Annotated in this window: 57 protein-coding genes and 2 pseudogenes (1 of these 59 running past the window's edge); 41 read left to right on the top strand and 18 right to left on the bottom strand. The window is 70.4% G+C overall.

From position 1 onward, the window contains the following. Window positions 1-187 precede the first annotated feature (187 nt). Complete coding sequence (locus tag J2S75_RS14035; RefSeq protein WP_307020489.1) at window positions 188-514, bottom strand: hypothetical protein; 327 nt, start codon at window positions 512-514, stop codon at window positions 188-190. Next, the gene (locus tag J2S75_RS14030) at window positions 507-749 is read right to left on the bottom strand and encodes a hypothetical protein (RefSeq protein ID WP_307020488.1); all 243 of its coding nucleotides are present in this window, start codon (window positions 747-749) and stop codon (window positions 507-509) included. Before J2S75_RS14030 ends, J2S75_RS14035 begins: the two co-directional genes overlap by 8 nt. Before the next feature lie 148 nt (window positions 750-897). Here J2S75_RS14030 and J2S75_RS14025 point away from each other — a divergent pair. The 8 genes and pseudogenes from J2S75_RS14025 to J2S75_RS13990 form a co-directional block, all read left to right on the top strand. Continuing rightward, window positions 898-1,035 (top strand): annotated as a pseudogene (locus tag J2S75_RS14025) (ATP-binding protein); the annotation flags it as partial. Window positions 1,036-1,170: 135 nt separating this feature from the next. Beyond that, complete coding sequence (locus tag J2S75_RS14020; RefSeq protein WP_370874130.1) at window positions 1,171-2,331, top strand: phage portal protein; 1,161 nt, start codon at window positions 1,171-1,173, stop codon at window positions 2,329-2,331. A 2-nt stretch (window positions 2,332-2,333) separates the two neighbouring features. Next, entirely contained in the window at window positions 2,334-3,053 is a 720-nt protein-coding gene (locus tag J2S75_RS14015) for a DNA-methyltransferase (RefSeq protein ID WP_307020486.1), read from the top strand. 249 nt (window positions 3,054-3,302) lie between these two features. Further along, window positions 3,303-3,470 (top strand): annotated as a pseudogene (locus J2S75_RS14010) (phage portal protein); the annotation flags it as partial. Between the two features lie 247 nt (window positions 3,471-3,717). Then, entirely contained in the window at window positions 3,718-3,906 is a 189-nt protein-coding gene (locus J2S75_RS14005) for a hypothetical protein (protein WP_307020485.1), read from the top strand. Beyond that, window positions 3,903-4,100 carry a hypothetical protein gene (locus J2S75_RS14000; protein WP_307020484.1) on the top strand — a complete coding sequence of 66 codons (198 nt, stop codon included), beginning with the start codon at window positions 3,903-3,905 and terminating at the stop codon, window positions 4,098-4,100. Before J2S75_RS14005 ends, J2S75_RS14000 begins: the two co-directional genes overlap by 4 nt. Beyond that, window positions 4,097-4,696, top strand: coding sequence for an HK97 family phage prohead protease (locus J2S75_RS13995; RefSeq protein ID WP_307020483.1), 600 nt, complete (start codon window positions 4,097-4,099; stop codon window positions 4,694-4,696). The genes J2S75_RS14000 and J2S75_RS13995 overlap by 4 nt, the downstream gene beginning before the upstream one ends. Window positions 4,697-5,068: 372 nt before the next feature. Beyond that, window positions 5,069-6,334 carry a phage major capsid protein gene (locus tag J2S75_RS13990; protein WP_307020482.1) on the top strand — a complete coding sequence of 422 codons (1,266 nt, stop codon included), beginning with the start codon at window positions 5,069-5,071 and terminating at the stop codon, window positions 6,332-6,334. 81 nt (window positions 6,335-6,415) lie between these two features. Here the strand turns inward: J2S75_RS13990 and J2S75_RS13985 are convergent, their stop codons facing one another. The 3 genes from J2S75_RS13985 to J2S75_RS13975 all read right to left on the bottom strand — a co-directional run bounded on the left by J2S75_RS13985 (window position 6,416) and on the right by J2S75_RS13975 (window position 7,867). Then, window positions 6,416-6,643, bottom strand: a complete 228-nt coding sequence (locus J2S75_RS13985; RefSeq protein ID WP_307020481.1) for a hypothetical protein — start codon at window positions 6,641-6,643, stop codon at window positions 6,416-6,418. Window positions 6,644-6,714: 71 nt separating this feature from the next. Further along, on the bottom strand, window positions 6,715-6,939 hold the full coding sequence (locus J2S75_RS13980) for a hypothetical protein (RefSeq protein WP_307020480.1): 225 nt from the start codon (window positions 6,937-6,939) through the stop codon (window positions 6,715-6,717). Between the two features lie 208 nt (window positions 6,940-7,147). Continuing rightward, on the bottom strand, window positions 7,148-7,867 hold the full coding sequence (locus J2S75_RS13975) for a S1 family peptidase (protein WP_307020479.1): 720 nt from the start codon (window positions 7,865-7,867) through the stop codon (window positions 7,148-7,150). A gap of 85 nt (window positions 7,868-7,952) precedes the next feature. Between J2S75_RS13975 and J2S75_RS13970 the strand changes: the two genes are divergently transcribed. The 16 genes from J2S75_RS13970 to J2S75_RS13895 all read left to right on the top strand — a co-directional run bounded on the left by J2S75_RS13970 (window position 7,953) and on the right by J2S75_RS13895 (window position 19,945). Continuing rightward, window positions 7,953-8,519 (top strand): head-tail connector protein, encoded by a 567-nt coding sequence (locus tag J2S75_RS13970; protein WP_307020478.1) that lies wholly within the window; start codon window positions 7,953-7,955, stop codon window positions 8,517-8,519. Further along, complete coding sequence (locus J2S75_RS13965; RefSeq protein WP_307020477.1) at window positions 8,516-8,836, top strand: head-tail adaptor protein; 321 nt, start codon at window positions 8,516-8,518, stop codon at window positions 8,834-8,836. The genes J2S75_RS13970 and J2S75_RS13965 overlap by 4 nt, the downstream gene beginning before the upstream one ends. Before the next feature lie 97 nt (window positions 8,837-8,933). Then, window positions 8,934-9,338, top strand: a complete 405-nt coding sequence (locus tag J2S75_RS13960; protein WP_370874143.1) for a DUF3168 domain-containing protein — start codon at window positions 8,934-8,936, stop codon at window positions 9,336-9,338. 88 nt (window positions 9,339-9,426) lie between these two features. Beyond that, complete coding sequence (locus J2S75_RS13955) at window positions 9,427-9,624, top strand: hypothetical protein (RefSeq protein ID WP_307020475.1); 198 nt, start codon at window positions 9,427-9,429, stop codon at window positions 9,622-9,624. 71 nt (window positions 9,625-9,695) lie between these two features. Next, on the top strand, window positions 9,696-10,103 hold the full coding sequence (locus J2S75_RS13950) for a phage major tail protein, TP901-1 family (RefSeq protein ID WP_307020474.1): 408 nt from the start codon (window positions 9,696-9,698) through the stop codon (window positions 10,101-10,103). 145 nt (window positions 10,104-10,248) lie between these two features. After that, window positions 10,249-10,614 carry a gene transfer agent family protein gene (locus J2S75_RS13945; protein WP_307020473.1) on the top strand — a complete coding sequence of 122 codons (366 nt, stop codon included), beginning with the start codon at window positions 10,249-10,251 and terminating at the stop codon, window positions 10,612-10,614. Further along, on the top strand, window positions 10,611-10,853 hold the full coding sequence (locus tag J2S75_RS13940) for a rcc01693 family protein (RefSeq protein ID WP_370874142.1): 243 nt from the start codon (window positions 10,611-10,613) through the stop codon (window positions 10,851-10,853). Before J2S75_RS13945 ends, J2S75_RS13940 begins: the two co-directional genes overlap by 4 nt. 300 nt (window positions 10,854-11,153) lie before the next feature. Then, entirely contained in the window at window positions 11,154-11,765 is a 612-nt protein-coding gene (locus J2S75_RS13935) for a phage tail tape measure protein (protein ID WP_307020472.1), read from the top strand. Further along, window positions 11,766-12,407: a DUF2460 domain-containing protein gene (locus J2S75_RS13930; RefSeq protein ID WP_307020471.1), complete on the top strand. Its 642-nt coding sequence runs from the start codon at window positions 11,766-11,768 to the stop codon at window positions 12,405-12,407. Next, entirely contained in the window at window positions 12,404-13,270 is an 867-nt protein-coding gene (locus tag J2S75_RS13925) for a phage/gene transfer agent baseplate hub protein (RefSeq protein ID WP_307020470.1), read from the top strand. The genes J2S75_RS13930 and J2S75_RS13925 overlap by 4 nt, the downstream gene beginning before the upstream one ends. Beyond that, the gene (locus J2S75_RS13920; protein ID WP_307020469.1) at window positions 13,270-13,707 is read left to right on the top strand and encodes an NlpC/P60 family protein; all 438 of its coding nucleotides are present in this window, start codon (window positions 13,270-13,272) and stop codon (window positions 13,705-13,707) included. The genes J2S75_RS13925 and J2S75_RS13920 overlap by 1 nt, the downstream gene beginning before the upstream one ends. A 123-nt stretch (window positions 13,708-13,830) precedes the next feature. Further along, a complete protein-coding gene (locus tag J2S75_RS13915; RefSeq protein ID WP_307020468.1) occupies window positions 13,831-17,730 on the top strand; it encodes a baseplate multidomain protein megatron in 3,900 nt (1,299 codons plus the stop codon). Window positions 17,731-17,757: 27 nt separating this feature from the next. Next, complete coding sequence (locus J2S75_RS13910; RefSeq protein ID WP_307020467.1) at window positions 17,758-18,447, top strand: DUF2793 domain-containing protein; 690 nt, start codon at window positions 17,758-17,760, stop codon at window positions 18,445-18,447. Window positions 18,448-18,463: 16 nt separating this feature from the next. Beyond that, window positions 18,464-18,769, top strand: a complete 306-nt coding sequence (locus tag J2S75_RS13905) for a spike base protein, RCAP_Rcc01079 family (RefSeq protein ID WP_307020466.1) — start codon at window positions 18,464-18,466, stop codon at window positions 18,767-18,769. 1 nt (window position 18,770) lies between these two features. Beyond that, window positions 18,771-19,658, top strand: a complete 888-nt coding sequence (locus tag J2S75_RS13900) for a LamG-like jellyroll fold domain-containing protein (RefSeq protein ID WP_307020465.1) — start codon at window positions 18,771-18,773, stop codon at window positions 19,656-19,658. Then, window positions 19,655-19,945 carry a hypothetical protein gene (locus tag J2S75_RS13895; RefSeq protein ID WP_307020464.1) on the top strand — a complete coding sequence of 97 codons (291 nt, stop codon included), beginning with the start codon at window positions 19,655-19,657 and terminating at the stop codon, window positions 19,943-19,945. Before J2S75_RS13900 ends, J2S75_RS13895 begins: the two co-directional genes overlap by 4 nt. Before the next feature lie 3 nt (window positions 19,946-19,948). On the opposite strand, the gene J2S75_RS13890 is transcribed toward J2S75_RS13895, so the two are convergent. Further along, on the bottom strand, window positions 19,949-20,422 hold the full coding sequence (locus J2S75_RS13890) for a hypothetical protein (RefSeq protein ID WP_307020463.1): 474 nt from the start codon (window positions 20,420-20,422) through the stop codon (window positions 19,949-19,951). Between the two features lie 148 nt (window positions 20,423-20,570). Here J2S75_RS13890 and J2S75_RS13885 point away from each other — a divergent pair, with 148 nt between their 5' ends. From J2S75_RS13885 to J2S75_RS13825, 13 genes are all read left to right on the top strand, one after another. Beyond that, the gene (locus tag J2S75_RS13885; RefSeq protein WP_307020462.1) at window positions 20,571-21,362 is read left to right on the top strand and encodes a glycoside hydrolase family 108 protein; all 792 of its coding nucleotides are present in this window, start codon (window positions 20,571-20,573) and stop codon (window positions 21,360-21,362) included. Then, window positions 21,359-21,658 carry a hypothetical protein gene (locus J2S75_RS13880; RefSeq protein ID WP_307020461.1) on the top strand — a complete coding sequence of 100 codons (300 nt, stop codon included), beginning with the start codon at window positions 21,359-21,361 and terminating at the stop codon, window positions 21,656-21,658. Before J2S75_RS13885 ends, J2S75_RS13880 begins: the two co-directional genes overlap by 4 nt. 158 nt (window positions 21,659-21,816) lie before the next feature. Beyond that, window positions 21,817-22,500: a response regulator transcription factor gene (locus tag J2S75_RS13875; protein ID WP_244377831.1), complete on the top strand. Its 684-nt coding sequence runs from the start codon at window positions 21,817-21,819 to the stop codon at window positions 22,498-22,500. Beyond that, on the top strand, window positions 22,500-23,879 hold the full coding sequence (locus J2S75_RS13870) for an ATP-binding protein (protein WP_307020460.1): 1,380 nt from the start codon (window positions 22,500-22,502) through the stop codon (window positions 23,877-23,879). Before J2S75_RS13875 ends, J2S75_RS13870 begins: the two co-directional genes overlap by 1 nt. Before the next feature lie 93 nt (window positions 23,880-23,972). Beyond that, window positions 23,973-24,440, top strand: a complete 468-nt coding sequence (locus tag J2S75_RS13865) for an RT0821/Lpp0805 family surface protein (RefSeq protein WP_307020459.1) — start codon at window positions 23,973-23,975, stop codon at window positions 24,438-24,440. A gap of 166 nt (window positions 24,441-24,606) precedes the next feature. After that, the gene (gene ccmI, locus J2S75_RS13860; protein ID WP_307020458.1) at window positions 24,607-25,734 is read left to right on the top strand and encodes a c-type cytochrome biogenesis protein CcmI; all 1,128 of its coding nucleotides are present in this window, start codon (window positions 24,607-24,609) and stop codon (window positions 25,732-25,734) included. A 4-nt stretch (window positions 25,735-25,738) separates the two neighbouring features. Continuing rightward, complete coding sequence (gene ccmE, locus J2S75_RS13855; RefSeq protein ID WP_307020457.1) at window positions 25,739-26,185, top strand: cytochrome c maturation protein CcmE; 447 nt, start codon at window positions 25,739-25,741, stop codon at window positions 26,183-26,185. Window positions 26,186-26,372: 187 nt separating this feature from the next. Further along, window positions 26,373-28,370: a heme lyase CcmF/NrfE family subunit gene (locus J2S75_RS13850; protein WP_307020456.1), complete on the top strand. Its 1,998-nt coding sequence runs from the start codon at window positions 26,373-26,375 to the stop codon at window positions 28,368-28,370. Between the two features lie 125 nt (window positions 28,371-28,495). Continuing rightward, window positions 28,496-28,996 (top strand): cytochrome c-type biogenesis protein, encoded by a 501-nt coding sequence (locus J2S75_RS13845; RefSeq protein WP_307020580.1) that lies wholly within the window; start codon window positions 28,496-28,498, stop codon window positions 28,994-28,996. Between the two features lie 92 nt (window positions 28,997-29,088). Continuing rightward, window positions 29,089-30,651: a Do family serine endopeptidase gene (locus tag J2S75_RS13840; RefSeq protein WP_307020455.1), complete on the top strand. Its 1,563-nt coding sequence runs from the start codon at window positions 29,089-29,091 to the stop codon at window positions 30,649-30,651. Window positions 30,652-30,921: 270 nt separating this feature from the next. Next, window positions 30,922-31,602 (top strand): response regulator transcription factor, encoded by a 681-nt coding sequence (locus J2S75_RS13835; RefSeq protein ID WP_307020454.1) that lies wholly within the window; start codon window positions 30,922-30,924, stop codon window positions 31,600-31,602. Further along, window positions 31,586-32,995 (top strand): sensor histidine kinase, encoded by a 1,410-nt coding sequence (locus tag J2S75_RS13830; RefSeq protein ID WP_307020453.1) that lies wholly within the window; start codon window positions 31,586-31,588, stop codon window positions 32,993-32,995. The genes J2S75_RS13835 and J2S75_RS13830 overlap by 17 nt, the downstream gene beginning before the upstream one ends. Window positions 32,996-33,043: 48 nt before the next feature. Continuing rightward, window positions 33,044-36,025, top strand: a complete 2,982-nt coding sequence (locus J2S75_RS13825; protein ID WP_307020452.1) for a bifunctional [glutamine synthetase] adenylyltransferase/[glutamine synthetase]-adenylyl-L-tyrosine phosphorylase — start codon at window positions 33,044-33,046, stop codon at window positions 36,023-36,025. Here the strand turns inward: J2S75_RS13825 and J2S75_RS13820 are convergent. Both J2S75_RS13820 and J2S75_RS13815 read right to left on the bottom strand, forming a co-directional pair. Continuing rightward, entirely contained in the window at window positions 36,022-37,137 is a 1,116-nt protein-coding gene (locus J2S75_RS13820) for an NAD(P)/FAD-dependent oxidoreductase (RefSeq protein WP_307020451.1), read from the bottom strand. The genes J2S75_RS13825 and J2S75_RS13820 overlap by 4 nt on opposite strands. A 6-nt stretch (window positions 37,138-37,143) precedes the next feature. After that, window positions 37,144-39,348: a PAS domain-containing sensor histidine kinase gene (locus J2S75_RS13815; protein WP_307020450.1), complete on the bottom strand. Its 2,205-nt coding sequence runs from the start codon at window positions 39,346-39,348 to the stop codon at window positions 37,144-37,146. A 405-nt stretch (window positions 39,349-39,753) separates the two neighbouring features. Between J2S75_RS13815 and fae the strand changes: the two genes are divergently transcribed. After that, the gene (gene fae / locus J2S75_RS13810) at window positions 39,754-40,293 is read left to right on the top strand and encodes a formaldehyde-activating enzyme (RefSeq protein ID WP_307020449.1); all 540 of its coding nucleotides are present in this window, start codon (window positions 39,754-39,756) and stop codon (window positions 40,291-40,293) included. 57 nt (window positions 40,294-40,350) lie between these two features. Here the strand turns inward: fae and pepN are convergent, their stop codons facing one another. From pepN to J2S75_RS13790, 4 genes are all read right to left on the bottom strand, one after another. Next, entirely contained in the window at window positions 40,351-42,999 is a 2,649-nt protein-coding gene (gene pepN, locus J2S75_RS13805) for an aminopeptidase N (RefSeq protein ID WP_307020448.1), read from the bottom strand. Window positions 43,000-43,084: 85 nt separating this feature from the next. After that, window positions 43,085-43,447: a dihydroneopterin aldolase gene (folB, locus tag J2S75_RS13800; protein ID WP_307020447.1), complete on the bottom strand. Its 363-nt coding sequence runs from the start codon at window positions 43,445-43,447 to the stop codon at window positions 43,085-43,087. Between the two features lie 30 nt (window positions 43,448-43,477). Further along, window positions 43,478-44,527, bottom strand: coding sequence for a hydantoinase/oxoprolinase family protein (locus J2S75_RS13795; RefSeq protein WP_307020446.1), 1,050 nt, complete (start codon window positions 44,525-44,527; stop codon window positions 43,478-43,480). Next, on the bottom strand, window positions 44,524-45,492 hold the full coding sequence (locus J2S75_RS13790) for an ATP-grasp domain-containing protein (RefSeq protein WP_307020445.1): 969 nt from the start codon (window positions 45,490-45,492) through the stop codon (window positions 44,524-44,526). Before J2S75_RS13790 ends, J2S75_RS13795 begins: the two co-directional genes overlap by 4 nt. 30 nt (window positions 45,493-45,522) lie before the next feature. Between J2S75_RS13790 and J2S75_RS13785 the strand changes: the two genes are divergently transcribed. Continuing rightward, on the top strand, window positions 45,523-46,221 hold the full coding sequence (locus tag J2S75_RS13785) for a HisA/HisF-related TIM barrel protein (protein ID WP_307020444.1): 699 nt from the start codon (window positions 45,523-45,525) through the stop codon (window positions 46,219-46,221). On the opposite strand, the gene J2S75_RS13780 is transcribed toward J2S75_RS13785, so the two are convergent. The 6 genes from J2S75_RS13780 to J2S75_RS13755 all read right to left on the bottom strand — a co-directional run bounded on the left by J2S75_RS13780 (window position 46,211) and on the right by J2S75_RS13755 (window position 52,047). Beyond that, window positions 46,211-47,035: a triphosphoribosyl-dephospho-CoA synthase gene (locus J2S75_RS13780; RefSeq protein ID WP_307020443.1), complete on the bottom strand. Its 825-nt coding sequence runs from the start codon at window positions 47,033-47,035 to the stop codon at window positions 46,211-46,213. The genes J2S75_RS13785 and J2S75_RS13780 overlap by 11 nt on opposite strands. Next, window positions 47,032-47,940, bottom strand: a complete 909-nt coding sequence (locus J2S75_RS13775; RefSeq protein WP_307020442.1) for an ATP-grasp domain-containing protein — start codon at window positions 47,938-47,940, stop codon at window positions 47,032-47,034. The genes J2S75_RS13780 and J2S75_RS13775 overlap by 4 nt, the downstream gene beginning before the upstream one ends. Then, window positions 47,937-48,908, bottom strand: a complete 972-nt coding sequence (mch, locus tag J2S75_RS13770; protein WP_307020441.1) for a methenyltetrahydromethanopterin cyclohydrolase — start codon at window positions 48,906-48,908, stop codon at window positions 47,937-47,939. The genes J2S75_RS13775 and mch overlap by 4 nt, the downstream gene beginning before the upstream one ends. 7 nt (window positions 48,909-48,915) lie before the next feature. Further along, a complete protein-coding gene (locus tag J2S75_RS13765; RefSeq protein ID WP_307020440.1) occupies window positions 48,916-50,076 on the bottom strand; it encodes an ATP-grasp domain-containing protein in 1,161 nt (386 codons plus the stop codon). Continuing rightward, window positions 50,042-50,938 (bottom strand): NAD(P)-dependent methylenetetrahydromethanopterin dehydrogenase, encoded by an 897-nt coding sequence (locus tag J2S75_RS13760; RefSeq protein WP_307020439.1) that lies wholly within the window; start codon window positions 50,936-50,938, stop codon window positions 50,042-50,044. The genes J2S75_RS13765 and J2S75_RS13760 overlap by 35 nt, the downstream gene beginning before the upstream one ends. Before the next feature lie 89 nt (window positions 50,939-51,027). Continuing rightward, entirely contained in the window at window positions 51,028-52,047 is a 1,020-nt protein-coding gene (locus J2S75_RS13755; protein ID WP_307020438.1) for a beta-ribofuranosylaminobenzene 5'-phosphate synthase family protein, read from the bottom strand. 156 nt (window positions 52,048-52,203) lie between these two features. On the opposite strand from J2S75_RS13755, the gene J2S75_RS13750 reads away from it, so the two are divergent. Both J2S75_RS13750 and J2S75_RS13745 read left to right on the top strand, forming a co-directional pair. Next, the gene (locus tag J2S75_RS13750) at window positions 52,204-52,584 is read left to right on the top strand and encodes a 4a-hydroxytetrahydrobiopterin dehydratase (RefSeq protein WP_307020437.1); all 381 of its coding nucleotides are present in this window, start codon (window positions 52,204-52,206) and stop codon (window positions 52,582-52,584) included. Window positions 52,585-52,602: 18 nt separating this feature from the next. Then, window positions 52,603-53,658 carry the 5' portion of a formylmethanofuran dehydrogenase gene (locus J2S75_RS13745; RefSeq protein ID WP_307020436.1) on the top strand. The gene runs 180 nt beyond the window's last position, so only the first 1,056 of its 1,236 coding nucleotides appear in the window; the start codon lies at window positions 52,603-52,605; its stop codon lies off the right edge, out of view.

Genomic DNA, 53,658 nt, shown 5'->3' with positions numbered 1-53,658 from the left:
GCATCCACGCCACTCGGTTACTTCTGTAATAAGCGCTTCGCTAACAGGCGAAACCCTCTCCAAAAGATATCGAATAGCATCAGCCGCTTCGCCCATAAGAAGACGCTCGCTCGTATCCGTCCCAAAAGGAGGGTTGAGTAGTCGCTTAATCAGTCTAGCCCATTGCGGGCCTGACTTTACCTCCCCCTCACTCATGGCCGGCCTCCGAGAGAGCGGTGCGGCCGGTGGGCTCTAGAGCATCAGAGATTCGCTCAAGCCAATTCGCCCAAGCGCGGTCCATGCCGTCGTCTTCGCCGTCGCAGGGGCCATCGTCCTCGTCATAGTACTCGTCAAAGCAATATCCCCAGCGCCAACCCTGGCCCGGCTCATAGCTAACTTTGTAAGTGCCGAATGGGGTACCCGCGCGCAGGTAGATGCTCCCGTCATCGTGGCTTGAGCAAACCCATACCAGCGGCTTAATGCGGTACTGTTCTTCCCGCGCTCCTGGCGCGGACGGGGTGAGGTGGTCAGTCATGGCGGGGGTCTCCGCGAAGCGCGGAACGCGCGATATCCACAACATCGCCCGGCGCGTGGCTGGCGCAGGAAGCGATCAGCCGGAGCGCGGTATCCCGTACCTCAAGCCGCTCAAGTAGGGCCTGCGCCGCCTCTTCAAAACCTACGAGGTACACACTCGCGACGGATGGCGAGAGCCCGGTGGCGTCGCATTTGATGTGCTGGCGCAGGATCGCAACGATTTCCGATTCAGTCATGAGCCGATCCCAATCATTGGGGGTTCCGTTGGGGAGAGGGGCCAAAAAACGCTTTACAATCAGCCCCGATGTTACGGGCCTGTTCACGGTTTTTCGGCCTACCCTCGGTAAAACGCACGTCGTTGATTCCGCTTGTATTTCGTCAATTTCGGACGAGATGTGCGATTTCGGGCCGGACGGTCTTTCCAATGGCCGCTCGCCCGACCGGCTCGACGCGCTGGTCTGGGCCGTCACCGCGCTGGCGCTCGGGCCCCGCGCCACGGCGCCACGGGTGCGGCGGGTGTGAGGGATTTCGCCAAGTTCGGCGGCATCCCGGACGGCGGCAGGCCGATCCGGGATCGTTGGCCCGCCGGCGCGCCATCCCGGCTCTGCGGCTTCGCCTTCGGCCGGGATGACGCCTCTTTTCAACCGGAGCCCCTTCATGAAGCTCTTTCCCTTCCCGTTCGGTCGCCGGGCGGTTCCGCCCGAGGCGAAAGCCTCGCGCAGCCAGGCGCTGGTGGCGCTGCTCGCCGGCCACCGGCCGCAATGGACGCCGCGCGACTATGGCGCGCTCGCCCGCGAGGGCTATCAGCGCAACGCCATCGCCTATCGCTGCGTGCGGCTGATCGCGCAGGGGGTGGGCGAATTGCGCCCGCTGCTGAGCGAGGACGGGCGCGAGAGCGCCGCCCATCCGCTGCTCGACCTGCTGGCGCAGCCGAATGCGCGCCTTGCCGGGCCGGGGCTGATGGAGGCGCTCGCCGCGCATCTGCTGCTGGCCGGCAATGCCTATGTCGAGGCGGTGAGCCTCGGCGGCGCGCCGCGCGAACTCCATGTGCTGCGCCCGGACCGCATGCGCGTCGTGCCCGGTCCGGACGGTTGGGCGCAGGCCTATGACTACACGGCGGGAGGACGCTCCGTGCGCTTCGTGCAGGAGGGGGTGCCGCCGCCCATCCTGCATGTGGCGCTGTTCAACCCGCTCGACGATCATTACGGCGCCCCGCCGCTGGAGGCGGCGCAGATGGCGCTTGACCTGCACAATGCCGCCGGCGCCTGGAACAAGGCGCTGCTCGACAATGCCGCGCGCCCCTCCGGCGCGCTGATCTATGGCGGGGCGGGCAATCTCTCCGACGAGCAGTTCGACCGGCTGAAGGAGGAACTGGAGGCGAATTTCTCCGGCAGCGGCAATGCCGGAAGGCCGCTGCTGCTGGAGGGCGGGCTCGACTGGCGCCCGCTCTCGCTCACCCCGCACGACATGGATTTCCTGGAGGCGAAGAACGCCGCCGCGCGCGAGATCGCGCTCGCCTTCGGCGTGCCGCCGATGCTGCTCGGCATTCCCGGCGACGCCACCTATGCCAATTACGCCGAGGCCAACCGTGCGCTGTGGCGCCAGACCATCCTGCCGATGGGGCGCCGGCTGCTGCACGAGCTCAGCCTCTGGCTCGGCCCCACCTATGGGCCGGGCCGGCTGGTGCTGGAGCCCGACCTCGACGCCATCGAGGTGCTGCATGGCGAGCGCGAGGCGCTGTGGCGCCGGGTGAACGAGGCGAGCTTCCTCACCGACGACGAAAAGCGCCAGGCGGTGGGCTACGGGGTGCGGGGATAAGTATGCAACTCAAAGCAATAGGCAATATTCAGCTTTTCCTTGGCGACGCGATCGAGGTCCTTAAGGGGCTGCCCGCCGCTTCGGCAGGCTCCATCCTGACCGACCCGCCTTACTCCAGCGCGAATGCGCTCCGCGCAAACCGCGACGTGTCGACGAGCCGAAAATACTCATTCCGTCAAGGCAAGTATCCCGAATTCGATGGAGACAGTCGCGATCAGCGTTCCTATCTCGCTTGGTGTAACTTATGGCTGAGTGAGGCGCGGAGGAAGGTTCCGGCTTCGGCCCTCTGTTGCGTTTTTTCGGACTGGCGTCAGTTGCCAATAACAACTGATGCCATTCAGGCAGCAGGATGGGTCTGGCGGGGCATCGTCCCTTGGGACAAGACTGAATGTGCCAGACCTCAGCGAGGAAGATATCGCAATCAAGCCGAGTACGTGATTTGGGCAACGAATGGAACTCGACGCTTGGTGGGAGCCACAGCGCCAGGGGTCTTTCGCTGCCGCCCCCCTACTGACAGGCTCCATATGGCAGGGAAGCCGGTAGAACTCATGTGCAATCTACTCCAAATAATGGAAGGTCCGATCATTGATCCATTTATGGGATCAGGTACTGTTGGCGTCGCGTGCTTGAAGATGGGTTTGCCATACATCGGCATCGAGTCTAATAAGATATATTTTGATATTGCCTACAATAGAATTAAAAATATATCGAAAGAAAATTAAAATTTACTAATAAAATCTCGGTTATGTAAGAAACTATTTTAGAATATGGAATTAAATTTGTTACTTCGTGTATTTATTCGGTCTTAAGATTGCATTTTTCTTTGCGTCCGGCTATGCGCATGCGTGATGCATGTCTCTGCACCGCCGGTTCAGAGGCGTGGCGTTATTCGGCTACCGTAGATGGATGGCGATAAAGCGCGTGAGGTGCGCCTCAAGCTCGGCCACAGCCTCAAGCTCGGCCACACCCTCTGGCTCGGCCCCGCCTATGGGCCGGGCCGGCTGGTGCTGGAGCCCGACCTCGACGCCATCGAGGTGCTGCATGGCGAGCGCGAGGCACTGTGGCGCCGGGTGAACGAGGCGAGCTTCCTCACCGACGACGAAAAGCGCCAGGCGGTGGGCTACGGGGTGCGGGAGTGAGGGGCCTCACCCTCTACCCGCCACACCGCCCTCATGGCCGGGCTTGACCCGGCCACCCAGACTTCACCGCCGCACCTGAGGGACAGCCGGGTCCCCGGGTCAAGCCCGGGATGAGGGGGCGCGCGGGGTCGATTTCCGATGGTGCGCCCGCTTTGGCGCGCGATCCCGGCTCTGCGCTTCGCTTCGGCCGGGATGGCGGCGCTGGGGCCGCATGACCGCGAGCGGCCCATGTGCCGAGGAGAACCCGATGCAGCCGCTCATCACCGCTTTCGCCGCCAAGGCCGACATCGCCCATCTCGCTTTGCTGATGTGGGCGCTGGGCGCCTCGGTGCTCGCCGCCGTCGCGCTGCGGGAATTGGGCCGCGCGGTGCGCCGTTTCGACGATTTCGTGCGCGAGATCGCGCGCTTCAACGCCCTGTTGGGAGATGAGACATGAGTTCGACGCCGCGCATCCGGGCCTTCCTGCCCGGCCGCTTCAACGGGTTCGGCCCCCGCCTGCCGGCACCCGACCGCGCCGGCCAGGCGCCGCAGGTGTTTCGCCAGTTCGGCCGCACGCTCGGCAAGCTGGAACGCGCCGCCGCCACGCGCCGGGCAGGCGCGGCCGACGCCGGAAAAGGGGAGGGCGCATGAGCGGCTTCCTTGTCCATGTGCCGTCTCCCCGCGGCGCCCGGCCGCTGCAGACCAAGGCCGAAACCGGCCCCTTTGCGGGCGCGCTGGCGAACATCGCCCCCGATGGAGGCTTCGAGGGCTATGCGGCGGTGTTCGGCCGGGTCGATCTTGGCCGCGACCTGATCCTGCCCGGCGCATTTTCCCGCTCACTGGCCGAGCGCGGCGCGGGCGGGGTGCGCCTGCTGTTCCAGCACGACCCGGCCGAGCCGATCGGAAGCTGGCTGAGCCTCGCCGAGGATTCGGTCGGGCTTTATGTGAAGGGCCAGCTCACGCTGGATGTGGCCCGCGCCCGCGAGGTGCTGGCGCTGATGCGCGCCGGCGCGATTGACGGGCTCTCCATCGGCTTCCGCACGGTGGAGGGCCGCACCGATCCGCGCACAAGGGTGCGCCGGCTCTCGCGCATCGATCTGTGGGAGGTGTCGATCGTCACCTTCCCGATGCAGCCGGATGCGCGCATCGCCTCGGTGAAGCGGGCCGGCGACACGCTCGCGGGCACCATCCGCCGCGGCGCCCGCCGCCTGCGCGGCCAGCCCGGGCTGAGGCCGGTGCTGGCGTAAGGGTCTGGCCGTTAGGGGCTGCGTGCTTCGAGGCCGGGCTGCGGCCGGCACCCCAGCATGACGAGGCGTCTGCAACACGGGCGCCGTCATCCTGAGGTGCGAGCGAAGCGAGCCTCGAAGGATGGTCGCCCGCAACGCCGGGACCCAGCGAAGGGGTCTCGGCCGCAGAGTTTCCCGCTGGGCCCCGGATCGGCGCCGCGCGGCGCGCGGCTGGTCCGGGGAACGGGGGATTCCGCAAGCCTCGATTCCCTCCGTCATCCCGGACGGTCCGCAGGACCGACCCGGGATCGCTAACCCCTCTCACGATCCCGGCTCTCCGGCTGCGCCTGCGGCCGGGATGACGACGCTTCTTTTGAACAGGACATGAGCCACATGGAACCCAGCATGCCCGCACTGGAATGCAAATCCGCCCTTGAATGCAAGTCCGCCGGCCCGGAAGTCTCGGCCGCCTTCGAGGAGTTCATGAGCGCCTTCGAGGCGTTCAAGGACGCCAACGACCAGCGGCTCGGCGCGCTGGAGCGGCGCGGCGGCGATATCGTCGCCGACGACAGGGTGGCGCGCATCAATGCCGCGCTCGACGCGCAGAAGGCGCTGATCGACGAGCTGGTGCTGAAAGCCCGCCGGCCGGCGCTGGGCGGGGGCGGCGACCTGGTGGCCGACCTCGCCGCGCGCGAGCACAAGGCGGCGTTCGATTCCTATGTCCGCACCGGCGAGGCGGCGGGGCTGAAGCGGCTGGAGGCCAAGGCGCTTTCCGCCGGGGTGGGCGCGGATGGCGGCTACACCGTGCCGAACGAGACCGAGCGCGAGATCGGCCGCCGGCTCACGGCGCTCTCGCCGATCCGCGCCATCGCCGATGTGCGGGTGATTTCCGCCGGCACCTACAAGAAGCCGTTCATGACCTCCGGCCCGGCGGTGGGCTGGGTGGCGGAAACCGGCGCGCGCGGCCAGACCGCCAGCCCGGTGCTGGACGAGATCGCCTTTCCCGCCATGGAACTCTACGCCATGCCGGCGGCGACGCAGACTCTGCTCGACGATTCGGCTGTCAATATCGACGAATGGCTCGCCATCGAGGTGGAGGCCGCCTTCGCCGCGCAGGAAGGCACGGCCTTCGTGACCGGCGACGGGGTGGGCAAGCCGAAGGGCTTCCTCGCCTATGACACGGTGGCGGAAAACGCCTGGGCCTGGGGCAAGCTCGGCTTCCTCGCCACCGGCGCCGCCGGCGATTTCCCCGCCGCCAGCCCCTCCGACCCGCTGGTCGACCTCGTCTATGCGGTGAAGGCCGGCTACCGGCAGAACGGCGCCTTCCTGATGAGCCGGCGCACGCAGGGCGCGGTGCGCAAGCTGAAGGACGAGAACGGCCAGTATCTGTGGGCCCCGCCCAGCGGGCCGGGCGCGCCGCCCAGCCTGATGGGCTTTCCCGTGCATGAGGCGGAGGAAATGCCGGGCATCGGCGCGGGCAGTCTCTCCATCGCCTTCGGCGATTTCCGCCGCGGCTATCTCGTGGTCGACCGCGCCGGGGTGCGGGTGCTGCGCGACCCCTATTCCGCCAAGCCCTATGTGCTGTTCTACACCACCAAGCGGGTCGGCGGCGGGGTGCAGGATTTCGACGCCATCAAGCTGCTGAAATTCGCCGCCTGAGCGGTCGGGCACAAAAAAGGGGCGCCCGGTGAGGGGCGCCCCAAGGGAGACGGTCAGTCTCGGGAAGTTGGTCCGGCACGCTCAGTGGGTCGAACGGGCGTTGGCCTCGACCGACTGGTTGATATAGCCGTCGGAAACGGTCGGCAGCGTGACAGTGGCGTTGCGACCTTCGACGACCGGCTGCGCGGTCTGGCTCTGCACCTGCGGGGCCGGGTGGGTGCCATAGATGGTGGCGTCACGGCCGGCGGCCTGGGCGCCCACAGCGCCGAGAGTGGCGAAGGCAACAGCGGCGATGAGGATCTTGTTCATGGTCGATACTCCTTGAAAAGCGGCCGGCGCGCGCTCACCTGGGGGCGCCGGCCTTACGGGTAAGCGGGAGATCAGTTGGTCGAGCGGGCGTTCGCCTCGACCGCCTGCTTGATGTAGGCGTCGGAGGTGGCGGGCACCGCGACCGCAGCGTTGCGGCCCTCGACGACCGGGGCGGCGGCTTCCGCCTGCACGGCGGTGGCGCGCTCATAGGTGCTGGCGTCGCGGCCATCGGCGGCCTGGGCGCCCACGGCGCCGAGGGTGGCGAAGGCGACGGCGGCGATGAGGATCTTGTTCATTTTGCTCTTCTCCGAAGTGTGGGTGGGCGGCCCGTGTCGGCCGCGCCGTTCATGAGAAGAAGCTAGTTCCGGCATTGGCGCATGGCCAGTTGCGATAAGGCGCCGATAAGATTGCGCCAGTGCAATAAAAACTGCGTGTTTGGCTCTGGCAGAGGCGCGCCGGCGTGCCTAAGGGCGCAAGCGATAAGATCGTACGCGATCCTAATCGCTAGCGACCGATCCCCCGCAGCGTGGCGTCGATCCAGGCGCGCTGCGGGCCGATGAGCGTGGCGCCGGTGACGCCGCCGCAGCCGCGCGCCCCGCCCGCCGCCGTCGACCAGCCGATAATGCCGGCGACCACGCCGTCGATCAGCACCGGGCCGCCGCTGTCGCCGGTGCAGCCGCCCTTGGCGGCGCCGTCGGACAGGCGGACCATGATGCCGCCCGTCGTGCCGATGCTGGGCAGGGTGACGGCGCGCAGCGTGCCGGCGCTCTTGCCGTCGCCGTCCTTGGTCACGCCATAGCCGGCGAGGGTGAAGGCGGTGCGCTTGGGCGGCAGCGCCACCTCGCGGCTGAGCGCGGCGGGGCGGAAGGGGGCGGGCAGCGGCTCGGCCAGCCGCACCAGAGCGAGGTCCGGCGTCGGGCGGCGCGTTTCGAACGAGTTCGGGTCGAAGGACGGATGCACCGCCTTCCGGTCGATCGGGATGAGGCGCGGCGTGCCGGCCTCGAACACCACCACCGCATAGTCCGCCGCCGGCTCGACGCAATGGGCGGCGGTGAGCAGCACGCTTGGCCCCAGCACCACGCCGGTGCAGGTGGCCCCGCGCGTCGACACGATCATCGCCGTCTCCGCCGCCAGCGTCGGGTCCGCCGGCCCGCCGCCGACAATGGCGCGGGCGGGAGTGGCGAGAGCGAGAGCGGCGAGGACGGCGGAGATGAGGAAGCGCATCGGCTCGTTCCAGACAAGGGCGCGCCGTTGTGGCGGTGCCCGGCCGCAACGTCAATCGCGAACCCCCTTCACCCAGAGAGGCACCATGCCCGCGATCCTTCTCGCCGGGCCCACGGTCGAGCCGCTGACGCTCGCCGAGGCCAAGACCTATCTGCGCGTCGACCATGGCGCCGAGGACGCGCTGATCGCCTCGCTCATCACCGCCGCGCGGGCGACCGTCGAGGCGCTGACGCGGCGTGTGCTGATCGAGCAGAGCTGGCGGCTCATGCGCGATGCCTGGCCCGCTTCCGGCCTGATCCCGGTGCCGGCGAACCCGCTCAAAGCGCTCACCGCCGCCCGCCTCATCGCCGCCGATGGCACCGAAACGGCGCTGCCGCTCGACGCCTTCACGCTCGACACGGCGCGGCTGCCGGGGCTGATCCGGGTCGCGCGGGGGGGCGTGCCCAACCCGACGCGCCCGCTCGCCGGCATCGCGCTCGACATCACCGCCGGCCATGGGCCGAACGCGGACCATGTGCCCTCGCCGCTGATCGAGGCCGTGCGGGTGGTTCTTGCCCATTTCTACGAGCACCGCGATGTCGCCGGGGCCGGTGCGGCCTTTCCCGCCCGGCTCGACGCGCTGGTGGCGCCGTTCCGGGTGGCGCGGCTATGAGCGGCATCGGGGGCCTGCGGCACCGGCTGGTGCAGGAAACGCCGGTGGAGATGCCGGATGGCATGGGCGGCGTCACCCGCAGCTTCCTCGCCGTCGACAGTCTGTGGGGCGCGATCGCGACGCGGGGCGCGGCGGCGGACATTGCCGACCGGCCCGGCGCGGTGCTCGCCCACACCGTCACGCTGCGCGCGCCCGCCACGGTTCAGCCGGGCGACCGGCTGCGGCTCGGCGCCCGCCGCTTCCTTGTCGAGGCGGTGAGCGACCCGGACGGGCGCGGGCGCTTTCTCATCTGCGATTGCCGGGAGGAGACGCCATGAAGTTCGCAACGCGCCTGCGCGGGCTGGAGGCGCTGCGCCGCCGGCTGGCGCAACTGATGCCCGCCGCTGCGGTGGGAAGGCGGCGATGAGCGGGGGGATGGCGCCGGCGGTGGCGCTGCGCCGGGCGATCCACGCTGCGCTTGCCACGGACGCGGTGCTGACCGCCGCGCTCGGCGAAGGCCGCATCCATGACCTGCCCCCGGCCAGCCCGGCCTTTCCCTATGTGACGCTGGGCGAGGCGCAGGTGAGCGACGGGTCCACCGCCACCGAGGCGGGGGCCGAGCACCGGCTGAACCTCGCCTGCTGGTCGCGCCAGGGCGGGCATGCCGAGGCGCACCAGCTGGCGCATCTGGTGCAGCAGGCATTGCACGATGCGCCGCTCGTCCTCGACGGGCACGTGCTGGTCAATCTGCGGTTCACCTCGGCGGACATCCGCCGCGAGCCGGGCGGGCGCACCTATCGCGCGCTGCTGCGCTTCCGCGCGGTGACCGAGCCGGCGTGACGGGGCGCCGGCAGCATTTGTACACAAGTGATTCTGCCGACTCAGGAATCCGCGCCGGGTTGAATCGGAATGTGAGAAGGCGGGCGGCATGGGCGCCGTCCCGGCCGCGCCGGGCGTGAAAATCGGATTGTGTTTTTGGCAAAGCCGCGAAGAAAGCCGCGCAAACGATTCAGACGACTCACGAATCCGCCTGAAGTTGAATCAGAACATGAAGTCACTTGGCGGCGTTTGCGGATTCAAGATGCGAAGTCATCGCGACCTCATCCGCAGTCCTGAATGGGGGTGAGTGTAGTTCCCAAGGGTTAACCATCTCTGAATACCGTCAAACATACGTAATCGCAAGCAAAGGAGCGGCCTATGGCGGCGCAGAAGGGCAAGGACCTTCTCCTGAAGATCCATGACGGCACGGCCTTCGTCACCGTGGCGGGGCTGCGTTCGCGGCAGATCGCCTTCAATGCCGAGGCAGTGGACGTGACCCATGCCGAGAGCGCCGGGCGCTGGCGCGAGCTGCTCGCTGGCGCCGGGGTGAAGCGGGCCTCGGTGGCGGGCTCCGGCGTGTTCAAGGATGGCGCGTCGGACGCGCTGATCCGCCAGAGCTTCTTCGACGGCACGCTGCGCAGCGCGCAGATCGTGGTGCCGGATTTCGGCACGCTGGCCGGGCCGTTCCAGATCACGAGCCTGGAATTCGCCGGCGAGCACGACCGCGAGGTGACGTTCGACATCGCGCTGGAAAGCGCGGGGGAGATCACCTTCGCCGCGCTGTGAGGGGCGTCCCCCATCTCCCTCAGGACGGGGCTTGACCCGGCCACCCAGACCTCGACCGGCGCAGGGGCCGGCTGGGGTCCCGGGTCAAGCCCGGGGATGAGGGGCGGGTTTTCGCGTCAGCTTCAGCCCTCAGGAAGGAGCACACATGGCCAACCGCCATCGCGGCGAGATTTCCGCCGAACTCGACGGGCGCCGGCGCACGCTGGTGCTCACCCTCGGCGCGCTGGCCGAGCTGGAGGACGCTTTCGGCGCCGAGGATCTGGTGGCGCTCACCGGGCGCTTCGCCCAGGGGCGCCTCGCCGCGCGCGACGCCATCCGCCTGATCGCCGCCGGGCTGCGCGGGGCGGGGGAGACCGTCACCGAGGCGGAGGTGGCGCGCATGACCACGCCGGGCGGGGCGGCGGGCTTCGCGCGGATCGTCGGCGCGCTGATCGCCGCCACCTTTGGCGGCGACGGGGAGGGGGAACGCACCTCCCGCCCTTTGCCCGATCCTCCGGAGGCGGGGGGATAGGCGCCCCGTCTCGCCCCGACGGGGAGGGCGTCCCGCCCTTTCCCGGGGAGGGCGTCCCGCCCTTCCCCTGGGCGGAGGCGATGGCGTTTGGCTTCGGCCGGCTGCGCCTGTCGCCACCTGCCTTCTGGCGGATGACGCCGCGCGAACTCGCCGCCGCGCTGCGCGCCTTTGCCGGGCCGGCGCGGGCGCCGCTCGACCGCGCCGGCCTCGCCGCGCTGATGGCGCGGTTCCCGGACTGAGGGGGCGCCGTCTCGCCGCGCGTGCCCTCATCCCCGGGCGTGACCCGGGCCCCCCCGCGCAGCCCGCCCGATCCCGGCGCCAGGTCGGGGTGGCCGGGTCAAGCCCGGCCCTGAGGGTGCGAGGAGGCCAAACGGGCCCTCATCCCCGGGCGTGACCCGGGGACCCAGCGCAGCCCGTCCGATCCCGGCGCCAAGTCGGGGTGGCCGGGTCAAGCCCGGTCCTGAGGGCGCGAGGGGCCGACGCGGCGCCTGCGCCTGCGCTGGGCCGGGACACGGAAGCATTTCACACAGGAGGGCAGGATGGCCGCGGACGACATGGATGTGTTCGACGAGGGGCTGACGGTCGATATCCGTGCCGATACCAGCGCCTTCCAGCGCGAGATCGCGGAAGCCGAGCGGCTGGCGCGCGGCTTCGGCCGGGCGGTGGGCGACGCGCTGACCGGCGCCACCTTGAAGGGCCGCGAGGCCGACGATGTGCTGCGCTCGCTGGCCGGCCGGCTGTCCTCGCTGGCGCTCGACATCGCCTTCAAGCCGCTGGAGCAGGGCGTTTCCGGCCTGCTGCAAGGGGCGCTCGGCGGCGCGCTTGGCGGTCTTTCGGGCTTCGCCAAGGGGGCGGCGTTCGAGCACGGCGGCGTCACCCCCTTCGCCCGCGGCGGGGTGGTGGCGGCGCCGACCTATTTCCCCATGGCCGGCAATGGGCTCGGGCTGATGGGCGAGCGCGGGGCGGAGGCGATTTTGCCGCTGGCGCGCGGGGCCGATGGCCGGCTCGGCGTCGCCGCACAGGGCGGCGGGCGCGCCACGCAGGTGACGGTGAATGTCACCACCCCCGATCCGGGCGCCTTCCGCCGCTCCGACGCCTATCTCGCCGGCCTGATCGCCCGCGCCGTGGCGCGCGGGGAAAGGAGCCTGTAGATGCCCGGCTTTCACGAAGCGCTCTTTCCGCTCGACATCGCGCTCGGCGCAGCGGGCGGGCCGGAGCGGGCGACGGAAATCGTCACCACGCTTACCGGCCGCGAGGAGCGCAACACGCGGCTCGCCCATTCCCGCCGGCGCTGGGATGCCGGCTATGGCGTCACCTCGCTGGCGCAGCTCTCCAGCGTCGTCGCCTTTTTCGAGGAGCGGCGCGGGCGGCTGTTCGGCTTTCGCTGGCGCGACCGGCTCGACCATGCCTCCGGCGCGCCGGGGGCGGCGGTGACGCCGCTCGATCAGCTGCTGGGCAGCGGCACCGGGGCGCGCGCGCAGTTTCCGCTGGTGAAGACCTATGGCGGGGCGCATGCGCCCTATCAGCGCCCCATCGCCAAGCCGGTCGCCGGCTCGGTGCGGGTGGCGGTGAACGGGGCGGAGCGGGTGGCGGGCACGCATTTCACCCTCGACGCGGCGGCCGGGCTCATCACCTTCCTGCCCGGCCATGTGCCGGCGCTGGGAGCCAATGTCACCGCCGGCTTCCTGTTCGACGTGCCGGTGCGCTTCGACACGGATTTTCTCGAAGTGAACCTCTCCGCCTTCGAGGCGGGGGCGATCCCGCGCATTCCCATTGTGGAGATACGGCCGTGAGGGAACTGCCCGAAGGCCTCGCCGCGTCGCTCGCGGGCGGGGTGACGACGCTGGCGCGCTGCTGGCGGATCACACGCCGCGACGGCGCGGTGATCGCGCTCACCGAGCATGACGAGGACCTCACCGTCGACGGCACGCTGTTTCGTGCCGCCGCCGGCGTTTCCGGCAGCGAGGATGCGGCGGCGCAGGGCTTTGCGGTGGGCGGCGGCGAGATGGCGGCGGCGCTGACCTCGGAGCTGATCGACGACGCCGATCTCGACGCCGGGCGCTATGACGGGGCGGGGATCGAGCTGATCCTCGCCGACTGGTCGGCGCCGGCGAGCTTCCTGCTGCTGCGCCGGGCGCATCTGGGCGAGGTGCGGCGCAGCGAGGGAAGCTTCACCGCCGAACTGCGCGGCCTCTCATCCGCGCTGAATGTGGTGCGCGGGCGGCTGTTCACCGCCGGCTGCGACGCCGATCTGGGCGATGGCCGCTGCCGGATCGCGCTGGCCGCGCCGGCGTTCGCCGGCCATGGCACGGTGGGCGCGGCGGAGGCGCCGGGGCTGATCGTGGCGGAAGGGCTCGGCGCCTATGCGGCCGGCTGGTTCACGCAGGGACGGCTCGTCGTCACCAGCGGCGCCGCTGCCGGCTTCGCCACCGAGGTGAAGGCGCACAGCGTGAGCGCCAGCGCGGTGCGGCTGGAACTGTGGCAGCGCCCGCCGGCCGTGCTGGCCCCTGGCGATGGCTTCACCGTCACCGCCGGCTGCGACAAGAGCTTCGCCACCTGCCGCGACCGCTTTGCCAACACGCTGAATTTTCGCGGCTTTCCGCATATGCCGGGCAATGACGCGGTGCTGCGGGTGGCGACGCCGGGGAGGCCGTGATGGGCGAGGGGGATGTGCGCGCACAGGCGATTGCCGAGGCGCGGGAATGGATCGGCACGCCCTATCTCCACCGCGCCTCGCTGAAGGGGCAGGGCGCGGACTGCCTCGGCCTCATTCGCGGCGTGTGGCGGGCCGTGCTGGGGCCGGAGCCGCAGGACCTGCCGGCCTATGCGCCGGACTGGGCGGAAGCAACGAAGGCCGAACAGATGGCAGAGGCGGCAGGGCGCCACATGCGCGCCGTGAAGCTGGAGGCGATCGCCCCCGGCGATGTGCTGCTGTTCCGCTGGCGCGAGGGCTTTCCCGCCAAGCACGCGGCGCTGCTGGTGACGCCCGAACGGATGGTGCACGCCCATGACGGGGCGGCGGTGGCGGAGGTGTTCCTCGCCCCCTGGTGGCGCCGCCGGCTGGCCTTCGCCTTCGCCTTTCCCGGCGTGTGAGGGCCGGGGCCCGCACCCTCATGGCCGGGTCACGCCCGGCCATGAGGGTGCGCGAAGCGGGCCCTCGCCAGACCTAGCGCAAAGAGGCGCCGACAGGCGCCATTCCAACGATCGGAGCCCCTTATGGCCACACTCATTCTCGGCGCGCTGGGCGGGACGATCGGCGGGGCGCTGTTCGGGCCGGTGGGCGCGCTGGCCGGGCGGGCGCTCGGCGCGCTCGGCGGCTCGGCCATTGACAGCCTGGTGCTGAACCCCGGCCAGCGCACGCAAGGGCCGCGCCTCGCTGAATTCGGTACCATGACCTCCACGGAAGGGGCGGCGCTGCCCCGGCTCTATGGGCGGGCGCGGCTTTCCGGCCAGGTGATCTGGGCGGCGCCGGTGCAGGAGGTGGTGTCCACCCAGACGCAGGCTTCCGGCGGCAAGGGGGGAATGGCCGGCGGCGCCAGCACCACCACCTACAGCTATTTCGGCAGCTTCGCCGTCGGCCTGTGCGAGGGTCCGGTGACGCGGATCGGCCGCATCTGGGCCGATGGAAGGCTGCTCGACACCCGCGCGCTGAATGTGCGGCTGCATCGCGGGGGCGAGGACCAGCTGCCCGATCCGCTGATCGAGGCGCGCGAGCCGGGAGCGCCGGCCTATCGCGGCCTCGCCTATCTCGTCTTCGAGCGCCTGCCGCTCGCCCGCTTCGGCAACCGTCTGCCGCAGATTTCCGTCGAGGTCGAGCGGGCGGTGGGGGCGCTGGAGAATGCGGTGCGGGCGGTGACGCTGATCCCCGGCGCCACCGAATTCGGCTATGAGCCGCGCGAGGTGCTGCGGGTCGACCGGCCGGGCGTCTACCAGCTGGAAAACCGGCATGTCAGCACCCATGCCAGCGATGTTGCCGCGAGCCTCGACCAGTTGCTCGCCGCCTGCCCGAATCTCGAACGGGTGGCGCTGGTCGTCACCTGGTTCGGCACCGATCTGCGCGCCGGCCAGTGCCAGATCCGCCCGGCGGTGGAGCGGCGCAGCAAGCCGACGCAGATCGGCATCTTTCCTCTGGCGTGGCAGGTGGCGGGGCAGACCCGCAGCACGGCGGCGCTGGTGAGCCAGTATGAGGGCAAGCCCGCCTATGGCGGCACGCCCTCCGATTCCAGCGTGATCGCCGCGCTTCAGGCACTGAAGGCGCGCGGGCTCAAAGTGACGCTGAACCCGTTCGTGATGATGGACATTCCCGCCGGCAACACATTGCCCGACCCCTATGCGCCGGGGGCGATGCAGCCGGCCCATCCCTGGCGCGGGCGCATCACCTGCCACCCCGCGCCCGGTGTGGCCGGCTCGCCCGACGGCACGGCGGCGGCGGGGGCGCAGGTGGCGGCGCTGTTCGGCACCGCCACCGCCGCGCAGTTCGGCGCATCGTTCGGCCAGGTCACCTATGCCGGCCCGGCGGAATGGACGCTGCGCCGCATGGTGCTGCACTACGCCAAGCTGGCGCAGCTCGCCGGCGGGGTGGAGGCGATCCTCATCGGTTCGGAAATGGCGGCGCTGACCCGCGTGCGCGCCGCGCCGGGCGTCTACCCCGCCGCCGGCGCCTTCGCCGCGCTGGCGGGCGAGGTGCGGGCGATGCTGGGCCCGGGCACGCAGATCGGCTATGCCGCCGACTGGACGGAATATGGCGCGCATGTGCGCGACGGCGGGGCAGAACTGCGCTTTCCGCTCGACCCGCTCTGGGCCTCCCCGGCGCTCGACTTCATCGGCATCGACTGGTATCCGCCGCTGGCCGACTGGCGCGAGGGCGACGCGCATCTCGACGCCGAGGCGCATGAGAGCGGGCATGACCGCGCCTATCTCGCCGGCAATCTCAACGGTGGCGAGGCGTTCGACTGGTATTACCCGGATGACGCCGCCCGCTCCGCGCAGGCGCGCGCCCCGATCACCGATGGCGCCTATGGCGAGGCGTGGGTGTTTCGCCAAAAGGACCTCGCCGGCTGGTGGAGCCACGCGCATCACGAGCGCGTCGGCGGGGTGCGGCAGGCGAGCGCGACGGCCTGGGTGCCGGGTTCCAAGCCGGTGCGCCTGACCGAGATCGGCTGCCCGGCGGTGGACAAGGGCGCCAACCGGCCGAGCGCCTTTCCCGACCCGAAATCGACGGAGGGCGGGCTGCCGCCCTTTTCCACCGGCGCGCGCGACGACCTGATCCAGCGCCGGCATCTCGAAGTGAGTCTGGCCGGCTTCTCCGCCTCCACGGCGCTGAACCCGCCGGCCCCGGCGCTGCCGGGCGGACGAATGATCGACCCGGCGGCGATCCATCTGTGGAGTTGGGACGCGCGGCCGTTTCCCGTGTTTCCCAATGCCACACATGTGTGGGCGGACGGGGCCAACTGGCAGACCGGCCACTGGCTCACCGGCCGGCTGGGCGCCGCGCCTCTGGCCGAGCTGACGCAGGCGCTGGCGGCGGATTTCGGCGTGCCGGACATTGCGACCGGCGAACTGCGCGGCATCATCGACGGCTATGTCGTCGACCGGCCGATGACGGCGCGGGCGGCGCTGGAGCCGCTGGCGCGGGCCTTTGCCTTCGACCTCGTCGAGCGCGGCGGCGCCCTCGCGCTCGCCCCGCGCGGCGGGCGGGTGCGGGAGGTGCTGACCGATGACGACATCGCCACCGGCGAGGGCATCGCCGCCCCGTCGCTGGTGCGGGCGGCGGAGGGCGAATTGCCGCTCTCGGCCACGCTCGGCTTCATCGACGGCACGAATGATTACCGCCGCGCCACCGCGGTCTCGCGCCGTCTGGCCGGCGCGGCGCGGGCGGAAACCGGCATGGACATCGCCATGGTGGCCGATCCCGGCCTTGCCGCCGGCCTCGCCGACCGGTGGTTGCAGGACACATGGGCGGGGCGCGAGACGCTAAGCCTGACGCTGCCGCCCTCGCGCCTCGCGCTGGAGCCGGGCGATCTGGTGCGGCTGGAACGCGACGGGCGGGCGCGGCTGATGGAGATCGTCTCCATCGAGGAGCGCGGCACCCGCCTCGTCAATGCGCGCAGCATCGACCCGGCGGTGTTCGCCCTCGCGGTGCGCGAGGGGCCGGCGGGCGAGGTCGAACTGCCGGGCGGCGAGGGGCCGGCGCTGGTGCATCTCATCAGCGTGCCGCTGGCGGGTGGGGAGGGCGCGCCGGTGCTGGCCTGGCTCGGCGCCTTCGTCACGCCGTGGCCGGGCAGCCTCACCGTCTGGCGGGCGGTGGATGGCGGCAGCTTCGAGCCGGTGGCGACACTTTCGGCGGCGGCGGTGACCGGGGAAACGCTGGAAGCGCTGCCCGCCGGCCCGCTCTGGCGCTGGCAGCGGGCGAGCCTTGAGGTCGAGCTCGATGGCGGGCTGCTCGCCGGGGCCAGCGCGGAAGCCGTGCTCGGCGGGGCCAATGCGCTGGCGCTGATCGACCCCTCGGGCGCGGTCGAGGTGATCCAGTTCACCGAGGCCGAACTGGTCGGCAGTTCCCGCTGGCGGCTCTCCGGCCTGCTGCGGGGTCAGCTCGGCACCGAGGCGCGGGCGGCGGCGGACTGGCCGGCGGGAACAAGGCTGATGAAGATCGACGCCAATCTGGTGCCGGTCGCGAGCGGGCTCGACATGATCGGCCGCGCCGTCACCTACCGCATCGGCGGGGCCGACCGCGACCATGGCGACGAGGCCGTGACCGAGATCGCCGCCACGCTCGGGCCGGAGGCGCTGCGTCCCTTCGCGCCGGTGCATGCCCGCGCCCGTCGTGGCCCCGCCGGCGTGACACTGAGCTGGACGCGGCGCACGCGTGCGGGCGGCGATTCCTGGGATCTGGTCGAGGTGCCGCTCGGCGAGACCAGCGAGGCCTATGCGGTTGAGATTCTGAGCGGCGACGCCGTGAAGCGCCGCTTCACCGTTTCCGCGCCGGCCGTTCTCTATGCGAGCGCCGACGAGATCGCCGATTTCGGCGCTGCCCAACCTTTTCTCGATGTCCGCATCGCCCAGCTCTCCGCCGAGGTCGGCGCCGGCGCGGCGCTGACCGCGCGGCTGCGCAGCTGATTTCCGTTCTCCCGACAGGAGGCCTTCATGAGCGAGACGACGCCGCTCCTCGCGCTGCCGTTGCTGGCGGCGGCGCAGGCGCAGAAGCATGTGACCCACAACGAGGCGCTGATGCTGCTCGACGCGGCGACGCAGCTCGCCGTGCTCGACCGCACCCGCACCGCCCCGCCCGCCAGCCCGCTGCCGGGCGACCGGCATCTGGTGGCGCCCGGTGCCAGCGGCGCTTTCGCCGGCCATGAGGGCGAGATCGCGCTTTACGATTCCGGCTGGCGCTTCCTCGCCCCGCGTGCGGGCTGGCGCGCCTATGTGGTGAGCGAGGCCCGCAGCCTGCTGTTCGACGGCACCGCCTGGCGCGAGGCGCTGGCATTCACGGCTTCCGGCGCCACCGCCACCCTGCGCATGGCGGAGGAGGAGGTGACGCTCGCGGGGGCCTTCGTCGCCTCGACGCTCCTCATTCCCAGCCGGGCGATCGTCCTTGCCGTGGCCAGCCGCACCGTGGCGGCGGTGACGGGCGCGACCGCCTATGAGGTCGGCATAGCAGGCGAGACCGCGAAATTCGGCGGGCTTCTGAGCATCGCCGCCGGCGCCGGCAATATCGGCGTGATCGGCCCGCAGGCCTTCTATGCCGACACGCCGCTGCGCATCACCGCGCTGGGCGGCAGCTTCACCGGCGGGCGGGTGCGCCTCGTCCTCTCCTATCTCGCCTTCACCCTCTGATCTCCGGGAGCGACCCATGCCCTATGATGCCGCCAAGGACCCCTGGCACCGCCGCGCCCTCTCTCCCGCCGCGCTCGGCCGCGCCGGCGCGCTGGTGACGCCCAACGATGCGACCGACCTGTCGCGTTATGGAAGGCTGCGTGTGTTCGTGCCGGCCACGCTGGCGAACGCAGAAGTCCGCATCCTGCCCGTCGACGCGGCGGATGACGCGCCGCTGACCCTGCCGCTGCCGGCCGGGCAGGTGAGCGTGCTGGAATTCCTGGTGCGGCGGGTGCTGGCGACGGGCACGACCGCCGGGCTCGTCATCCATCGGGTGGACTGAGATGGCGAGCTTCGGATTCAGCCTCGATCTCCGGCGTCGCCGTCGCGCTCACGGGATTGTGGCGCCGCTGGAGGGGTTCGCCGGTCAGCTTTACGCGACCTTCGGGCTGAGCCGGCTGCTCTCCGCCCATGGCGGGCCCTGCCTGCGGGTGCGCCGCGGCAGCGATGGCGGCGAGGCCGATATCGGCTTCACCGGGTCCGGCGCGCTCGACACGGGCGCGCTGCTGGCCTTTGCCGGTGCCGCCAGCGCCTATGCCACGCGGTGGTACGACCAGACGGGGGGCGGCCGCGACGCCGTGCAGACGGCCGGCGCGGCGCAGCCGCGTATCGTCAATGCCGGCGTGCTCGATGTCGGCCCCAATGGCCGCCCCTGCCTGGCCTTCTCCGGCGCGCAGTATCTCGACATCCAGAACTCGGTGGAATTTTCGCGCAACCAGCCTGCACTGACCTATGCCGTCATCGCGCGCATCGCCGGCACGGGCGGCACGCAGGTCCTGCTTTATTACCCCATCACTTCGACGGTGGGCAGTGTTCGCGGCTATATCGGGGGAACGACGATGGCGATCAGTGCCCAGATGCGCACGGCGGACGCAAGTTCGCCCGCCACCTCGACGGCCGCAGTGGCGTCAGGGTCCTGGAACCGCCTCGTCGCGCGTGGCCGCCATATGGAAGGCGCGCTCGACCTTGCGATCAACGGCGCACTGCCGGTGAACAGTGCGTTGACTCCGGCGCAGCGAACGCCGGACACCAATCAGGCCGCCAATATCCGCGTCGGGGCGACCACCTCCGGCGGCGCGTACCTTACGGGTGGCATTGCCGCCCTGGCGCTGGCGCAGTCGGCGCTCGACATGGCGGCGCTCGACGCCGCGCAGGTCCAGGTGATGCTATGAGCGCCATGACCGTCAGCTATCTGGTTTTTCCGACGGCGGCGGCGGCGCTGGCGCGCAGCGAACAGGCGTGGCTCGACAGCGGTTATCAGGCGCGCGGCACGTTTCGCCTGTGGGACGTCGTCGCGCACCCGGTCGACGGGTGGGCGGCGCTACGCCTACCACCGGCGCCGCAGGAGGCGCAGATCGACATGCCGCCGGCGGATTATGAGCGATTGCTCACGGCGCAGGAGCACGCCGCGAAAGTCGAGACGCTGCCCGGCGAGGGTTGGCCTGCCGCGGAAATCTGACGGCTATTCGGCGGCGGGCGTGAAGCGGTGGCCGAGCGCCTTCGGCGTGGACGCCGGGGCGGGGGCCGGCGGGCCGAAAAGCGCAGCCGGCGCGACCGGGCCGGCCTCGCCAAGCGCCGAGGCGCCGGCGGCGGCTTTCACGGCGGCCGTCACCGTCGGCTTGGTAACGATGGTCGGCCGCGCGGTGATTCGACGCTTGGCGCTCTCGACCACGCCGGCGATCTTCTCGAATCGCTTCAGCCGGTCGATCTCGGCATTGAGCCGGTCCAGCTCGTCGCCAATGGCGCGGCAGATGGCGCGGTAGCTCTCGGGGGTCAGACGGTCGCGCATATAGGCCACGCCGCGCTCGGACTCGCTGGCCTTCAGCACCACCGGCGCGACAGCCAGCAACGCTTCCGCCTGCACCTGACCGGAGCTGCGGCGGGCTTCATCGAAAATGCCCCGCAGGTCTTCAACGAGTCGATCTTCTGTTGCCATGCCGTGAGGTGCCCCTTGCCGGTAGCCAGCCATTCTCAAAAAGGGTCTTGGAATCCGGGTATTTTTGCAACCGTGCTCAGGTAGCGAGATCGTTAACATAGCGTTAATCCCCAGAAATCACCCCTAAAATTTTGCAGTGGAGTCATGCATGACCGCGTCGGGCTTCGACGGGGCGCTGAAACGCGTGCTCGTTCATGAGGATGGCTACGCCGACCACCCCGCCGATCCCGGCGGGGCGACCATGCAGGGCATCACCCAGCGCGTCTATGATGGCTGGCGTCGCCGCCATGGCCAGCCCGCGCGCCCGGTGCGGCGCATCGCGCCGGACGAGATGGCGGCGATCTACCGCCGCCAATATTGGGACGCGGTGCGCGCCGACGACCTGCCGGCCGGGCTCGACTATGCGCTGTTCGACGCGGCGGTGAATTCCGGGCCGGCGCAGGCGGCGAAATGGCTGCAGCGCACGCTCGGTGTCACGGCGGACGGTCAGGTGGGCGAGGCGACGCTGGTGGCGCTGGACGGCCGGGCGCCCGCCCAGCTGATCGACGCGCTGTGCGACCGGCGGCTCGCCATGCTGCGCAGCCTGCGCACCTTCCCGACCTTCGGCGCCGGCTGGACCCGCCGCGTCGCCGAGGTGCGGGCGGCGGCCAAGGCGCTGGCCGGCGCGGCGACGCCGGAGCCGGCGCGCGAGACCGGCGGCGCCGCCCGGGCCCGCCCCGCCGATACACGGCTCGCGCGCACCGCCGACGGCGCGGGCGGGCTCATCAGCGGTGCCGGCGTGCTCGGGGCGGTCGTGGCGGAGCAGGCGGACCGCCTCGCCCCGCTGGCCAGCTTCGCCGAACCGCTGAAATGGCTGTTCGCGGCGCTGATGCTGGCCGGGGTGGCGCTGACGTTGCGTGGGGCGCTGGCGCGCATCGGCGCCGGCGAGGTGGCGCCGTGACGGCGCTGCTCGGCCTGCTGGCGAGCCCGCTCGGGCGCGGCGCCGCGCTGCTGTTCGCCGCGCTCGCGCTGGCGGGCGGGATCTATCTCAAGGGCCACCGGGAAGGCCGGGCGGCCTGTATCGCGCAAGGAGAACGGGATGTGCTGGAGACGATCGCGCGCGCGAATGGCGCGCGGGCTGACGCTGATCGGACTAACGCTGATGACCGCCGGCTGCGCGACGACGACACCTTCCGCCGCGACGCGGGGCGCGTGCGGGGCCTTCCGGCCGATCAGCTGGGCGATGGAGGACACTGACCCCACCATCCGCCAGGTGAAGGCGCATAATGCGGTGGGCCGGGAACTGTGCGGCTGGCGGGGGAAGGGGTGACACACCCCACCCCTGACATATGCCCCGCGCGGTGGCATGCTCAGGCCGCCGCGTGCCCCCCGCGCGGCGTGCGTGAGGAAATGCCGTGCGCCTGCTTGTCGTCGAGGACGATCCCGATCTGAACCGCCAGATGCATGAGGCGCTGGTCGAGGCCGGCTATGCCGTCGACCGTGCCTTTGACGGGGAGGAAGGCCACTTCCTCGGCGATACCGAGCCTTATGACGCCGTGGTGCTCGATATCGGCCTGCCGAAGATGGACGGGCTCTCGGTGCTGGAGGCCTGGCGGCGGGCGGGGCGGAAAATGCCGGTGCTGATTCTCACCGCCCGCGACCGCTGGAGCGACAAGGTGCAGGGCTTCGACGCCGGCGCCGACGATTACGTCGCCAAGCCCTTCCACATGGAGGAGGTGCTGGCGCGCATCCGCGCCTTGCTGCGCCGTTCCGCCGGCCATGCCGCCAGCGAACTCACCTGCGGGCCGGTCATGCTCGACACGCGCTCCGGCCGGGTGACGGTGAATGGCCGGCAGGTGAAGCTGACCTCGCATGAGCACCGGCTGCTCGCCTATCTCATGCACCATACCGGGCGCGTCGTGTCGCGCACCGAACTGGTCGAACATCTCTACGACCAGGATTTCGACCGTGATTCCAACACGATCGAGGTCTTTGTCGGCCGCCTGCGCAAGAAGCTGGAGGTGGATGTGATCCAGACCGTGCGCGGGCTCGGCTATCTCCTCGTCGCGCCCGAGGCCATGCGCGAGGCGCCGCGCTGATGCGCACCGGCTCGCTGGCGCTGCGCCTGTTCGTTTCGGCGACGGTGATCAGCGCCGCCGTGCTGGCCGTCACCGGCTTCGCGCTGCATCAGGTCTACCGCGCGGCGGTGGAACGCTCCTTCGACCAGCGGCTCGATGTCTATCTCAAGACCATCGTCGCCGATGTCGCCAATTCGCCCTCCGGCACCATGCCGGAGCCGACGACATTGGGCGACCCGCTGTTCAACTTCCCCATTTCCGGCTGGTACTGGCAGATCACCCGCACCGACGGGCCGGCGGCGCAGGTGAAGACCTCGCGCTCGCTGCCCGAGGGCAAGCTGCCGCTGCTGTTCCAGCGCGAAGGCGAGACCGACGTATCCGGCATGCGCGAGGCCTATGCCGACGGGCCTTCCGGCCAGAGGCTGCGCATTGTCGAGCGCGTGGTCGATCTCGGCGAGGATGGGCGCTACGCGGTGGCGGTGGCGGCGGATGCCGGCGAGATCGAGGAGGAGGTCGCCGCCTTCGACCAGGCGCTGGCGGTGACGCTGGCGATTCTCGGTGGCGCCTTTCTGCTGACGCTGGTGTTTCAGGTGCTGTTCGGCCTGCGCCCGCTCAAGCGCATGCTGGGCGCGCTGCACGAGGTGCGCACCGGCCGTGCCGACCGCATCGAGGGCGACTACCCCGTTGAGATCGCCCCCCTGGCGGCGGAGGTCAACGCGCTGATCGACACCAATCGCGAGATTGTCGAGCGCGCCCGCACCCATGTCGGCAACCTCGCCCATGCGCTGAAGACGCCGATTTCCGTGCTGCAGAACGAGGCGGCGCGGGGTTCTGGCGCGGAGGCCGGGCTCGCCGCCAAGGTGACCGAGCAGGCGCAGGTGATGAAGGACCAGGTGGCGCACCATCTGGAACGCGCCCGCATGGCGGCGCGCGCCTCCGTCGTCACCACGGTGGAGGAGGTCGAGCCCATTGTCGCGCGCATCGCCGCGACGCTGGCCAAGGTCTACCGCGCCAAGGGCGTGGCGGTGGAGGCCGAGGTGGCGGACGGGCTGCGCTTTCGCGGCGAGCGGCAGGATCTGGAGGAGATCCTCGGCAATCTCGTCGACAATGGCTGCAAATGGGCGCGCACGCTGGTGGAGATCGCGGTGGTGGCGGCACCGGGCGCGGCGGGCGAGCGGGATTATTTCGACATCACTATCGACGATGACGGCCCCGGCCTGACGCCGGAGCAGCAGACCGAGGCGCTGAAGCGCGGGAAGCGGCTGGACGAGACGCAGCCCGGTTCCGGGCTCGGCCTGTCTATCGTCGCGGAACTCGTCGGGCTCTATGGTGGGCGGCTCACCCTCGGCCGTTCGCCTTTCGGGGGGCTGCGCTGCGTGGTGCGGCTGCCGGCGGCGTGACGGGGCGAAAGGGGTGACGGGGCCGCGCTTTCGCCCTATTCCTCTCTTCCTTGGTGCGACAGGCGCCGTGCCGAAGCTGGAGGATGTAATTTCATGCGCGCATACCAATTCGTCGCCGTGGGCCTTGTCGCCGGCGCCCTCGCGGGCTGCAGCACCGCGCAGGAAAACCCGAACACCGTGGGCGGCGCGGCCGTCGGTGCGGTGGCGGGCGGCATTATCGGCCAGGTGGTCGGCCACAATACCGCCAGCACGCTCGTCGGCGCGGCGGTGGGTGGCCTGATCGGCGGCTCGATCGGCAATGCGCTCGACCAGGCGGACCGGCAGCGGGCACAGCAGGCCGAAATGCAGGCGCTGGAATATGGCAATCCCGGCGCGCCGGTGAGCTGGCGCGGCGACAGCGGCGCCTATGGCACCATCGTCCCCGGCCCGAGCTATGCGCGCGGCGGCTCGCCCAAGTGCCGCGAATTCACTCACACCATCTATATCAACGGCCAGCCGCAGACCGCGCGCGGCACCGCCTGCCGCAACCCGGACGGCACCTGGTCGCCCGTCTCGGGCTGATCCGCGCGGCGGGGTGACGCAGGCCGGGCGCGCGTGCTCCCGGCCAAAGCGGGCCCGCCGGGCCCGCGTGCTCGCGGCACTGTGAGCCTGCGGCGATCCGACTGAGGGTGTTACGGATTGGCGCCGGGCGTCGGGTCGGCTACCTCAGCGCATTAGAGGAACGCTAATGTTGCTGTGGATCGCCTTCTCGCTGATGACCGGCGCCGCCATTCTGGCGGTGCTGTGGCCGTTGCGCACCGGCGCGGCGGCGCCCGCCGCCAGCACGGCCGAGGCCGATCTCGCGGTCTATCGCGACCAGCTGGCGGAAATCGAGCGCGACCGCGCCGCCGGCCTCATCGCCCCCGCCGAGGGCGAGGCCGCCCGCACCGAAGTGGCACGGCGCATTCTGCGCGCCACCGCCGAGCGGGCCAGCGAGGGAGAGGCTTCGGGGGAAGGCCGCCGCCGGCGCGTCGTCGCCGTGGTGGCGCTGCTCGGCGTGCCGCTGCTGGCCGGCGGGCTGTATCTTTCCCTCGGTTCGCCGCTCTACCCGCCGCAGCCGCTGGCGCAGCGGCTGGAGGCGCAGCCCAACCCGTCCGACATCGCCATTCTCATCCGCAAGGTGGAAAGCCATCTCGAAGCCAACCCGAATGACGGGCGCGGCTATGAGGTGGTGGCGCCGATCTATGCCCGTATCGGCCGGCTCGACGACGCCGCCCGCGCCTGGGCCAACGCCATCCGCCTTCTCGGCCCCAATGCCCAGCGCGAGACCGGCCTCGGCGAGGCGCTGACGGCGCAGGCGGGCGGGGTGGTGACCGCCGAGGCCAAGGCGGCATTCGAGGCGGCGCTGGCCGCCGACCCGCAAGACCCCAAGGCGCAGTATTTCCTCGGCCTCGCCGCCGAGCAGGACGGGCAGAAAGAGCAGGCGGCGGCGCGCTGGAGCGCGCTGGTCGCGCAGTCCCCGCCCGATGCGCCGTGGCTCGGCCTGCTGCGCGAGGCGCTGGCCCGCGTCGGCGCGCCGGTTCCGGTCGCCGCCGGCCCCGGCCCCGGTGCCGCCGATATGGCGGCGGCGGAAAGCCTCACGCCGGAGCAGCGCGAGGCCATGGTGCGCGGCATGGTGGAGCGGCTGGAGGCCCGGCTGGCGCAGCAGGGCGACGATATCGAGGGCTGGCTGCGGCTGATGCGCGCCTGGACCGTGCTCGGCCAGCAGGACAAGGCGAAGACCGCCGCCGGCCAGGCCCGCACCCATTTCGCCAGCGACACGGCGGCGCTCGGCCGCATCGACGCGCTGGCGCGCGAACTCGGGCTGGAGAGCTGACGCCATGACCCGCAAGAAACGCCGCCTCCTCGTCATTTCCGGCGCCGCCGCCGTGCTCGCTTTGTCCGCCGGGCTGGTGCTGTTCGCGCTCAACGACACCATCGTGTTCTTCCGCACCCCGAGCGAGATCGCCGCCGAGGGCACCCGGCCCGGCACGCGGCTGCGGCTCGGCGGGCTGGTGAAGGATGGCAGCGTGCAGCACACGGACGGCACGCATGTACGCTTCGTCATCACCGACCATGGCGCGGATATGAGCGTCGCCTATGTCGGCCTGCTGCCCGATCTGTTTCGCGAGGGGCAGGGGGTGATCGCCGAAGGCGTCATCGCGCCCGATGGCAGCTTTGCCGCCGACAGCGTGCTGGCCAAGCATGACGAGACCTACATGCCCAAGGAAGTCGCCGACGCGCTGAAGAAGCAGGGCGTGTGGAAGGAAGGGGAGGCGACGCAGTGAGCGTTCCCCCGCTCCGCCTCCGGTCGGTGTCATCCCGGGCGCGGCGCAGCCGCGAACCGGGATCGGCTGCCGGTTCCCGTGCCATGATTGGCACGCGATCCCGGATCGCCCTGGCGGCCGTCCGGGATGACAGCTTCACGGGCGAGGCGGCCGCGACGCATAAGGGCCGGCAGGGAAGGGCAAGCGCATGAACCCGGAAATCGGCCATTACGCGCTGGTGCTCTCGCTCGCCGTCGCCATTCTGATGACGGCGATCCCGATCTGGGGCGCGCGCACCGGCGACGCGGCGCTGATGCGCGTCGGTTCGACGCTGGCGCTGGTGTTGGCCGGCTTTGTCGGCCTGTCCTTCGCCACGCTGGTGGTCGCCTATGTGCAGTCGGATTTCTCCGTGCTGAACGTGGTCGAGAACTCGCACTCGGCCAAGCCGCTGCTCTACCGCATCACCGGCACCTGGGGGAACCATGAAGGCTCCATGCTGCTCTGGGTGCTGGTGCTGGCGATCTTCGCCGCGCTCGTGGCGTTGTTCGGCGGCAATCTGCCGGCGCGGCTGAAGGCCAATGTGCTGGGCGTGCAGGGCGCGGTGGCGGTGGCGTTCCTGCTGTTCATCCTGCTCACCTCCAACCCGTTCATAAGGGTGGTGCCGCCGCCGGCGGAGGGGCAGGATCTCAACCCGATCCTGCAGGATATCGGCCTCGCCATCCATCCGCCGCTGCTCTATCTCGGCTATGTCGGCTTCTCCATCACCTTCGCCTTTGCCGTCGCCGCGCTGATCGAGGGGCGGATCGACGCCGCCTGGGCGCGCTGGGTGCGGCCCTGGGCGCTGACCGCCTGGGCGTTCCTGACGCTCGGCATCGCCATGGGGTCCTACTGGGCCTATTACGAGCTCGGCTGGGGGGGCTGGTGGTTCTGGGACCCGGTGGAGAACGCCTCGCTGATGCCGTGGTTCGCCGGCACGGCGCTGATCCACTCCGCCGTGGTGATGGAAAAGCGCGACGCGCTGAAAGTGTGGACGGTGCTGCTCGCCATCCTCGCCTTCTCGCTGTCGCTGCTTGGCACCTTCCTCGTGCGCTCGGGCGTGCTCACCTCGGTGCATGCCTTCGCCACCGATCCCTCGCGCGGCGTGTTCATCCTCGCCATCCTCGTCTTCTTCATCGGCGGCTCTTTGGCGCTCTATGCGCTGCGCGCGCCGATGCTGCGGCAGGGCGGGCTGTTCGCCCCGGTCTCGCGCGAAGGCGCGCTGGTGCTCAACAATCTGCTGCTCACCGCCGCCGCCGCCGCCGTGCTGGTCGGCACGCTCTACCCGCTGGCGCTGGAAGCCTACAACGGCGCCAAGATCACGGTGGGGCCGCCCTATTTCAACCTGACCGTCGGCGCGCTGATGCTCCCCGTCGCCTTCGCCATGCCGTTCGGGCCGCTGCTGGCCTGGAAGCGCGGCGATCTCGCCGGCGCCGCCCAGCGGCTGATGGCGGCGTTTGGCGCCGCCATCGTCATCGCCGCGCTGGCGGCCTATGCGCAGGGCGGCGGCCCGCTGCTGGCGCCCTTCGGCATGGGCCTCGCCGCCTTCGTGGTGATCGGCGCGGTGGCGGAAGTGACGGAGCGCGCCGGCTTCGGCCGGGTGCCGCGGGCGACCGCCTTCGCCCGGCTGCGCGGCCTGCCGCGTTCGGTGTTCGGCGCGGCGCTGGCCCATGCCGGCGTCGGCGTCTGCCTGTTCGGCATCATCGCCGAAACCAGCTGGAACGCCGAGCGCATCACCGGGGTGAAGGTCGGCGGGCGGTTCGAGGTCGGCGGCTATGAGCTGACCCTCGACCGGCTGGAGCCGCGCAACGGGCCGAACTACCGCGATCTCGCAGGCGTGTTCACCATCCGCCGTGGCGGGGTGGACATCGGCACCATCGAATCCTCGAAGCGCCTGTTCACCGCCCGCAACATGCCGACGACGGAATCGGGCATCCGCACCTTCGGCTTCAGCCAGCTCTATGTCAGCCTCGGGGATGAACTGCCCGGCGGCGGGGTGGGCGTGCGCGCCTATTGGAAGCCCTATGTGACGCTGATCTGGATCGGCTCCATCATCATGGCGCTGGGCGGCGCGCTCTCCCTCAGCGACAGGCGCCTGCGCGTCGGCGCGCCGAAGCCGGCGAAGAAGCCGAAGCCGGCGGCCGAGCCGAAGGTGGTGGCAGCGGAATGAGTATCCACACGTCTCCCTCATCCCCGGGCTTGGCCCGGGGATCCAGTCTTGCCGCTGGTGCTCGGGTTCAGGGTCTGGGTCCCCGGGTCAAGCCCGGAGATGAGGGGCGTGCGTGCTGGTGGAGGCTGGCGGTTGCCGCTCTTGTCGGCCTCGCCCTCATGTCCCCCGCCGCCGCCGTGCAGCCGGATGAGGTGCTGCCCGATCCGGCGCAGGAGGCGCGGGCGCGCGAGCTCTCCAAGGAGCTGCGCTGCATGGTGTGCCAGAACCAGTCGATCGACGATTCCGACGCGCCGCTGGCGCGCGACCTGCGCCTGCTCGTGCGCGAGCGCATCGCCCAGGGCGAGAGCAACCAGCAGGTTCTCGACTATCTCGTCGCCCGCTATGGCGAGTTCGTGCTGCTGCGCCCGACCTGGCACGGGGCGAATGTGATCCTCTGGCTGGCGCCCTTCGCGGTGCTGCTGTTCGGCGGGCTCGGCCTCGTCGTCGCCTATCGCCGCCGCGGGGCGCAGGCAGGGGCCAGCGAGGCGCCGGCGGCGGCTCCGCTGTCGGCGGAGGAGGAGGCGCGGCTGCGGGCTGCGCTGGCGGAAGCGCCCGACGACGCCGCACGCGACGTTACGAAAGTTTAACCCGCTCGCCAGACTGCGTTAAGGCGACGGTCTCTAGGTTCTCGTTCAACGCTCCCGGTGGGGAGAGTGATTTGTCGAACGAGGAACGACACATGTCGCGCACCGCGCCCAATCCGACCCGCACCCCTGCCTCCACGCTGCGCAAGAGCCGTTCCCGGCTGCTCGCCGGTGTGTTCACCCTGGCTCTGGCCGGTGGCACCGTCGGCGCCTTCGTGCTGCCCGAGATCATCACCCCCGCCCAGGCGCAGCTGACCACCAACCAGCCCGCCGGCACCTTCTCCTTCGCCGACATCGTCGAGAAGGTCTCCCCCGCCGTCGTCAGCGTGAAGGTGAAGAAGGACGAGGACAAGCTCGCCGCCAATGACGAGGAAGGCATGGGCGGCCAGAACATTCCGCCGCAGATCGAGCGCTTCATGCGCCGCTTCGGCTTCGGCCCGGGTGGCCCCGGCGGCCCGGATATGGGCCCGCGTCGCGGCCCCGGCCATCGCGGCGTCGTCGGCCAGGGTTCCGGCTTCTTCATCTCCGCCGACGGCTATGCGGTGACCAACAACCACGTGGTCGACGGCGCCTCCGAGGTCGACATCACCACCACCGACGGCAAGAGCTACACCGCCAAGGTGATCGGCACCGATCCGCGCACCGACGTTGCGCTGCTCAAGGTGGACGGCAAGTCCGACTTTCCCTGGGTGAAGCTCGCCGGCAAGGCGCCGCGCGTCGGCGACTGGGTGGTCGCGGTCGGCAACCCGTTCGGCCTCGGCGGCACGGTCACGGCGGGCATCGTCTCGGCGCGCGGCCGCGATATCGGCTCGGGCCCCTATGACGACTTCATCCAGATCGACGCGCCGATCAACCGCGGCAATTCCGGCGGCCCGACCTTCAGCCTCGACGGCGAGGTGATCGGCGTCAACACCGCCATCGTCTCCCCCTCGGGCGGCAATGTCGGCATCGCCTTCGCCATTCCCTCCGAGACCGTCTCCGAAGTGGTCGAGGCGCTGAAGGACGGCGGGCAGGTGGCGCGCGGCTATGTCGGCGTGCAGATCCAGCCGGTCAGCGACGAGGTCGCCGAGGCGCTGAACCTCAAGGAAGCCGAGGGCGCCCTCATCGCCCAGGTGCAGCCCGGCACGCCCGGCGAGAAGGCCGGCCTCAAGCCCGGCGACGTGGTGACGGCCATTGACGGCCAGACCGTCAAGGACTCCCGCGAGATGTCGCGCGAGATCGCCCGCAAGAAGCCGGGCGTGACCGTGAAGCTGAGCGTGCTGCGCGACGGCAAGTCGATGACCATTCCGGTCACGCTGGAGCAACTGCCGACCGATGTCGCTTCCGCCGACAAGGGCAAGGCCGAGCAGGGCGAGGAAGACGGCAAGGGCGTTCCGCGCCTCGGCCTGTCGCTCGCCCCGGCCAAGGGCGTCGCCGGCGCCGGTGACATCGGCGTGGTGGTGACCGACGTGGACCCGAACGGCCCGGCGGCCGAGCGCGGCATCAAGGCGGGCGATGTCATTCTCGATGTCGGCGGCAAGCCGGTGATGACCCCCGCCGAAGTTCGCGACGGTCTCGCCACCGCCAAGAAGGACAACCGCAAGGCCGTGCTGATGCGCGTCAAGTCCGAGCAGGGCACGCGGTTCGTGGCCATCTCTCTGGGCGACCAGAAGGGCTGAGCCTAAAGGTTCCGGTTGCGGCTCGTTCCGTCGCCCCTTGGGCTGCGGCCGGTTCGGTGGCGCGGGGAGTCCGGGAGGATTCCCCGCGTCATCTCTTTCAGGGGGCGCCCTGGCGGGATGGCAACGATAGGCGCGAGGCGCGAAATGACGTACATGGAGACGAATTCGAATCGTACCGTTGCTTCCGATTCCGCGCGGGGCCGAGAGGGCCCGTTCATCGACCTCGCGGACTTCCGGAGAGCCGCCCGCAAGAACGCCGACGAGTCCCCCATGCGCCTGCTTATCGTCGAGGACGACCGCGACGCCGCCGACTACCTGCGCAAGGCGTTCCGCGAGGCCGGCCATGTCGTGGATCTCGCCGCCGATGGTGAAGAGGGGCTCGTTCTGGCCCGCGACGGCGGCTATGACGTGCTCATCGTCGACCGCATGCTGCCCCGGCGCGACGGGCTCTCGGTGATCGCCGATCTGCGCGGGCGCGGCGACAAGACGCCGGCGCTCATTCTTTCCGCCCTCGGCCAGGTGGATGACCGCGTCACTGGCCTGCGCGCCGGCGGCGACGACTATCTGCCCAAACCCTACGCCTTCACCGAACTGCTGGCCCGCGTCGAGGCGCTGGCCCGGCGCGGCGGGCCGCAGGCCGCCGACACCGTGTACCGCGTCGCCGATCTCGAACTCGACCGGCTGGCACATCGCTGCACCCGCTCGGGACAGGAGATCGTGCTGCAGCCGCGTGAATTCCGCCTGCTGGAATATCTCATGCGCCACGCCGGGCAGGTGGTGACCCGCACCATGCTGCTGGAAAATGTGTGGGACTATCATTTCGACCCGCAGACCAACGTGATCGACGTTCACGTCTCGCGGCTGCGCGCGAAGATCGACAAGGGGTTCGATCCGCCGCTGCTCCACACGGTTCGCGGCGCGGGGTACATTATTCGTGACGGCGCTCGGTAAGCTCATCCGCACCACCGCGTTCAAGCTGCTCGCGGCCTATCTCATCATCTTCGCGCTGTTCGCCGGATCGGTGATCGCCTATCTCGGCTGGCACACCCAGCGCCTCGTCACCCGCCAGGCGGTGGAGGCGATCGAGAACGACACCCGCTTCATGCAGGCGCAGTTCGAGCGCGGCGGCATCAACCGGCTGGTTAATCTCGTCAACCGCCGCGCCGGCGCGCCCGATGCCGGGCTGCTGCTGGTGACCAGCTTCAACGGCGACCCGCTCGCCGGCAACATGATGAACCTGCCGCTGAACTTTCTGGACAAGCAGGGCTGGCGGGAAATCAGCTATGTCCGCACCGACGATTCCGCCGCCCCGCCGAGCCGGGCGCTGGTGCATGTCGTGTTCCTGCCCGGCGAGTACCGGCTGCTGATCGGCCGCGACGTGGTCGAGCGCGAGGAACTGCGCCAGATCATCATCGGCCCCGCCGTGTGGGGACTGGCGCTGCTGGTCGTGCTCGGCATGGCAGGCGGGCTGTTCATCACACGGCGCGTGCTCAAGCGCATCGACCAGATGACGGCGATCTCCGACGGCATCATGGCCGGCGACCTCTCGGGGCGGCTCGCCGTTTCCGGCACCGGCGACGAGTTCGACCGGCTGGCGCTGAGCCTCAACGCCATGCTCGACCGCATCGAGGCGCTGATGGCCGGGCTGAAAGAGGTGTCGGACAACATCGCCCACGACCTCAAGACGCCGCTGACCCGGCTGCGCAACCGCGCCGAGGACGCGCTGCGCACGGCGGCCTCGGAAGACGAATGGCGCCTCGCCACCGAGCGCACCATCGAGGAATCCGACGGGCTGATCCGCACCTTCGATGCGCTCCTGATGATCGCCCGCGCCGAGGCGGGCCAGGCGAGCGCCAAGATGCTGCGCTTCGACCTCGCCGAGACGGTGGCGGGTGTGGCCGAACTTTACGAGCCGGTGGCCGATGAGAGCGGACTCGATCTGAAGACTGAGATCGCCGGGCCGCTGCCGATGCACGGCGTGCGCGAACTGTTCGGGCAGGCGCTCGCCAACCTTCTCGACAACGCCATCAAATACAGCGCGCCGGAAACACCCGGGGAGCGCCGCGAGCTCGACCTCCGCGCCACGCGCATCGGCGACCGGCTGCGCCTCGTGGTGGCCGATCGCGGGCCCGGCATTCCGGAGGCGGATCGCCCGCGCGCGCTGGAGCGTTTCGTGCGGCTGGAAGCGAGCCGAACGCGGCCGGGCTTCGGTCTGGGCTTGTCTCTGGTGGCAGCGGTGGTACGGCTGCACGGCGGCACACTGTCGCTGGAGGGCAACGATCCGGGGCTGCGGGTCGTTATCGACCTGCCGCTCGACCTCAGCGACGAGGCGGAGGCGGCGTAGGACGGTCCGGGAGCGGACGGGCACACAGGCGAAGGGGGCGAAGACGGCATGGCGGCAGGAAAGAGCGGAACGCAGACGGCCCCGGCCGGGAGCCTCATAGCGGGGCTGCGGCGCGCGGAGGGCTTTCCCGTTCCGCAGGGGATGCCGCCGGCGCTGGTCGATGCGATCGCCGAGGCGCCCAGGCCCGTCCGTGCCCGGCTCGACGCTCTTCTCGCCGCCCATGACGAGGCCCGCGCCGTTCTGGCGGCGGTGGTGGAGCGCTCGCCCTTCCTGACCGACCTCATCCGCGTCGATCCCGCCCGGCTGCTCGCTTTGCTGGAAACAGAGCCAGTTGCCGCGCTGGCGCAGGCCCGCGCGGCCACCCGGGCGGCGGTGGAGGCCTCCTCCGACGAGGCGGAGGTGATGGCGGCGCTGCGGCGGCTGCGGACGCTCACCGCGCTCACCGTCGCGCTGGCGGATATTGGCGGGGTGTTCGACCTTGCCACCGTCACCGCCGAACTGACCGCGACCGCCGATGCCGCCATCGCCATGGCGGTGGCGTTTCTGGTGCGCGAAGGGGTCGGGAGCCGCAAGCTGCGCAAGACCGGGGTCGAGGGCCTCGGCTATACCGTGCTCGCCATGGGCAAGCATGGCGCCCGCGAGCTGAACTATTCCAGCGATGTCGACCTGATCGTGCTCTACGATCCCGAAGTCGCGCCGCTGGCCAAGGATACGGAGGCCGGGCCGTTCTTCGTGCGCATGACCCAGCGGCTGGTCCGGCTGATCCAGGAGCGGACCAGCGAGGGTTATGTCGCCCGCGTCGACCTGCGGCTGCGCCCCGACCCCGCCTCGACCCCCGCCGCTTTGTCGCTGGACGCGGCGCTCGACTATTACGAGCGCGAAGGCGCCACCTGGGAGCGCGCCGCCTATATCAAGGCGCGGCCCATCGCCGGGGATATCGCGCTTGGCCACGAATTCCTGCGCCAGCTTGCGCCCTTCGTCTGGCGCCGGGCGCTGGACTATGCGGCGATTGCCGATGTCCACGCGATGAAGCAGGACATTCACGCCTTTCGCGGCCATGAGGCGATCGCGGTGGAGGGCCACAACGTCAAGCTGGGGCGCGGGGGCATTCGCGAGATCGAGTTCTTCGCCCAGACCCAGCAGCTGATCGCCGGCGGCCGCGACCCGCGCCTGCGCACCCCGCGCACGCTGGAAGCGCTCGCCGTGCTGGCCGAGACCGGCTGGATCGGCGAGGGCGCGCGCGCCGAGCTGGACGAGGCCTATCACTTCCTGCGGCGGGTGGAGCACCGGTTGCAGATGGTGGGCGATGCCCAGACCCACAGCCTGCCGGAGGATGAGGACACGCTGGCCGGCTTCGCCCGCTTCATGGGCTATGCCGACCGCGAGAGCTTCGCCCAGGCGCTGACCCAGCGCCTCACCCGCGTGCAGCATCATTATTCGAAGCTGTTCGAGGATGCCCCGCCCCGTGCGGCGGTGGAGGGCCGGCTCGACTTCCCGGAAGGCGCCGACGACCGCGAAACGCTGGCGACGCTGCACCGGCTCGGCTATGCCGACCCCAAGGCGGCCAGCGCCACGGTGCGCGGCTGGCTGGCGGGCGAGCCGCGTGCCCTGCGGGTGGAGGGCGTGCGCGAGGAACTGGAAGCCATCGTGCCGCTGCTGGTGGACGCGCTGGCGCGCGGCGGCGCCCCCGATGCCGGGCTTAACGCCGCCGACCGCTTCTTCCGCGAAATGCCGACCGCGCAGCGGCTGCTGGCGGCGCTGCGCCACAATCCCGATCTCGTGCGCCTGCTCGCCACCATTCTCGGCACCGCGCCGCGGCTTGGCGAGATGCTGGCGCACCGGCCCTCGCTGCTCGACGCGCTGCTCGACCCCGCCTTTTTCGGCGCGCTGCCGGACGAGCCGGAACTCGCCGCGCGGCTCGCCGCCGATCTCGCCCAGGCCGAGAACGAGGAGGACCGGCTCGACCGCGCCCGCCGCTTCCGGCAGGAGCACCATGTGCTGATCAGCGTGCGCATCCTCTCCGGCACACTGCCCGCCGCCCGCGCCGGGGAGGCCTTCGCCCGCCTCGCCGATGTGCTGATCCGCTCGCTGGAAGAGGACGTGATCGCCCGCTTCCGCGCCGCGCATGGCACGCTGCCGCAGGCGGAAGTCGCGGTGCTCGCCATGGGCAAGCTTGGCGGGCGGGAGATGACGGCGGGTTCCGACCTCGACCTCATCGTGCTCTATGATTTCGATGAGGAGCACCCCGACAGCGACGGGCCGCGCCCGCTCTATGGCGGTCAGTATTTCGCCCGTCTCACCCAGCGCATCGTCAACGCGCTGACCACCCCGACCAATGCCGGCCAGCTCTATGAGGTCGATCTGCGGCTGCGCCCTTCCGGCCGCTCCGGCCCGGTGGCGACCAGCCTGACGCGGTTCGAGCTCTATCAGGCCGAGGAGGCCTGGACCTGGGAGCATATGGCGCTGACGCGCGCCCGCGTGGTGGCGGCCTCGCCCGCCTTCCGTGCCCGGGTGGAGGCGGCGATCGGCGATGTGCTGGCGCGTGAGCGCGACCCGGCCCGGCTCGCCGCCGACATCCTCGACATGCGCGGCGCCATCGCCGACGAGAAGGGCGAGGACGAGCCCTGGGACCTGAAATATGCGCGGGGCGGGCTGGTCGATATCGAGTTCATCGCCCAGTATCTCGTGCTCGCTCATGCCGCGCATGAGCCGCGCATCATCGACACCTCGACGCTGCGGGTGATCGAGACCGCGCAGCGGGTCGGCCTCATCGACGTGCAGGACGGGCAGGTGCTGGCCGATGCCTGCCGGCTGCTGCACGATCTGACGCAGGTGCTGCGTCTCGCCATCACCGAGCCGTTCAAGCCCACGGAAGCGAGCCCGGCGCTGCGCCGCCTGCTGGCGCGGGCCGGGGCCATGCCGGATTTCTCCACGCTGGAAGCGCATCTGTTCGAGACCCAGCGGGCCGTGCGCGCGACCTTCGAGCGGCTGCTGCGCGCCGAACCCAAACGTCGGCGCAAGCGGGCCTAACTGAGCTTTTCCGCCACCATATCGGCAATGGCGAGGCTGGCGGTGAGGCCGGGGGATTCGATGCCGAACAGCTGCACCAGCCCGGCAACGCCATGCGCCTCCGGCCCGTCGATGCGGAAATCCGCCGCCGGGGCGCCGGCGGGCACGATCTTGGGGCGGATGCCGGCATAGCCGGGGTTCAGCGCCCCGTCCGGCAGCGCCGGCCAGTAGCGGCGGATGGCGGCATAGAACCCCGCGCCGCGCGCGGGATCGACCGTGTAGTCCGGCGCGTCGATCCATTCGGTGTCCGGGCCGAAACGCGCCTGCCCGCCGAGATCGAGCGTGAGATGCACGCCGAGCCCGGCCTGCTCCGGCACGGGGTAGATCAGCCGGGTGAACGGCGCGCGGCCGGAAAGGGTGAAATAGGAGCCCTTGCAGAAATAGGCCGGCGGGACCGCTTCCGTGGGGAGGCCGGTAAGCGCGCGGGCGAGGGGCACCGCGCCATGGCCGGCGGCATTGACGAAGCGGGCACAGGAGAGGCGCATCGGCTCGTCGCCGCCAACATCGATGATTATCCCCTGCGCCGTAATCTCGCCGGCGAGGATGGGTGCGTTGAAGGCGATCATGCCGCCGGTGTCTTCGAGATCGCCGCGCAGCGCCAGCATCAGCGCGTGGCTGTCGATGATGCCGGTGGAGGGCGAGAGCAGGGCCGCCTCCGCCCTCAGTGCCGGTTCCAGCGCCCGCGCCTCGGCACCCGTCAGCGGCTGGAGGTCGGTAACGCCGCAGGCGCGGGCATGGGCGTCGATGGCGGCAAGTTTGTCGAGTTCCGCCCCGCTGCTGGCGACGATGAGCTTGCCGGCGCGCCGGTGCGGCAGGCCGCGCGCCTCGCAATAGGCGTAAAGCGCCGCGCGCCCTTCGACGCACAGCCGGGCCTTGAGCGTGCCGGGCGCGTAGTAGATGCCGGCATGGATCACCTCGCTGTTGCGGGCGGAGGTGTCGGAGCCGACAAGGCCCGTCGCCTCCAGCACCAGGACCTCATGGCCCTTCAGGGCGAGCGCGCGGGCGATGGCGAGGCCGACCACGCCGGCGCCGGCGACCACGCAGTCGACGGCATGTTCCTCAGGGCTGTGCATGCAAGGCTACTCGGCGACGGAAGGGCGGCCGGCACGGTATTGCAACGCCGGGCGGCCATTCAAGGGCAGGCGGATCACCACCGTGGTGCCGACGCCCTCGGAGGAGCGGATGCGCATCGAGCCGCCATGCAGTTCCACCAGCGACTTGGCGATGGCGAGGCCGAGGCCCGAACCCTTGTGCGTCTTGGTGAACTGGCTTTCCACCTGCTCGAAGGGACGGCCGATCTTGGCGAGCGCGCTCTTGGCGATGCCGATGCCGCTGTCCTCGATGACCAGCAGCGCCGCATGCTTGGAGCGCCGCGTGCGCAGGCTGATGCGGCCCTGTTCGGGGGTGAACTTGATGGCGTTGGAGAGCAGGTTGAGCGTGATCTGCTTCAGCGCCCGCTTGTCGGCCTCCACCGTCACCGCGGTATCGGACTCATCGACGATGGTGAGCTGCTTCTCGGCCGCCCGCACCGACATGACGCGGATGGCGTCGGCGACCACTTCGTCCAGCTGGACCGATTGCAGGTTGAGCTGGACGCGTCCGGCCTCGATGCGCGACATGTCGAGAATGTCGTTGATCACGTCGAGCAGGTAGCGGCCGGAATCGCGGATGTCGCGGCAATACTCATTGTACTTGTCGTTGCCGAGCGGGCCGAACAGGCCGCTTTCCATCAGCTCGGAGAAGCCGATGATGGCGTTGAGCGGCGTGCGCAGCTCGTGGCTCATATTGGCGAGGAATTCCGACTTGGCGCGGTTGGCGTCCTCGGCCTTGGTCTTCTCGTCGGCATAGTTCTGCGCCAGCTCGGCAAGCTGCAGCGCCTGGAGTTCCAGCGTCTGCTGCGATTTGCGCAGGTCCGCGACCAGCGCCATCAGCCGCTTCTCGCTTTCCATCAGGCGCTCTTCATGGCGCTTGAGGGCGGTGATGTCGGTGCCGACGGAGACGTAGCCGCCATCCTTGGTGCGCCGCTCGGCGACCTTGAGCCAGCGTCCGCCTTCCAGCTGTGCCTCGAAGGCGCGGGCGCCTTCCTCCGGCCGGTCTTCGGTGCGCAGCGGAATGCGCACCACCGGCTGGCGGGCGAGCGAGGCGATGGTCTCGAACTCGGTGCCCTGCGTCACATGAGCGTCGCCAATGCCGTAGAGCGACTGGAAGCGCGAATTGCACAGCACCAGCCGGTTCGCCGCGTCCCACAGCACGAAGGATTCGGAAATGCTCTCGATCGCGTCGCGCAGGCGCATGTCGGCGGTGGCGGTGCGCTCGGCGAGGCGGCGCTCCTCGGTCACGTCCACGGCGATGCCGACGAGATGCGGCGGCTCGCCATTGTGCTGCGGCACGACTTCGGCACGGGCGCGCAGCCATACCCAATGGCCGTCGGCGTGCTTCATGCGGAACACCCGGTCGATGGTGCGGCCGGGCTTGTCGGCGATCTCGCGGGCGATGTCGTAGAGATTGGTGTCGTCGGGATGCACGAGGCTCGTCACCTCGCCGAAGGAGATCAGGTCCTCGCGCGGCTCGTGGCCGAGCATCTCGAACATCGATTCCGACCAGAACATGCGGCCCCGGCCCATGTCCCAGTCCCACAGGCCGCAGCGGCCGCGCGAGAGGGCGGTGTCGATGCGGGCACGCACCGTTTCATAAATGCCGTCGGCCTCGCGGGCCCGGGTCGCCTGCCAGTGGAAGGCGAAGCCGAGGATCAGCAGCACCGCGCCTGTGGTGGAGAGCAGGGTAACGGTGAGGACGGTGTCGGAGCGCCAGGTGGACAGCGCCCCGGCGAGCGGCTGCACCACCACAAGCTGGAGGGCCCCGCCCGGCAGGTTGCGCACCGTGGCGAGCGCGGCGCTGCCGTCCGGCATCACCACATCAAGCACGCCGGCGTTCTCGGCGAAGATGGTGAGTGCCTGGGTGTTGGCGAGCAGCTGGGTGATCTGGTCGGCGGCGGTGGCCGTCTCGTCATGGGTGGCGAGGATCTTGCCGTTGGCGTCGATCAGGCCGTAACGCCGGCCATCCTCGGCGGCGCGCGGCGGCAGGCTGTTCTTCAGCAGCGTGTCGGGGGTCGTGGCACTGGGCGGCTGGCGCCCGGCCTCGCTGGCGATGGCGGCGGCGAACAGCGCCAGCTCATCCTTGGCATTGGCGATGGCGTCGGCGCGGTAGGCGTGAATTTGCACGATCGCGGCGATGGCGACCGAGGCGATGAACGCCACGATCAACGCCGGGACCGCCTTGCGCATGAAAGGCTCGGCGTCGACCAATCGCTGATAAGCAGGTCGCGCCACGCTGCGTGCAAGCCCTCGCATGGCTTGTACGCGCACGGACGCGCCTGCAGCGTTGGCGCGCGCCATCGCCGGCCTCCCCCGAAGTCCCAAAACCCGTTCCCATCACGACAGGAGCGATGTGCCGCATCTCTCCGAATCACTCCGATTTGAATCGAACCGACCCCTCCCTGTCCAGAGTCCGCGGGAGTCAAGTTAACGATTCAGCAACCTCCGGCGGTGCCAAGGGTGCCGGGGTATGTGGCGCTGCGGGACAAGGAGGGTGACGCCTGCCGACAACCACGCCGCATGGACGGCGCGCGGGCCCTGATGCTATGCGCTTTTGCCCGGTTGGCGGGTGGCGGCAGAAATAAAGAGGTTCACATGAGCGACATCTGGTTCCGCACCGGCGAGGCGACGGTTCTCGCGGCCGACGGTCAGTTCACCGACGCGATGCCCGAAGTGCTGATCGGTTCGGTGCGCGGTCCTGCCGGGCACGCCTTCGCCTCGATGATGGGGCAGGTGCAGGGGCACACCCGCATGTTCGTGGTGCGCGACCTGAATCAGCAGGTGCGCCCGGCGACGATGATGACCACCAAGGCCACCATCCACACGCTGGAATATGTCGACCTGCTCGGCGGCGTGGTGCAGGGCGCCATTGGCGACGCCATCGTCGACGCGCTGGCCGAAGGCATCCTGCCCAAGGACCAGGCGGACGAGCTGTGCATGATCGTGATGGTGTGGCTCGACCCGCGCTGTGCCGAGGACCCGAACCTCGACAAGGCGGACCTGTACCGCACCAATTACGAGGCGATGAAGCTGGCGCTGGAACGCGCCATGACCGGCAAGCCGACGGTCGACGAACTGATCGCCAACCGCAAGACCGTCAAGCACTACGCGCTCGACGGCGTCGTCGAGTACTGAGCCGCGCGCGCCCCGCGCCGCCCCGGTGAGCGGGCGGGCGCGGGGCAGTCGCATGCCTCACTCCAGCGAGCGGCCGACAATGTCGCTCGCATCGGGCGACAGGCCGGGCTTGGCGGCGACGCGCCGCAGCGCCGCCTCGGCCGAGGCCCGCCGGCCCGGCTCCAGCGAGCGCCAGCTCTTGAAGGCGGCGAGCAGCCGGGCGGCGAGCTGCGGATTGCGCCCGTCAATGTCGATCACGGCGTCGGCCAGCAGCGCATGGCCAGCACCGTCAGCACGGTGGAATTGAGTCGGGTTGAGCCCGGCGAAGCTGCCGATCAGCGCGCGCACACGGTTGGGGTTGGTCCAGGCGAAGGCAGGGTGGCGGGTGAGGCCGCGCACCCGTTCCAGCGCCTCCGGCTCGGCGATCTGCGCCTGCAGGGCCAGCCATTTGTCGACCACCAGCGGGTCGTCGCGGAACCGCTCGTGAAACGCCGCCAGCGCCGGCTCGCGTGCCTGTGGCGCGGCATGGGCGAGAACGGCGAGGGCGAAGAAACGATCGGTCATGTTGTCGGCGGTGTCGAAATGCACCTGCGCCCGCGCCAGCGCGTCCGGCGTGCCGCCGGCGGCGAGAAGATCGAGGCAGCTGTTGCGCAGCGCGCGCCGACCGGCGGAGGCGGCGTCCGGGGAATAGGTGCCCGCGGGCGCATGGCGGTCATAGGTCGCCGCCAGTTGCGGGGCGAGTGCCGCGCTCACCGCCCGGCGCAGCCGGGTTCGGGCGAGATGGATGGCGTCGGGATCGACATCCACCCCGATCTCGCGGGCGACATCCGCTTCGGAAGGGATGGAGAGCGCTTGCGCCACGAAGGCGGGGTCCAGCGCACCATCCGCCAGCGTCGCGCCCAGCGCTTCGACCAGCGCGTCCGGCACCGGCACATCGCTGCCGGCGCGGGCGGCGGCGCTCGCCGCCACGAGATGGCCGAGGGCGATGGTCTGGGCGGCGTCGAAGCGGTTGAACGGGTCGCTGTCATGGCGGGCGAGGAACAGCAGGTCGGCGGTGGAAAGATCGCTGGAGAGCTTCACCGGCGCGGAGAACCCGCGATTGAGCGAGGGCACCGGCCGCTCGGCGATGTCGCGGAAGACGAAGCTCTGGCGCGGCTCGGTAATGCGCAGCACACCCCGCTCGGCATTGCTGCCATCGTCGAGGGTCAGGGGCAGGTCGCGGCCATCCGGACCGACCAGCCCGATGGCGAGCGGGATCACCATGGGCTGTTTCTGGTCCTGCCCCGGCGTGGCGGGAAGGCTCTGCGCCACGTCGAGCCGGTAGCGATGGGTCGCCGCGTCCCATGTGCCGCTGACAGCGAGCTGCGGTGTGCCGGACTGCGCGTACCACAGGGCGAACTGGGTCAGATCGACGCCATTGGCATCGGCGAAGCAGGCGAGAAACTCCTCCACCGTCGCCGCATCGCCATCATGGCGGTCGAGATAGAGGTCCATGCCGGCGCGGAAGCCTTCCTCACCCAGCAGGGTCTTCAGCATCCGCACCACTTCCGCGCCCTTCTCATAGACGGTGGCGGTGTAGAAGTTGTTGATCTCGCGATAGGTGGACGGGCGCACCGGATGCGCCAGCGGGCCGGCGTCTTCCGGGAACTGGTGGGACTTCAGCAGCCGGACATCGCTGATGCGCTTGACCGGGCGCGAGCGCGCATCGGCGGAGAATTCCTGGTCGCGGAAGACGGTGAGGCCTTCCTTGAGGCACAGCTGGAACCAGTCGCGGCAGGTGATGCGGTTGCCGGTCCAGTTGTGGAAGTATTCGTGGGCGATGATCGTCTCGATATTGGCGTAGTCGGCATCGGTGGCGGTCTGCGGGCTGGCGAGGACATATTTGTCATTGAAGATGTTCAGCCCCTTGTTCTCCATCGCCCCCATGTTGAAATCGGCCACGGCGACGATGTTGAACACATCGAGGTCGTATTCGCAGCCGAACACTTCCTCGTCCCAGCGCATGGAGCGCTTGAGCGCGTCCATGGCGTAGCCGGCCCGCTCCGTCTTGCCCGGCTCGACATAGATGCCGAGTTCGACCTTCTTGCCGGTGGCGGTGACGAAGTCGTCGGCGATGCGGTCGAGCCGCCCGCCGACCAGCGCGAAGAGGTAGCAGGGCTTCGGCCAGGGATCATGCCACACCGCGTAGTGCCGGCTTGTGCCCTCGACCGGCCCGCTTTCCACCGGATTGCCATTGCCGAGCAGAATCGGCGCTTCCTCCCGCTCGGCCTCGATGCGGGTGGTGTAGACGGCAAGAACGTCCGGCCGGTCCGGGAAATAGGTGATGCGGCGGAAGCCCTCCGCCTCGCACTGGGTGCAATAGGTGCCGCTGGAACGGTAGAGGCCCATCAGTTTGGTATTGGCGGACGGGTTCACCACCGTCTCGATTTCCAGCGTCAGCGCGCGCTGGGGCGGGGCAAGCAGGGTCAGGGCCGTTGCGGTGACGACATAGGCGGTGCCGGCCAGCGGCACGCCGTCCAGCGTGAGCGATTTCAGGCTGAGCTCGTCGCCATCGAGAACGATGGGTGAACCCTCGCGCCCTTCAGGATTCGGGCGCAGCGCCAGCCGGGCGCGGATTCGTGCGGCGGTTGGGTGCAACTGCACATCGAGATGCACCGTGTCGACGAGCCAGTCCGGCGGCCGGTAGTCGCCGAGGCGGACAGGCGGGGGCACAGCATCGCGCGACATGGTGGACTCCGAAACAGCGGTCTGAACGTCAAGAGGTAATGAATTCCGCCCCGCGCCGGAAGCCTGAAGCGGTGGCGCCGGCGGTTCAGCGATGGCGGGTGATCTCGACCCCGGCGTCGCGGAAGATGCCGGCGATCGGCGCGGAAGGCTTGTGCAGTTCCACACGCACCTTCTCCACCCGGGGATAACGCGTGAGCACCGCTTCGGCGATGGCCTGGGCGAAGGCTTCGAGAATATGGAAGCGGTGGCTGGAGGACACTTCGTGGATGACCTCGAACACTTTCTCATAGCCGACCGTCTCGGCGTAATTGTCATGGGCGGCGGCGTCGCCGGCGTCGAGCCACCAGTCGATATCGATGATGAAACGCTGGCCGAGCCGCGCCTCCTCCTCATGCAGGCCGTGCCAGGCGTGCAGTTCGACGCCCCGGAGGAAAATGCGGTCGGACATGAGCGGAATTCCCGTGGGTTCTTCGGTGGGTCAGGCGGCGTCGAGTGCGGCGGCGAGCAGGCCGACGGCCACGGCCGGGGCGCAGTCCGCCGCCTGGCGGGAGAGGGCGGGGTCGTCGGTCAGCACGTCGGCAAGGTCGAGATAGGTCAGGTCGCGCCGCTCGGCGAGCCGCGCCGCCATGAAACGGCCGACGCCGGCGCCGACCAGCATCTCCGGCGCGTTCTCCTGCGCCGAGGCGACACAGTCGAACGCGCGGCCGATGCGGGTGATCTGCGCTTCCGCGAGGTGGCGCGCCAGCGCCTTCGTCCTGGGCAGGAGCGGCGGCGCGAAATCCTGTCCGATCATTCGCAGCAGGCGGCGGGCGCTTGCCTCCGCCGTCTTCGGCCCGCCATCTGCGCTCGGGTAGAGGTCGGCCTCCTCGGTCAACTCGCCGGTGAGGCGGTGAATATCGGCCGTGGTGGCGAAGAGTTCGGCCATCAGCGGCAGCCAGCGGCCCGCGAACGGCGCTTCGGCCGCCAGCGCCATGACCGGCGTGCGGGCCGCGCCGGTGTAAACCAGCTCATTGCTGGCGAGGCGTTCGGCATCCGAGAAGCCGCGCGCCGTCACCCGCCCGGCCTCGAAGGGAATGAGGTCCGCCGTGGTCGAGCCGATATCGACGAGAATGCCGCCGGGCAACAGATGCGCCAGCACGGCGGCGGTGGCGTACCAATTGGCCGAGGCGATGCGGTCGGCATGCTCGGCCGCGCGCTCGGGCGGCACGAAGCCGTCCGGCCCGGCGAACAGCGCCAGCGGCGCGCCGGCCAGCGCCTGCATCAGCAGCCCCACGGTGCCGACCACGCCGGCGTGGCGGTCGGGCCAGAGATCGGCGCCCTCGGCGGTCATGGTGACGGCGGAGGGCACGCCGGGCTCGAACTCCGACCGCAGCTCGCGCAGCGTGGTGGCGAGTTCCGCCTCGCCCTTCCACACCGGGCAGGGCGCGATGCGCACGGCCTTCAGCCGTCCGTCCTGCCCGAAGGCGGCGAGCTTCACATGGGCGCCGCCGACATCCCATCCCAGGCGGACAATTCTCTTCACGGTCATTCCTCAGGCACGATGTCGATGGGAAGGGCGGGCGGCAGGTGCGGCAGGTCCGGCACCGCGCCGTCGCGGATGAATTCGCTCATGAAGGCCAGCGGGTTGACCGCCAGCGACCGGCGCAGGCCGGCATAGGAGGTGGTGAGGCGCGGATTGACCTCCACCGCTACCGGGCCGTCCGCTGTCGCGATGTAATCGACGCCGATGAGCCCGTGCAGGCCCGGCAATGCCGCGCCGATGCTCTCCCCGAAAGACCGCAGCGCGTCGTCTACGGGCAAGGCGCCGACGGTGACGCCGGTGAAGCGCAACCTGCCGTCGCCGCGCGCGATGTGCTGACGGTTGGCGGTCAGAACATGGGTCCGCCCGTTCTGGCACAAAAGGGTGAGGCTCGCCGCCTCGCCCGCTACCAAGGGCTGGATGACATGGGCCGGCGGATAGGGCGGCGTCGGGCGCTGGTCGACGACGCGCAGCCCGACACCGCCGGTTCCGTCATCCGGCTTCACCACGAAGGGGCCGGGGGCCTCCGCCGGCAGCGCGTCGAGCGGCCAGGTGGGCACCACCTTCACGCCCGCCTGCTCCAGCACCCGCGCAGTCTCCAGCTTGCTGGCGCACAGGGCAATGGTCTCGGGCTCCGGCGCCACCACCCGCCGGCACTGGGCGCGCAAATCGCGGACCAGGCGTTCGAGCACGCCCGCGCTCTCCGGCGCGATCGGCCAGCAGCAATCGGCCTCCCGCGCCATCAGCCGCCACACCGAGGCGGGATCGTCGCCGAGGCGCAGCGCTGTGCTGGTGCCGCGCGGCGGGGCGGGGAAGCGCGCATCATGGGTGGTGACCACCCGCACGCCGGGAAGATCCTCAAGGTCGCCGATCAGCGTGTCGCGCATCAGCGCGCCTTCGGCTATCAGCGAGGCCGGAAGTTCCGCGCCGAGGGCGCCACCCCCGGTGACCGTTTCAACGACAAAGACCAGCATCTACCCGCGTACCAGAGAGGAAGGCCGAAGGTGGAACTTATACCGGTGATCGACCTGATGGGAGGTGCGGTGGTCCACGCACGCCGCGGCGCCCGTGACGCCTATCGGCCGATCGAGACGCCGCTGTCCGCCAGCGCCGCCCCGCCGGACGTGGCCGACGGGCTGCTGGCGCTCGGCGCCTTCCGCACGCTCTACATCGCCGATCTCGACGCCATCGCCGGGCGCGGGGGGCACGATGCGGAACTGCAGGCCCTCGCCGTGCGCCATCCCGGGCTCACCCTGTGGGTCGATGCCGGAGAGGCGTCCCCCGAAGCGCTCGCCCGCCGTGTTGCCCAGGGTCCCGGCCGGCCGGTGATCGGCAGTGAAAGCCTTGCCGATCTTGCCGAAGCCGAGGCGGCGCTGGCCAGCGGCGCCGGGCTGCTCTCGCTCGACTACGGACCGGAAGGCCCGCGCGGGCCGGAGAGCCTGCACGACAACGCCGCCCTGTGGCCGGAAGCGGTGATCGTGATGACGCTGGCACGGGTCGGCGCCGGGCAGGGGCCGGATCTGGACCGCCTCGCCGCCATTCGCGCGCGGGCGGAGGGCCGGCGCGTCTATGCGGCGGGCGGGGTGCGGGACGTGGACGACCTTCATCGTCTGGCCGAGCTCGGCGTCGCCGGCGTGCTGCTGGCCAGCGCGCTGCATGACGGGCGGCTGTCGCGTGCGGATATCGCGGCGTTCATGGGCTGAGCAGCGCCTGCGCGAACAGCGTCGCCACGGTGAGATCGGCGCTGGTGCCGGGGTTGAGGCCGCGCGCCTTCAGTCGGGCGTCGAAGGCGAGCAGCGGCGCGCGGCGGGTGGCGGCCGGGGCGCGGAAATCGACGGCCTCTGCGACGGAGGACGCCTCGCGGCGCACCTCTTCGGCGGCGGCCTCGCCGAATTTGCGGGCGATGTGGCTGTCCGGGAACGCCGCCATGAAGGCGAGATGCACCGCCTCGGTGCGCGCTTCCGGCTCAGCATCGGCGAGGGCCGCGAGGCGAGGGAGGCCGATCTCGAACACATCGGCAAATCCGGAGACATATTGCCGGGCGATCCGGTCGCGTCCCGCCGCTTCCGCCATCGCCTCGACGAGGCCGATGCGGGCGGGCGCCGCCACATCATGCGCGCCATGCCGGCCGAGCCCGCCCGGATTGGCCGCAGCGATGGCGCGGAAGGCGGCCTGCGCATCCGTGATGTCGAGGCCGGCGAGCACGGCATCGAGTGACGCCCGCAGCGGGCCGGGCCGTTCCGCCGCCGCCGCCAGCGGCGCGCAGAGCAGGAGGATGCCGAGATTGGTGTTGAGGCCGGTTTCTGCCAGCGAGGCCGCCACCGCGCTCTCGATCCGCTCGCCCACACGGGCGCCTGGCGCGGCGAGCAAAGGCGCTGCCGCCTGCGCCGCCCGCTCGAAATGCGCGACCTCCATGCCGTGGCCGGCGCTGAAGCGGTGCACATTGCCCGCTTTGAGCGCGTCGAGTTCGGCATGGCAGGCGGCGCGGAACGCGGCCGCGATGGCGGTGGCGTTCATGCCGCGACCGTGACCGCCAGCATCGCGGCGAGATGGCGGGCCAGTGCGCTCGCGATGTCGAGGCCCGTCGCCTGCTGCAATCCCTTCCAGGCCGGCATGGAATTGACCTCCAGCACCTGAAACTGCCCCAGCGCGTCCTCGATCAGGTCCACCCCCGCGTAATCGGCGCCGACCGCCGCGGTGGCGCGGATGGCGAGTTCATGCGCGCGGGCATCGAACGGTGCCGGCACGCCGACGGCGCCCTGGTGGATATTGGTGATCCACACCGGCGAGCGGCGCAGCATCGCCCCTGCCACCGTGCCGCCAATGACGAAGACCCTCCAGTCCTGGTAGCTCTCGGCGGAGGGGGCGGCGACGAAATCCTGCAGGTAGTATAGGCCGCCGACCTTCTCGGGCTCGGGCAGCAGAGCGCGCGGCGCCAGCCGGCGTATGCCGCGCCCCTGCGCGCCGAACAGCGGTTTGAGCACCATGTCGCCCGGCGCGGCGTCGAGCAGCGCCTGCATCGCGGCCCGGTCCTCGCCGACGAAGCTGCGCGGGGTCGGCAGGCCGGCCTGGGCAATGAGGAAGCTGGTCATGGATTTATCGACGCAGCGCTCGATGGCGCGGGCGTCGTTCATCACCTTCACCCCCAGCGCGGAGAGCGCGTGCAGCAGGCCGAGCCGCGCGGTGATCTGCTCGGTCGAGCCCTTGGCGATGAGACGCACGAAGGCGGCGGCCGGCAGAGCGTCGCCAAGGCCCGGCAGCACCAGCCCATGAGCGGTGCCGCCAATGGCGAAGCCGCAGTCGTTGAGCGAGAGCACGAGAACGGGAAAGCCCTCGCGCTCGATCGCCGCCTTCAGCCGGCGTGTGTGCCAGTCGGCATCCTCGGTGAAGATGACGACCGTGTCGGAGCGTTCCACGCTCATGCGAAGGAGCGCTCCAGGACATCCTCATGGAACGCGCCGAAGGTGAAGCTGCGGCCGGTCTCCAGCGCGGTCACGGTGACGCGGGCGGGGCTGAACAGCATCGGGTCCATGGCGTAGAAATCGCCCTTATAGGCGGTGAAGATCTCCGCGAAGGTGCGGCCATGGTCGCGCGAGGAAGAACTCGGCAGCCCCTCGGCCAGCGCCCGCGCCTCGTCTTCCGGCCCGGTGACGAAGAGCTGCACATCGCCGCCATAGAGCGTGGCGTCATTGGTGCGGCCCATGGCGGCGACGAAATCCGGCGCCGGCGGCGGCAAGGGCGAGGCGCCGATGCCATCCACCACGCGGTCGAGCGGGAAGTGCAGCGCATGCGTCTTGTGCAGCGCCACTTCCAGCACACGGGCGACGATCTGCACCGTGCCGGCGAGGCTGGAGGTGGGCGTGAGGATGAGGGTGAGCTTTTCCGGCGCGATGCCGCATTCTTCGGCGATGCGCGCCACCAGAGCGTCGGGCGGCAGCTTGTCGACTTCCAGCACCAGGCAGGCATGGTCGGCGCTGTCGCGGTAGCCGAGTTCCTGGAACAGCGCCTCCTTCGCCCACAAGGCGCGGGCGGGGCCGGAGCCCAGGGCGAAGAAGTCGCCTTCCGCGAGGCTCCAGCCGGCATATTGACTGCCGAGGCAGGCGAGCACGGGATCGGCGGTGGTCACCGTCACCATCGTGCCCCAGCGCGGAAAACGCCCGCTGGTTGACAGGCTGACCGAGCCCAGGCCGCCGAGGCAGATTTCGGCGATGCGCCGGCCCGCTTCCAGCCCGCCGCGGGCGGCGATACCGGCATCGACCAGGAGGGCGCCGCAGGGGCTTTGGCTCAGATGAAGCCGCAGCGTCGCGGCCTTGGCCAAGAGGTCCTCGACGAGCGGTGCCGACAGGGCGGCCACGCTCAGTCCCGACGCGTTCTGGAGGGGGGTCGACATGGGAGAGTTACTCCGCAGCAGCGCGGCTGGGTATGTTCAGCACGCGCGAAAGATGATCCATGCGCCGCGCCAGAACGGCGCGGGCGTCGGCAAGGTCGCGTCCGGTCGCCTGCACCGTACAGACGGGCTCTCCCGCCGCGATGCGCGTGCCCGGGGCGGGACGGTCCGCTGCCCAGTGGGGCAGGGCGTCCCTCACCTTGATGGGGGTGGGTGCGTAAAATACGCCGGCGGCCCGGATTTCCACGCCCGCGCCGGGGACAAGGAGCGGGAGGTCCGGCAGTTCGCCCGCACAGGCGTCGAGGTGAAGGCGCAGCAGAGGCGGGAGCGGGGGAGCGTCGAAGATATCCAGCGTCGCGCCGGGCCGCGGGTTGACCTCGATGAGATGCCACGCCCCCGCGCCAAGGATGAGATCGGCGCTCGCCAGCCCCGTGAGGCCGACGCGGGCGGTGAGGCGAGACAGCGCGGAGTCGATCGCCTCGACAAGGGCCGGCTCCAGCGCGAGCGGGCCCGCGCAGCCGCCATAGCGGAACGGCGCCCCTTCGGCCGGCGCGCACCATTGTTCGGAAAAGGCGAGGAGGCGCGCCCCCGTTCCATTGCCGAGGAACAGGGCCGAGACGGCGCGCCCTTCCACTTGCTCCTGCAGATACCAGCCCGGCCCGCGTGCCTGTGACGACGGGCGGACATGCCCGCCCCCTGATGCGCCGACGCGCTTTTCCAGCGTCGGAACGCCGTCCGGGGCCGGGCCGGAAAACACCCGGGGATGGGGAATGCCGAGCCCGGCGAGGCGATGGGCGAAATCGAAGGGCTGCTTGAGCCGGGCGAGGGTGTCGGCACCGCTGCCCGCGAGACGAAAGCGCGCCGCCAGCTGACCGACAAGCTCCGGCGCGTCCTCGAAGCCGGTGCCGAGCACGAGCGGCGTGTCCGGCCCGGCATGGCGGGCAAGCTGGGCGAACAGGTCGTCCGGGTCGAGCGCGAGCCCGTCCCGGCGACACAGCTGGAGGCTGCGTGCGGCCAGCGCGCGCGTGTCCTCGTCCGCGAACAGGTCGAGGACAAGGGGCTTGAGGCCGGCGCGACGGGCGCTCGCCGCCAGCCCGCGCGCGGCGATGCCGACAAGGACGACATCGAACGCGTCCTCAGGCCGTGAGCGATCGCGCGAGCAGGAAGGCATCTTCAAACCCGATCGTCATCGCCGCCGGGGCGACGCGCATGCGCTGCAGAAGTTCATGCTGCACGCGGTATTTGAGATGGCCGATGGTGAGGGCGCCGATGCCCAGCGCGCCATGGGCGAGCGGCGTGCCATTGGCGTGGGCGTCGATACCGGCAATGCCCGAGGGCGGCACGGCGTTGACATCGGCGGCGACCTTGAGATGGGGCGCGCCCGCCAGCACGTCGGCGGAGAGGATTTCCACGCCGGCGCGGCCGCAGGCCAGCACCACCTCGGCCTCCGCCACCAAAGCGCGCTTGTCGTCCTCGCTCTTGCCGGTGGCGCTGGCGAGGTCGACGCCGAAGCGCTGCTTGAAGTCGCGGGCCTTGGCTTCGACTGCCTCGATGTCGCGGTGGCTGACCAGCGTCACCTGCGCGCCCGCCTGGGCGGCGATGACGCCAGCGATGCCACCGACGACGCCGGTGGCGCCATAGACCTGCACCTTCACGCCCTTGAGGCCTTCCGGCCGGGCCGGGCGCAGCTTCAGCTCCACCTCGGCCACCATGGCGGCGGCAGTGGTGAAGGAGCCGGCGGGGTCGACGAAGACGGAAATCTCGAAGGGCGGAAACAGGACGCTCTTCGCCTTGTTCGCCATGTCGAGCGCGAGGCCCGCATCCTTGCCGCCGATGAACAGGCCGGTGCGCGGGGCGGCGTCGGGATGGCGCGAGAACATCATGTCCTGCGTGAGGTCGCCGACCTCGTCCAGCGTGACGCCGGAATAGGGGAGGATGGTGGCGTAGCCGGCATCGACCGCCATGTTGACGTCGAACGGGCTGACGTGGCGAAGCGGCGAGATGATGTGGAGGATGGGGGCGATATCCGCCATGGCGTGCGTTCCCTAGGTCAGAATCGGGCCTTGCGGCCTCTCGTGCGGAAGAGGAAGGGAGCGACGCGGGCGTTACGCCAAAACCGTCGCTAGCACTGCTCGACGCAGGCAAGCCATTCGATCCGCGCCCCGGCATTGCTGCCGCGCGCACAGTCGAAAGCCAGAGCGGGCCGGTCGCCGAAGCGGACCCGGGCCTCGCTGAGAAGCTGGTCGGCCTCCTCGGGGCTGCCGACAATGGCGAAACCCGTGGGACCCCAGGAACTCTGGCCGAGGCCGCGCAGACCGCACGCCTCCAGCCACTCCATCACCTCGGCGACGGATGAACTTGTATAGCGGCCACCTTGGGCGCTCGCATAGTGGTCTCCGAGCAGTCGCTGCATTTCCCCGACCGCGGCGGCGAAGTAATCCACATCGCCTTCCGCCAGCGCCGGCAGCGCCACCATGACCGCGAGCCGCGCCATATGCCCGGCCAGCGTGTCGGCGAAGGGCGGCAGCCCTTCCATGGCCTGCACTTCCTCGGGCCCGCTAAGTCCCTGATGGCCGTGGTCATATACCAGCAGGATGCGCCAGTTCTCGGGGAAAGGAAGGCGCGAGAGGATGGGCGGCGGGGCGTCCGAACCGCGCTTCTTGCCGCCGTCGAGGATCACCCCGCCCTCGGTGAAGGCGCCGATGCCGATGGCCGAGCGCGCGCCGCGACCCAAAGCCGCGCCGACCTCGCGCGGGGAAAGCTCCAAACCGTTGATGAGGCAGAGCCCGGTCGCGACGGCGAGGCCGAGCTGGGTGCCGGAGCCGAGGCCGGAATGAGGCGGCAGCGCCGCTTCGACCGTCACCTCCACCCGCGTGTCGAGGCCGAAACGGGCGGCCGCTTTCTCAACGGCGACAAGGGCGCGGCCGGAATCGGGGCCGGTGGCGGAAAGTGTGGTCGCGCGCCGCAGGCGCACGACGGTCGAGGGACGGTCCAGCGTGATGCCGAGGCTGCCGAAACGCCGGCCGAGCGTGCCCGCAAGATCGAGGAATCCCAGATGCAGCCGCCCCGGCGCGGTGATGCGCACCGTCGTCCGGTCCTGGGGCTCGCTTGCCGAGCGCAATTGGCGTGTCGTGGTGTTCACCAGCGTTTCCTCGTCCCCCATCGTAAGGCCCGGACGCCGTCGGGGACAAGCGCGGTGATGATTTCCGGGTTTGCCGGATGCCGCGCTTGCGTGCTACCGAATCGTTAACCGACGCCCGCAGCAGAACGGGCACATGCCGCCAGGAGGACGCCAGGGATGGCGCTGGATCCCAAAAAGACCTTCACCGACAAGGAGGTGGAGGAACGCCTTGCTGCCTGCCTGCCGCAGTGGAAGCTGCAGGAGGGCTGGATTCGGCGTACCTATCGCACCTCCAGCTGGAAGGGCACGCTGATGGTGATCAACGCCGTCGGACATCTGGCGGAGGCAGCGTGGCACCATCCTGACATCACCGCTTCCTATGCCTGGGTGGAGGTGCGGCTCATGTCGCACGACGCCAAGGGCATTACCGAGCGGGACTTTCAGCTGGCGAAGAAAATCGAGGAGGTTGTCGGCTGGCAGCCGGGGACCGAGGCCGACAGCGCGCTGGAAGGCACGCCGCGCGGCGACCTGCGTTTCGCCTATATCAAATACGACTGACTTTTCAGGTAATTAGCAATGGCCGATGTTCAGACGATCGAGAATGTGGCCTGCGGCTTCTGCGGGCTCGGCTGCGACGACCTGACCGTCGAGGTCGAGGGCCGGCAGGTGCGGGCCAAGGCGCCCGTCTGCCCCGAGGCGGCGCGTCTTTTGCGGCGCCTGGATACCGCCGATCCGGTGGCGCGTGTGGCCGGTGAGACCGCCAGTGAGACCGAAGCGGCCGACGCGGCCCGGCAGATTCTCGCCTCGGCCCGCGCGCCGCTGATCGGCGGGCTCGGCGTCGACATGGCCGGCGCCGGGGCGGCGGTCGATCTCGCCATCCGCTTCGGCGGGGTGCTGGACCACTACGCCTCCGAGGGGCTGTTCCGGAACTACGCCGCCGCCCAGCGCACCGGCTGGCTCTCCACCACGCTGGCGGAGGTGCGCAACCGCTGCGACCTGCTGCTCGTCGTCGGCGATGATCCCAGCGCGACCTGGGGCCGGCTGTTCGAACGCTTCTTTCCCGCGACGCCGCTCTTCGCCGGCGCCAACCGCCGCGTGGTCTTTCTCGGCGCCGCGCCGGGGGAGAAGGCCCGTGGGCAGCTTGCCGGCGCGCAGGTCGTCCACCACGCCACCGAGGACCCGGTGGCGGCGCTGGAGGCGCTCGGCACGCTGGTGGCCGGCCGCCGCCCGCCGGGGGAGAGCTTCGGCGGCGTTGGCGCTGAGGCGCTCGCGGCGCTGGCGGAGGAGCTGCGCAACGCCCATTACGCGGTCGTGACCTGGAACGCGGCGGATCTCGCCGATGGCGATCTCGTCGCCACGCGCGCCACCGCGCTGGTCGACCGGCTGAACGTCACCACGCGGGCCGGCGTGTTTCCGCTCGGCGGGCGCGACAACATCATCGGCGTCAACCAGTTGCTGCTGTGGCGGCTCGGCTATCCCCTGCGCAGCGCGGTGCGCGGGCAGGCCAGCAGCCATGACGGCACGCTGTTCGCCACCGAGGCGGCGCTCGCCGATGCCGATGTGCTGGTGTGGATTTCCGCCTTCCGGCCGGAGCCGCCGCCGGCCTTTGCGGGCAAGGTGATTGCTCTTGCC

It is taken from the genome of Ancylobacter polymorphus (assembly GCF_030813495.1).
In the GTDB taxonomy this organism is placed as follows: Bacteria; Pseudomonadota; Alphaproteobacteria; order Rhizobiales; family Xanthobacteraceae; genus Ancylobacter; species Ancylobacter polymorphus.
This window is presented reverse-complemented; position numbering and strand designations above follow the sequence as displayed.

Excerpts from the sequence above, each read along its gene's own strand:
- J2S75_RS14035 (WP_307020489.1), bottom strand. The coding sequence starts at position 514 with ATGACTGACCACCTCACCCCGTCCGCGCCAGGAGCGCGGGAAGAACAG.
- J2S75_RS14030 (WP_307020488.1), bottom strand. The coding sequence starts at position 749 with ATGACTGAATCGGAAATCGTTGCGATCCTGCGCCAGCACATCAAATGC.
- J2S75_RS14020 (WP_370874130.1), top strand. The coding sequence starts at position 1,171 with ATGAAGCTCTTTCCCTTCCCGTTCGGTCGCCGGGCGGTTCCGCCCGAG.
- J2S75_RS14015 (WP_307020486.1), top strand. The coding sequence starts at position 2,334 with ATGCAACTCAAAGCAATAGGCAATATTCAGCTTTTCCTTGGCGACGCG.
- J2S75_RS14005 (WP_307020485.1), top strand. The coding sequence starts at position 3,718 with ATGCAGCCGCTCATCACCGCTTTCGCCGCCAAGGCCGACATCGCCCAT.
- J2S75_RS14000 (WP_307020484.1), top strand. The coding sequence starts at position 3,903 with ATGAGTTCGACGCCGCGCATCCGGGCCTTCCTGCCCGGCCGCTTCAAC.
- J2S75_RS13995 (WP_307020483.1), top strand. The coding sequence starts at position 4,097 with ATGAGCGGCTTCCTTGTCCATGTGCCGTCTCCCCGCGGCGCCCGGCCG.
- J2S75_RS13990 (WP_307020482.1), top strand. The coding sequence starts at position 5,069 with ATGGAACCCAGCATGCCCGCACTGGAATGCAAATCCGCCCTTGAATGC.
- J2S75_RS13985 (WP_307020481.1), bottom strand. The coding sequence starts at position 6,643 with ATGAACAAGATCCTCATCGCCGCTGTTGCCTTCGCCACTCTCGGCGCT.
- J2S75_RS13980 (WP_307020480.1), bottom strand. The coding sequence starts at position 6,939 with ATGAACAAGATCCTCATCGCCGCCGTCGCCTTCGCCACCCTCGGCGCC.
- J2S75_RS13975 (WP_307020479.1), bottom strand. The coding sequence starts at position 7,867 with ATGCGCTTCCTCATCTCCGCCGTCCTCGCCGCTCTCGCTCTCGCCACT.
- J2S75_RS13970 (WP_307020478.1), top strand. The coding sequence starts at position 7,953 with ATGCCCGCGATCCTTCTCGCCGGGCCCACGGTCGAGCCGCTGACGCTC.
- J2S75_RS13965 (WP_307020477.1), top strand. The coding sequence starts at position 8,516 with ATGAGCGGCATCGGGGGCCTGCGGCACCGGCTGGTGCAGGAAACGCCG.
- J2S75_RS13960 (WP_370874143.1), top strand. The coding sequence starts at position 8,934 with ATGGCGCCGGCGGTGGCGCTGCGCCGGGCGATCCACGCTGCGCTTGCC.
- J2S75_RS13955 (WP_307020475.1), top strand. The coding sequence starts at position 9,427 with ATGGGCGCCGTCCCGGCCGCGCCGGGCGTGAAAATCGGATTGTGTTTT.
- J2S75_RS13950 (WP_307020474.1), top strand. The coding sequence starts at position 9,696 with ATGGCGGCGCAGAAGGGCAAGGACCTTCTCCTGAAGATCCATGACGGC.
- J2S75_RS13945 (WP_307020473.1), top strand. The coding sequence starts at position 10,249 with ATGGCCAACCGCCATCGCGGCGAGATTTCCGCCGAACTCGACGGGCGC.
- J2S75_RS13935 (WP_307020472.1), top strand. The coding sequence starts at position 11,154 with ATGGCCGCGGACGACATGGATGTGTTCGACGAGGGGCTGACGGTCGAT.
- J2S75_RS13930 (WP_307020471.1), top strand. The coding sequence starts at position 11,766 with ATGCCCGGCTTTCACGAAGCGCTCTTTCCGCTCGACATCGCGCTCGGC.
- J2S75_RS13920 (WP_307020469.1), top strand. The coding sequence starts at position 13,270 with ATGGGCGAGGGGGATGTGCGCGCACAGGCGATTGCCGAGGCGCGGGAA.
- J2S75_RS13915 (WP_307020468.1), top strand. The coding sequence starts at position 13,831 with ATGGCCACACTCATTCTCGGCGCGCTGGGCGGGACGATCGGCGGGGCG.
- J2S75_RS13910 (WP_307020467.1), top strand. The coding sequence starts at position 17,758 with ATGAGCGAGACGACGCCGCTCCTCGCGCTGCCGTTGCTGGCGGCGGCG.
- J2S75_RS13905 (WP_307020466.1), top strand. The coding sequence starts at position 18,464 with ATGCCCTATGATGCCGCCAAGGACCCCTGGCACCGCCGCGCCCTCTCT.
- J2S75_RS13900 (WP_307020465.1), top strand. The coding sequence starts at position 18,771 with ATGGCGAGCTTCGGATTCAGCCTCGATCTCCGGCGTCGCCGTCGCGCT.
- J2S75_RS13895 (WP_307020464.1), top strand. The coding sequence starts at position 19,655 with ATGAGCGCCATGACCGTCAGCTATCTGGTTTTTCCGACGGCGGCGGCG.
- J2S75_RS13890 (WP_307020463.1), bottom strand. The coding sequence starts at position 20,422 with ATGGCAACAGAAGATCGACTCGTTGAAGACCTGCGGGGCATTTTCGAT.
- J2S75_RS13885 (WP_307020462.1), top strand. The coding sequence starts at position 20,571 with ATGACCGCGTCGGGCTTCGACGGGGCGCTGAAACGCGTGCTCGTTCAT.
- J2S75_RS13870 (WP_307020460.1), top strand. The coding sequence starts at position 22,500 with ATGCGCACCGGCTCGCTGGCGCTGCGCCTGTTCGTTTCGGCGACGGTG.
- J2S75_RS13865 (WP_307020459.1), top strand. The coding sequence starts at position 23,973 with ATGCGCGCATACCAATTCGTCGCCGTGGGCCTTGTCGCCGGCGCCCTC.
- ccmI (WP_307020458.1), top strand. The coding sequence starts at position 24,607 with ATGTTGCTGTGGATCGCCTTCTCGCTGATGACCGGCGCCGCCATTCTG.
- ccmE (WP_307020457.1), top strand. The coding sequence starts at position 25,739 with ATGACCCGCAAGAAACGCCGCCTCCTCGTCATTTCCGGCGCCGCCGCC.
- J2S75_RS13850 (WP_307020456.1), top strand. The coding sequence starts at position 26,373 with ATGAACCCGGAAATCGGCCATTACGCGCTGGTGCTCTCGCTCGCCGTC.
- J2S75_RS13840 (WP_307020455.1), top strand. The coding sequence starts at position 29,089 with ATGTCGCGCACCGCGCCCAATCCGACCCGCACCCCTGCCTCCACGCTG.
- J2S75_RS13835 (WP_307020454.1), top strand. The coding sequence starts at position 30,922 with ATGCGCCTGCTTATCGTCGAGGACGACCGCGACGCCGCCGACTACCTG.
- J2S75_RS13825 (WP_307020452.1), top strand. The coding sequence starts at position 33,044 with ATGGCGGCAGGAAAGAGCGGAACGCAGACGGCCCCGGCCGGGAGCCTC.
- J2S75_RS13820 (WP_307020451.1), bottom strand. The coding sequence starts at position 37,137 with ATGCACAGCCCTGAGGAACATGCCGTCGACTGCGTGGTCGCCGGCGCC.
- J2S75_RS13815 (WP_307020450.1), bottom strand. The coding sequence starts at position 39,348 with ATGCGCAAGGCGGTCCCGGCGTTGATCGTGGCGTTCATCGCCTCGGTC.
- fae (WP_307020449.1), top strand. The coding sequence starts at position 39,754 with ATGAGCGACATCTGGTTCCGCACCGGCGAGGCGACGGTTCTCGCGGCC.
- pepN (WP_307020448.1), bottom strand. The coding sequence starts at position 42,999 with ATGTCGCGCGATGCTGTGCCCCCGCCTGTCCGCCTCGGCGACTACCGG.
- folB (WP_307020447.1), bottom strand. The coding sequence starts at position 43,447 with ATGTCCGACCGCATTTTCCTCCGGGGCGTCGAACTGCACGCCTGGCAC.
- J2S75_RS13795 (WP_307020446.1), bottom strand. The coding sequence starts at position 44,527 with ATGACCGTGAAGAGAATTGTCCGCCTGGGATGGGATGTCGGCGGCGCC.
- J2S75_RS13790 (WP_307020445.1), bottom strand. The coding sequence starts at position 45,492 with ATGCTGGTCTTTGTCGTTGAAACGGTCACCGGGGGTGGCGCCCTCGGC.
- J2S75_RS13780 (WP_307020443.1), bottom strand. The coding sequence starts at position 47,035 with ATGAACGCCACCGCCATCGCGGCCGCGTTCCGCGCCGCCTGCCATGCC.
- J2S75_RS13775 (WP_307020442.1), bottom strand. The coding sequence starts at position 47,940 with ATGAGCGTGGAACGCTCCGACACGGTCGTCATCTTCACCGAGGATGCC.
- mch (WP_307020441.1), bottom strand. The coding sequence starts at position 48,908 with ATGTCGACCCCCCTCCAGAACGCGTCGGGACTGAGCGTGGCCGCCCTG.
- J2S75_RS13765 (WP_307020440.1), bottom strand. The coding sequence starts at position 50,076 with ATGCCTTCCTGCTCGCGCGATCGCTCACGGCCTGAGGACGCGTTCGAT.
- J2S75_RS13760 (WP_307020439.1), bottom strand. The coding sequence starts at position 50,938 with ATGGCGGATATCGCCCCCATCCTCCACATCATCTCGCCGCTTCGCCAC.
- J2S75_RS13750 (WP_307020437.1), top strand. The coding sequence starts at position 52,204 with ATGGCGCTGGATCCCAAAAAGACCTTCACCGACAAGGAGGTGGAGGAA.